Source organism: Mesorhizobium sp. B3-2-1, from assembly GCF_006439515.1.
Taxonomy (GTDB): Bacteria; Pseudomonadota; Alphaproteobacteria; order Rhizobiales; family Rhizobiaceae; genus Mesorhizobium.
The window spans coordinates 1-54,963 of the sequence record NZ_VFTI01000030.1; the positions used below are offsets into that span (position 1 = coordinate 1).

Here is a 54,963-nt window from a genome sequence, read left to right on the forward strand (position 1 = left end):
CATCCTACGACCCCAACAAACACCCCGCCGCTAGCTTCTTGCTCACAACAGGTTGACACAGGAAGTCTCATGTGGCCGCCTCCGCCATTTGCGGCTGCCAGCCGACGATGGCGTGCAACCTGAGATCGTCAGCGTCACCCCTTTCGGCGGGACGCGCCAGCCAGGCCGTTCGGCCAAGCTGGACAGTCCCGACCCGTGGCGGCGGCACGGCTTTGAGCGCCAGCACGATGCGCAAATCGACGTCGAGCGTCTCGCCGATCATGTCGCGTACCGCCTTCTTGAACAGGCCAAGACGCCGTTCGCCAGGCAGGAACGACCTGAAGTCGTCGAGGCTCAGCGGACCGACGCGCAGTTCGATCCTGCTTTGGCGGCTGAAGACCCGCGGCCCGATCGTCGCGCCGCGTCCGAGCCCGGCATGGGCCTTGCCGAGACGCGTCTGCAGTGCCGTCGGTATGGTGGTCCAAGCGGCAACGAATTCCTTGACCTGCACCGGCACCTTGAAGGCGGTGGCGAGAAACAGCGTCAGCCGCTCCACGCCGTCGACCTGGCTGGCGAGCGATCCAGCCTGTCGCAGTCGCACGGTGTCGAGTTCGGGATCCTGGGTGCCGGGGAGGCCGATCCCCGACATTGCCTCCAGCATGGCGCGAACACGCCCGCCGACGGACCGCTCGACCTGCACCGCCGGATGCGCGTCAGCCCAGGCGCGATAGTAAAGGGCTATCATGCGGTGCTGCAGGATGTTGACGAAATCGACGAAGGTCGTGTCGCTGGTCTGCTCGGCATCGGCCCCGGTGAACCAACGTTGGGACAGCCGGTCGAGCACCCAGCGTGTCAGATGCAATGGCATCGGTCCTTCCGGTCCAAGCAGCCCGAGATTGGCGACGGTCACACGGGCGGGGGCCTTCTCCCCGGCGTCCTGGAGCTTGACGACGTCGCGGGCCGAGAAGCTCAGGCGCACATGCTGGCCAAGTCTCGCCGGCTCGCGGTCGGCCGTTCCGGAATGGCCGAACAATCCACGGCGCTGCTCCAGGCGCCGTAGCAGTTCGAAAAAGTCGAAGCTCTCCAGCAACGGTTCGGCCGCGACTGTTGCGGGCTCCGCTAGATCAGGTAGCGATTGCCGGGCGTCATCGGCCATGGCACGTCCTCCTGCTTCTGCAGCAACCGGGTACGGGTCCGCACAAATCCGTTTATCCCTGCATGGCGGGCGAAGAGCCGCGAAAGCAGGGCCGAAAGCAGCAGCGAACTTTGACCCGCCAGCACGGACTGGTCGACATGCAGTGTCACTTCGGTGCCGCGTCCGAAACACATTGGCCCGTCGATCTGGAGGCGCTCGATCACTGGGCGTGAATCGATGCGCACGATCGAATGCACGTTGCGGGCAAGGCTGGGATCGCCGCGATCGGCATAGAGGTCAAGCAAGGCATGCAGCGGGTCCACGCCACGGCCTTCCTGGGCAAGGCTGAGGAAGTTGAGAGAGAGCTGCGCCACCAGTCGCCAGGCGAGATTGTCGGCGCGGGATTCGCCTGCCGCGCTGGCCGGGAGAGACGCTGGGATGGCCGCCTGCGGCGCCCGCAGCGCTCCAAGCAAGCGCACCGCTTCGACCGGATCGGCCGTCTCCAGCGTAAGCGTCGGCGTGTCGTCCAGGATAGGCAGGTCGCGGTTGGTGCACAGCGCCGTGATGTCGAGACGCTTCAGCGGCCGGTTTGGCACGCTTCCTGCCGGCCGCGAGACGGCGATAAAGACGTCGTCGCCGGTGTAGGAGGTGCGGGTCAGACCCTCGCGTCGCTCGTCTTCGGTGGCTCGGCGCGGGCGTCGCTCGGTCGAATAGACCCAACCGCTGCCGCGGTTCTGTCCCAGGCTGAACAATTCGGGAATTGTCGCCTCGCCGCTCTCCGCATCGGCGTCCTCGACCCGGGTGACCCGGAAGATCTCGAAATCCCGCGCCCGGGTGCGGTCGGCGTGCAGCACCTGACGCGTTTTGCGCTGATCGATCTCGATGACGTTGCATTCGCGTTCGAACAGATTGATGACCGGCGTCACGAACAGCTCGAAATCGGCAACCGTCACATCGGCGAGCTCGGGTACCGGACGCCGGAACAGGAAGATGATCTCGATCCCCGCATCGCACTTGCGGACCACCGGCTGGAGGCCTGCGACCCGTACATAATGGAAGCGCTCCGGGATCATGAAATATTCGCGCAGCAGCCGGTATCCCTCGAAGGTCGGACGGGTGCGCGGCATCAGCGCTTCGTCGTCGCGGATGCCGATCATTTCAGGCCCGGGCAGCGCTGTTAGCGGATTGGTCTTGCCTTCGGCCCTCGCGCCGAGAGCCGAGCAGGCGCCGAAGATTGCATCGAAAAGCAAGGGTGCCCTGGCACGCCCGGCGAAATAGAGGTCGAGACGGTCGAGCGACAGTTCGCTGAGCTCGCCTTTTCCCGTTCGGGCAAGGGTGACGCGAAACGCCGCCTCGCCGCGCGCGTCGCCGATCGGCGCGATTCCGGCGGCGGCGAGCGCGCTGCGATCCTGGAAATAGCTGACCGAGGCGATCGCGATCGGCCACAGCGTGACCTCCTGCGCGGTGGTGAAGGTCGAACGCGTCGAAAGTCCTGGATTGAGGCCGGAGACCAGTCGTGTGCCGCGCGCGACGGCGTGGCCGGCAATCATCGACTGCACCTGCTGGCCGGGTTTCAGCACAGCCATCGCCGTCGCCGGCGCCGGCGCCACCAGATCCGGGTAAAGCACATCGAGCACGGCGCGCGAGAAGCGCGAGCGCTCTGCGTCGACCTTGAGACGGGTACGCGCGGCCAGGAAGGCCACGCCGTCGAGCAGCCGTTCCACATAAGGGTCGGGACATGGGACCGTGTCGAGGGAAAGATTACGGGCAACCGCAGGATGCATGTCGGCGAATTCCGCGGCCAACGCCCGGATATGGGTCAGTTCTTCTTCGTAATACTCCACGAAGACCCGATCCATCTCAGGTCTCCCGGAATTCAGTTCGTGCCAGGCCGTTGTCGAGATTGATCGTGGTGCGCAGCCGCATACGCTCCGGTGTAGGGGCCATGGTCAGCACCGCGTCGATCTCGATCTTGAGGCCGACGCTTTTGTCGCCGAGCGTGACGTTGACGGTCGTGGCGCTCTCTTTCAGGCGTGGCTCGAAGGTGGCAAGCACCGCGCGGATTTCGCGCGCCAGCGCATCGCGGTCGAAATCCCGCGAAGAGCGGCCGGAAAAGGACGGCACACCATAATTGACCACGCTGCGGCGCACCTCCGGAAAGTCGGCGAGCGACGGCAGTTCGTCCAGGGGCTGTTCGTGTTCGCTATCGGAAAGCATCGGTTCGGATTCGAAGCGCTCGGTGTTGAACAGAGCCTCGATGTCGCGCCGCACGGCTTCTCTCAACACGCGTGCCGAAACCACCACGCCGCGGCTCTCGATCTCGGCGCGATGCTCGGTCTGGAAGACCAGCCGGTGTAGGCGCCGTTTCTGCTCGGGCGTGAGTTCGGCGTCGGCATCGATGGCGCGCGCGCTGCCGTTAAGAAGAGCCTCGACGCGCTCGGCGCCGAGTTCTTCATCCAGCAGACGGCGCAGCCCGTCGATCTCCGATGCCAGCCCCGGCAAGTCGTTGACGAGGCGGTCCCAGAGCGAGGGCTGGACCGCCTCGCGCTTTGCCCGCGAACTGCCGGCAAGCTGCGGCTTCGCGCCATGCCGCTTGGCCTCACTTGCCGACATAGACGTCCATTTCGATCTCGTCGTCCTTGTCGTAGACGAACTTGATCTTCTTGTAGGCGAAGCTGACTTCTTCCTCGATAAGATCGGCCTCGTCGGCGGCCTGCCGCATATCGTACTCCATGACCGAGGCGTCGGTAAGCGTCACAACCAGATAGTCGCTGGTCTCCCCGTCAATGGTGCGGCGTGCCGAGAACACCACCTCGTCGAGCGCCTTGTTCTCGAACAGCGCCTTTTTCAGATATGGCGACGACTTGTCGTAGTGCTTGATGAATTTGATCATTCCCATCGACACACGGCCGCGTCGCGAAAGCGAATTCGGGTCGTAGGGCGCTATCATCTTGTAATCGACGCCATGCACTTCGATCTCGTCTTCATGGCCGTCGCGCTTGCTCGGGCCCTTGATGTCCGGAACTTTCAAAAATCCATCGATCTTCATTGAAGGAGCCTCGCTTCTCTCTGTGGTAGGCATTGTCTTTCTCCACCGCTTTCAAACGAAACAGGATGACTTCGCTGCGACTTCAGCCCTTCACTGACGGCAGTTCCGATACCAGCCGGAGGGAGGCGTTGATGCCTTCCAACTGGTAGTGCGGACGCAGATAGAAACGGGCATTGTAGTAACCGGGCCGGCCTTCGACGCTGTCGACCTGAACCTCGGCCGCGGCAAGCGGACGCTTTGCCCGCGCCTTGTCGTCCGCGAAGGCTGGATTGGCCAGCACGTACCGGTTGATCCATTCGGTCAACCAGATCTCCATATCGGTGCGTTCCTTGAACGATCCGATCTTGTCGCGAGCGATCGCCTTAAGGTAATGCGCGAAACGCGACACCGGGAAGAGGTAGGGCAGGTTGGCGCTCAGCCGTTCGTTTGACTGGGCGTCGGGGTCGACGAGGCGCCCGGCGCGCGTCTCGTCATCCTGGAGCGAGTGCGCGCCGATGAAGGCTGCGAGATCGGTGTTCTTGCGGTGCAAGATCGGCATCAGGCCGAGCTTCGCCAGTTCCGCCTCGCGCCGGTCGTCGATGGCGACCTCGGTCGGGCATTTCATTGCGATCGAACCGTCGTCCGTCGGGAAAGCGTGCACCGGCAGGTTGAGCACCGTGCCGCCATTCTCGACGCCGCGGATCTGCGTTCCCCAGCCATAGAGCTTATGGCTGCGGTTGATGTTGACGCCCATCGGGAAGGCGGCGTTCATCCAGACATATTTGTTGTGGTCGCCGCCCACCTCTTCCTCGAAGGTGAAGCCCTTCACCGGAACGGTTTCCGAGCCGTAGGGCAGGCGTGCCAGCACGCGTGGCATGGTGAGCCCGATATAGCGGGCATCCTCGCTCTCCCGCAGCGACTGCCAGGAGGCATAGGCCGGGTTGTTCACGATCATCTGCAGGTCTTGCGGGTTCGGCAGTTCCTGCCAGCTGTCCATGCGGAACAGCCGCGGCGAGGCGGCCGCGATGAATGGCGTGTGCGCCGAGGCACAGACACCCGAGATGTTGCGCAGCAGGCCGACGTCGCGCGGATGGTTGGAGAACTCGTAGGCGCCGATGATGCAGCCGATCGGCTCGCCGCCCAGCATCGAATACTCGTCCGTGTAGACTTTCTTGAAGATCGGGCTCTGGTCCCACATCTGGCCTTCGTAGTCTTCCAGCGTGTCGGCCAACTGCTCCTTGGAGATATTCATCACCCGGATCTTCAGCTTGGTGTCCGTCTCTGTGTTGTTGATGAGGTACCAAAGGCCTCGCCAGGTGCCTTCCATCTCCCGCACTTCCGGGGCATGCAGGATCTCGTTGACCTGCGTCGTCAGCATCTTGTCGATGCCCGCGATCAGCGACTTGATCGACTTGATCGCGTTGGACGAGATGGTCGTCGTTTCGGAACGGGACTGAGCGGCCAGCGCCAGGTTGCGCACCAACTGCTGCAGTTTCTCGCTGTCGTCCTTCTTGACCTTGAAATCCTTTTCAAGAAGGCCGCTGAATTCGCCAAGATCGATGGCTTCGGCCTCGGCGGTAGCGGCTGCGGTCTTTTGCTGTTCGGCCATGACTTACTCCTCGCCCTTGCCGTCGGAAATCGCCTGGCTGGCGATCTTGCTAAGCAGCGGCTCGTTGTTCAGAAGCTGCGCGATGCGCTTTTCGGCGTCGACCCGGCCATCCATGAAGCCCAGCAGTTCCTCGAGTTGGCGCCGCATCTTGAGGATCTCGGCCAGTTGCGGCACCTGCTCGGCGACCTTGTCCGGCGCGAAGTCACCCATCTTCGCGAAGGTGAGATCGATCGCCAGTTCTTCGTCTCGCTCTTGGCCTTCGGCTTGGGGCAACGTGTTCTTCACGCGCGCCTTCACGCGTGGTCCCATCGCTTCCATGAATTTGGGGAAGCGATTGGCGTCGGTTTCGACGAAATTGCGGTCCAGAACCGACTTCGACGCTTCCTTGGTCTGCGAGGCGCCGGAAAGGTCGGCCATGACAGCCATGACGAACGGCAATTCGATCGTCGTGGGGCTGCCGTAGGTTTCGACGTCGTAGGCGATCTGCACGCGCGGGGCGCGGTTTCTTTCGATGACCTTGGCTTTGCTCTCTGCTGGCATGCTTGTTACCTTTCATCCTTCTGGGCCGGCTTCTTGGGGTCGGGGACACCGGCAAGCAGCCGGAACTCCTTCAGCCCCGACGGGGCGAGATCTTCCATCAGTTCCACGAAATCCATGTGCACCATCCTGCGCACGCGCCGGGCGAGATGCGGGATAGGGCTGGACGGTTCGGTGCGGTCGTAGAAGGCAACCACGAGATCGAGGCATTTGACGACCTCGTCGCGCGAGTTGATCCGGTCAGGCAGGCCAGCGCTGGTTTCCACAGGGCTTGCCACACTTGCCATCGTCTCGGCTCCATGACCGTTTTGGGTGGGCGTCGATGCCGGTTGAGCGGGCTGCGGTGCAGGGTTTGCCGCACCGTTGGCCATGGTGCCGATGCTGGAATTCCGCTCCAGCGTCGTCAGCAAGCGCTGCAGGAACTTCTTCAGATCCGGAACGGCCGCGCCGTTGCCGTCGATGCGGGCATTAAGCGCGGTATCCACTGCCTCCAGCGCCGAAATCGCTGCGTGCGCATCAGCCAAAAGTGTCGTGACAGCGTCCGCGGCCTGATCGATCTGTGCCGCGCATCCAGTGCGCACCCGGTTCAGCAACTGGTTGTGGGCGGCCGTCAGCGCCGCCTTTTCGGCGGTCCCCAGGCCGGAGGCAGCTTCCTGGAGCATGACGCGCTCGTCGAGCGCTGCCTGTTCTAGGTCTCGCCCGCTGATCGGCCCGATGGCGCGCGGTGAGAAGAAGACGGTCTGCCTGATGTTCGCCAGCAAGCCTTCCTGGCCGTTCTGGAGGTCGAGCAGCGCATTTATGCGTCGTAGCGCTGCGTCGCGGGGCGTGGCACTCGTCCGCAAAGCCGGATGCATCGTATCCCAATACTGGTCGAAAGTTCTTGCGATTAGGGTTAGCCCCTCGGCGAGGCCGGCGAGTTTCTCTTCATTGGCCAGCGCGCGCGTGACGATGACCAGAAGGCGCAAATCCCGGCCGCGCGACCGCAGTTCTTCCGATTTTTCGAGGACGGCCGCCCAGTCGACTGAGCTGGTTGATTGCGAAGCCTTGTTGCCACCGTCGTGGACGACCTTGAGCTGGGCTTCCGTGAGCCGCTCCAGCTCTTGAAAGGCCGGGTCGTTGCGCAAATCCTCTCCCGACGGGTTCGCACCGTTCAGAGGATTCAGCCAGAGTGCGAGATCAATCACACCTACCCCCAGCAAAGGGCCCTGTGACCCATGTGACGCAACGTTATCATCGGTCCCATGCCACGACAATTGAGCACTTCCTCAAAAACTAACAGAAGCTGAATGCTCCAGTAATCTTTCGACCAGCCCATTGCGCGGTTGGCAGGCCGGGTATGTGAAATGGCTCGCGTGGTTCAGACCGCAATCCGGGTTTGTTGCAGGAGTTTGCAGGGCTTGTGTAACCACGAGGTGCCGCCTGAACCGAGTCGGAAGGCCCTCGTTCGTCACACGGCTTTGTCAAGCAGCCGCTTCTATGGCAGGGTACGGTCAGCAGATCTCGGGGGCAGGTTCAAATGGAACAGCGCCGATCGTCGCAGAGTTTCAAGCGCAAGGAACTCGTTGCGAAGCTCAATCCCACGGGGGTGCGCGCCTTCAAGGCCGCCGCGGACACGGCCAAGCTGCGCGGCAACCCCTATGTCGAGCTCGTCCATTTCGTCCAGCAACTGGTGCTGTCAGAGCGCTCGGATGTGCAGATGATCGTTGCCGATGCCGGGCTGGATGTCAGCCGGTTGACGGCGGATATGACCCGCGCAATCGATAAGCTGCCCTACGGCGCGACCTCGGTGGAGGAATTTTCCGATCACATCTTCCATGCCATACAGGAAGGCTGGAGCTTGGCCACACTGGAATTCGGTGTCGATGAGGTGCGCAGTGCGCACATTCTTCTCGCCTGCCTGAAGATACCGGTGCTGGAAGGGCTGGTTTCGAAAATCAGCGCCGAATTCGACAAGATCGATGCGGATGGGGTCATCGCCCGCTTCGTCGAAGTCACTGAGGGCTCGCTCGAAGCCGGCTCACCTCCTGCCGTAGCTGCGGCCGAAACACCGGTGAAACGCGGCCCGGGCGGGGATTCAGCACTCGCCAAATACGCCACCGACCTAACCCGGCGTGCCCGCGACGGCAAGATCGATCCGGTCATCGGCCGCGATCCTGAAATCCGCCAGATTGTCGACATCCTGATGCGGCGCCGGCAGAACAACCCGATCCTGACCGGCGAGGCGGGCGTCGGCAAGACGGCGGTCGTTGAGGGCTTTGCCTTGCGCATCGCCCAGGGCGACGTGCCGCCGACGCTTCAGAATGTCAGCGTACGCATGCTCGATGTCGGGCTGATGCAGGCGGGCGCCAGCGTCAAGGGCGAGTTCGAAAAGCGGCTGAAGGCCGTCATCGACGAGGTCCAGTCGTCAGAGACGCCGATCATCCTCTTCATCGACGAGGCGCACACGCTGATCGGCGCCGGCGGCGCGGCGGGAACCGGCGATGCGGCCAATCTCCTTAAGCCCGCGCTCGCGCGCGGCGAGCTTCGCACCATCGCCGCCACGACCTGGGCCGAATACAAGCAGCATATCGAGAAGGATCCGGCGCTGACCCGTCGGTTCCAGGTGGTCAAGATCGAAGAGCCTTCCGAAAGGGTGGCCGTGCTGATGTTACGCGGTGTCGCCGGTGTTCTTGAGCAGCACCACAAGGTGCAGATCCTTGACGAGGCGATCGAGGCCTCGGTTTCGCTTTCGCACCGCTACATTCCGGCCAGGCAGCTGCCGGACAAGGCGGTCAGCCTCCTCGACACCGCCTGCGCCCGCGTTGCCGTCTCGCAGCATGCTACGCCGGCGGAGGTCGAGGACATTCTGCGCCGCCGCCAGGCGCTCGAGGTCGAGGAAGGCATCATCGGCCGCGAGGCAGCGATCGGCATCGAAGTGGCCGACAGACAGGCTCGCGTGGAGGCCGGGTTGGCGGAAACCGAGACCACGCTTGCGGCAGCGCAAGCGCGCTGGGATCGGGAAAAGGCGCTTGTCGCCGAGATACTCGACCTGCGCGCCAAACTCCGAGGCGAGGGCGTGCCACTCGACACGGTGGAGGGCGGGGAAGACGCTCCGGGTGAGGCCGTCGATGCGCCCGCTGCCACGGCGCATGAAGGCAAGGCACCTGAGGCCAAAACTCCGCAACCCGAGACGGCCGAACCCAAGGGCTCGAAGACCAAGTCCACGAAAACAAAGGCGGCAAAGATGGAGGCCGCTGCCGCACACGAGCCTGTTGCCGCGCCGGATTCCACTGCTGATCTGGCACGACTACGCGAATTGATGGCGGAACTTGCCGAGGCTCAGGGCGAGACCCCGCTGATCCTGCCGTCGGTCGATCGCAATGCCGTGGCTGCCGTCGTCCAGGACTGGACCGGCATCCCGACGGGACGGATGCTGTCCAGCCAGACCGAGAAGGCGCTCAAGCTCGCGGCCACTTTGTCTGAGCGCGTTGTCGGTCAGGACCATGCGATGGAGATGATTGCGAGACGTGTGCAGACCAGCCGCGCCGGCCTCGGCGCACCGGAGAAACCGGTCGGCGTGTTCCTGCTTTGCGGCCCCTCCGGCGTCGGCAAGACCGAGACAGCCCTGGCGCTTGCCGAAACGCTCTATGGTGGCGAGCAGAACCTGATTTCGATCAACATGTCCGAATTCCAGGAGGCTCACACGGTCTCGACGCTGAAGGGCGCGCCGCCCGGTTATGTCGGCTATGGCAAGGGCGGCATCCTGACCGAGGCCGTGCGGCGCAAGCCTTATTCGGTAATCCTGCTCGACGAGGTCGAGAAGGCGCATCCGGACGTGCACGAGATCTTCTTCCAGGTCTTCGACAAGGGCATGATGGACGACAGCGAAGGCCGCCGGATCGACTTCAAGAATACGCTGATCCTGCTCACCTCGAATGTCGGCTCCCAGGTTATCATGGACCGCACGAAGAACGGCACCTTGCGCACCGGCATGGACGATCTAGACACCGCCTTGCGCGGTCCGCTGCTGAAAGTGTTTCCGGCCGCTTTCCTCGGCCGCGTGGTGACAATCCCTTACTATCCGCTCTCGGACGTGATGGTAGAGGCGATCACCAGACACCAGTTCGACAAGATAGCGCGGCGCCTCAAAGCAACAAACGATGCCGAGTTGGTGATCGGCGACGGTGTCATGGACATGGTCAAGGCGCGCTGCACCGAGATCGAATCCGGCGGACGCATGATCGACGCGATCCTCACCAACACGCTGCTGCCCGAGCTCAGCCGCGGCGTGCTCAATCGCTCGCTGGAGGGCAAGAAGATGACAAAAGTCACCGTCGGTGCCTCGTCGGAGGGATTTACCTACTCTTTCGAATAGTAGCCGTCACGCATTCGCGCGCCCACAAAGCGCGTTACGATGGCTGGACGCGGAATGGCTGCTTCCCTGCACCGTACCCCGCGGCGTGACCGAGTTCACAATCGAGGAACCATTTGTGTCGCGGCCTTGTGAGAGTGGACTTGCCGCATTCCCTGGGTTGTGAACTCCGAGCCGCGATGGCTCGCCGGTGCCATGCAAGCGCGCCAGGGCCTGGAGAGAGCATGACCTTGACGGGCGAGAGAACCTGCGGCACGCGAAAGGAACAACGGTGGCCGTGGCTAAGGAGGACCAGGAGCGCATCAACTGGATGGGACTGTGATCGCCAGAATGCCTGTGTGTGCATAGGCCTTGCGCAAAAAAGCCCGGGCGCGGGAAATCAGTTGGAAGGGATGGCGCGACTAAAGGGATTCGAAGTCCTGTCCCCAGATTTGTAGTCTGGTTCTAAGTTTTGGCTCACCACTGAAATCGATCGAACACGGTGGCGATCATCGCGCTAGGCAGCACGATTCGCCAGCACTGCGTGCAGAGCCTCGGGCTTATGGTGCGTGTACCGTTTTAGCATTTTCCAGTCCTTGTGCCCCGTTACCAGAGCTACCTGTTCAATTGTGAATCCGGCCTCGAAAAGACGGCTCGTGCCTTCGTGACGCAAGTCATGAAAATGAAGGTCGTGGATGTTCAGCTCTGCGCACCCTCGACGGAAGGCAGTGCCTACTGACTTATGATTAAATGGGAAAATTCGATCATCGTCATTGCTGCGCCTTCCCCGCTGCTCCTCGACAATGGCCCATGCATCGTATCCAGATGCCGCAAACAGCGGTATGCGCTGATTGTTGCCATTTTTGTTTCGCGGATCTTTACGGTCACGGATGAGGAGCATGCGCGAGCGAGATTCCAAGTCGGACCAACGCACCTTGCAGATTTCCTCCTGGCGCATCGCGGTTGCAACGGCGAAACGTATTATCTGGCTAACCGGTGTTATTTGACGAGCGTTCGCATCGAAGTGACCGATGAGCCTGTCGAGTTCATCCTGCGTCGGCCGCCTGTCGCGCTGCTGGCCTTTCCCAACGAGGCCAAGCCTCTTCAGGGCGATACGCGCCAGATCAACCGGCTCGACCTTGACAGGTAAACCGTGAACAGCGGCTGCATGAGACAGGATAAGTTTCACAAAGCCGATGTCGATGCCGAGAGTCATCGGTCCGGCACCCTGGGCGGCCCGGTCGCGACCAAAACGAATGAGCCGTTCGCGATCGAGAGCCGCGATGTTGCACTTCCCCAGATGTCTTTGGAGCATATCGAGGGCAGCGGCCTTGGAGCGGCGAGGGGACTTGCCTACATCGCACATGTCGTCGATATGAAGGTCGATGAGTTCGCCGAAGGTCTTCAGGCGTGCTGTACGGGACTTGGTCGGCGTCTCGCCGCGGTCGACTTGGCGCTCGGTGTCGGTCGCCCAGCGCCGGGCGTCGTCTCGGCGCAGGAAGGTTTCGCTGACGTAGCGACCTTTGCGACGAACCTGCACGCGCCAGGAACCGGATGAGAGTTTTGTGTAGGTGGCCATTTTTTCGTGTGCGCTCCGTGTGCACTGAGAGATCGAAACGTGGCGAAAAGGGTCGTATTCTGGCGTAAATTCGGGTTGGCTCGTCAGGAGCCAAGAATTTGATGTTAAAGAAAAAATGGCGAAATATCAAGAGCATAGACTGGCTTTGGCCCCGATGATGGACTGGACGGACCGGCATTGCCGGTTCTTCCATCGCCGGCTGACGGCACATGCCCTACTTTACACCGAAATGGTGGTTGCCGACGCGGTCATCCATGGCGCGCGCGAGCGGCTGCTTGGCTTCGATGAGGTGGAACACCCCGTCGCCCTGCAACTTGGCGGCTCGGATCCCGAAAAACTTGCCGAAGCGGCGCGAATTGGCCAGGCTTTCGGTTATGACGAGATCAATCTCAATGTCGGCTGCCCGTCCGACCGCGTCCAGTCCGGCACGTTCGGCGCCTGCCTGATGAAAGTGCCCGACCTTGTCGCCGATTGCGTCGCCGCGATGAAAGCAGCGGTGACGGTGCCGGTCACGGTCAAATGCCGGATCGGGGTCGACGAACAGGATCCGGAGCCGGCGCTCGATGCGCTGGCGAATGGGGTTTTCGATGCCGGCGCCGATGCCTTGTGGGTGCATGCACGCAAGGCATGGCTGGAAGGTCTGAGCCCCAAGGAAAACCGCGACATCCCGCCGCTCGACTATAACAGGGTCTATCGGCTGAAGGCTGGAAAACCGAACAAATTCATCGGCATCAATGGCGGTATTCAGTCGCTTGAAGAGGCGCGGGCGCATCTCGATCAGATCGACGGCGCCATGCTCGGCCGTGCCGCCTATCACACACCCGGCATTCTGGCTGGTGTTGACGCCGCCTTCTACGGAGCGCGGCCGGAAGCGTTCGATTTCGCGGCGCTGATCGATGCGATGGCAGACTACGCGGGGCGCCACATCGAACAGGGCGGGCGGCTCGGCCATGTCACCCGTCATATGGTCGGGCTGTTTCACGGACTGTCCGGCGCGCGCCGCTACCGCCAGATACTATCCACCGACGCGACCCGGCCCGGAGCCGGGCCTGACGTGCTGAAGAAGGCTTTCGCGGCTGTCGAACTCGGTGGAGCGGCCGCCGAAGCGGCCTGACCTTACAACATGTCGCGGCGAATAGGATTCGCCTGCCTGCTGTAAGCTTCTGATTTTATGCATGTCGTTATCCCGGAACCGAGGACACTTCCGGGCGACATGCATTAGTCCCTGAGGATCATACGGTCGCCGCGCACGTCGAAGCCCGACAGCGAACCGATGAAGTTCATGCCGAGCAGGCTTTGGCTCAGCATGCCGGGAGCGGCGATCATCACCGGCATATCCTTGCGCACGATGCCGCCGATCGCCACCTCGTCGGTCTTGACCGCAGCGGCGCGCGCGATGCCGTTGGCTGTCGAAACCGGTATGGTGTAGTTGAGCGCCGCCGGATTGAAGCCGGCGGCTTGCGCGTCTTCCGAAGTCAGGACCGTGCTGGTCGCGCCGGTGTCGACAACGGCCCGCACCGGATTGCCATTGACCAGGATGCGCGCCTCGAAGTGACCGTTGTCGGCCTTGTCGAGGGTCACGGTGGCGTGGCCGTCTTCGACGCCGAGCGCCAGCGGGCTGCCGGGAACGAGCCCCGCGGTCACCCGGCTGGCGACGTCCTGCAGTTCGTAGCGATATTGATAGCCGGCGATCAGCGCGAGCACGATGGCAGCCCAGGTGCCGAGGTTGCGGGCCACCACTCCTAGCGGAGCCGACCGCAGCAAGCCGGCGCCGATAAGGGCACCGAAAGCCCCAAGCCAGATCAACCGGCCAAAATCGTAATTCTCGACGCCGAGCGTGCTGCCGGCGGAATCGTTGAGCATGAGAAGCGCTGCCCCCACACCGATCACCGCCATCACAGTCCAGAATAGCCGGCTGCTCATCCGTCCTCGCTAGGGTGCGTCGCGTTCACGCGCCATGCGGGTGCGGCGCGTTTCCCGGCGCGGCCGGCGCTCGACGGTTTCCAGCCGGGCCGGCAGTTCGGCCATCACGCTGCGGCGTATGTCCGGCGTCATCCCCATCCAGGCGCCGATCTCCTCGCGCGTGCGGCCGCAACCGAAACAGAATCCGGTTTTCATATCGATCGAACAGACCAGGATGCAGGGAGTTTCGATGGCCGTCATGACTTTCTCTCGAGGGACCCGGTCCGGAATCCGCTCTTCCACCTCCACATGGTGCAACGGCAAAGCCAATGCAAGCCCTCGCGATAGCGCCTTCCGTGGCCGCCTTTGCGGCAAATCAGGACAGACGATCGAGGAGGTTGTGCCGATCGCGCAAGGCAGCTATGCCGCTCCTCTGATCCAGGAACGATTGTTCGCAACATGACAAACGCACTGCCTTTCGACGATTTCCGCAACCTGCTGGACAATTTGCCGGCAGCCGACCTCAAAGCCGAGGCACGCGTGCGCACGCTGTTCGCCAAAGCCGACAAGCCGGAGAATTCGCTTGGTCGCGTCGAGGACATCGCCGCGTGGCTCGCGGGATGGAGCGGTCGCGCTCCGCCTGCCGTGACCAGGCCCTTGATGGCTGTCTTTGCCGGCAACCATGGCGTTGTCAGGCATGGCATTTCGCCGAGGCCCGTGGCGGCGACCGCCAACGCGGTCGAGCTTTGCGCCGCCGGCGGTGCGGCGATCAACCAGATCTGCATTGCCAACGACCTCGGTCTGAAGGTGTTCGATCTTGCCCTGCACATCCCGACCGGCGACATCACCGAGGAAGCCGCGCTCGATGAGCGCGGTTGCGCCGCCACCATGGCCTTCGGCATGGAGGCGATAGCCGGCGGCACCGACCTGCTTTGCCTCGGCGATCTCGGCGTCGGCAACTCCACCGTGGCCGCCGCGCTGTTCGCCGCGCTGTTCGGGGGCAGGGGTGCCGACTGGGTTGGCCCGGGATCCGGCGCCGATGCGGCGATGCAGGTCCGCAAGGCGGAAATGGTCGATGCGGCGCTGGCGCTTCACGGCCACCATCTCGAAGACCCGCTAGAGGTGCTGCGCCGGGTCGGCGGCCGCGAGTTCGCGGCGATAGCCGGTGCAATCCTTGCCGCGCGGATGCAGCAGATACCGGTACTGCTCGATGGCTTCGCGGCAACGGCGGCCGCGGCGGTGCTGCATGCGGCGAATTCCGCAGTGTTGGACCATTGTCTTCTCGCCAGCCTGTCGCCCGAGCCCGCGCATGCAAGGGCCGCCGAGCACCTCGGGTTGCGTCCGCTGCTCGACCTGGGCATCGGCCACGGCGAAGGTGCGGGAGCAGCCCTGGCAGCCGGACTGGTCAAGGCCGCGGCATTGACCAGTTCAGGCATGGCGGCGTCTGTGCGGGGCTAGAATCTCCCGGTCCTCGCGCGTCAACGCCGGATATTGGGAATGCGGTAGACGACCGAGGTATATTTCGAATTCGAGCGTGTCTCGACTATCGATCCACCAAGGCCTTCCGCGATCCTTCTGCTCGCCACGTTTTCTTCTGCGACTGGATACTCGAAGCAATCCGGATTGAATTCCTCGGACGCCCATGCCGCCATGGCGGCAACGGCCTTGCGGCCGATGCCGTTTCCATGTACGTCCTCCCTTAGCCAAATTCCGATCTCGGGACAGGCAGTCCTGGCCGCATGAAGGCCGACAAGCCCGAGACAGCGACCATCCGCCAACGAACGCACGACGAAATGCAAATCCGATCCGTCAAGGATCGGGGCCAGCAAGGATCGCCATACCTCGGCAAAAGCCGTTGGTGATCGAGGTGGTTCCCACTGCATGAAACGGGTGACCGCGGGAGTGATGGCGGCAAAGACTTCCCCGGCATCGTCGGCCGTAAACAGCTTCAGGCGAAGCCGTTCCGATTTGATTTCGACGCCGCTGGCATCCCACTCCGCCGTCATTGCGGTCCGCGTTCCTTTCCAGTCCGTGTCGACATAGGTCTCTAAGGCGCTACCGCCGCCGCGCGGCCACAGCCGCGGTCGGCAGCGCCGGCAGTTCTTCCATCACCCTGCTCAGCGGGAAGATGGCGATCGCCTCGGTGCCCTCGCGCAGCTTGGAATGAAGCTCGAACTCACCGCTATGCATGGCGAGCAGTCCTTGCACGATCGGCAGGCCAAGCCCGGTGCCTTGCTCGGCGCTCTTGATGGCGATCGAACCCTGGCCGAAGGCTGAAAGCACGACCGGAATCTCGTCCTCGGGAATGCCGGGGCCGTTGTCCTTGATCGAAATGTACTGGCCGCCGCCCGCCGTCCAGCCGACCCGGACGCGGATTTCGCCGCCGGTGGCGGTGAACTTGATGGCGTTGGACAGAAGGTTGAGCGCGATCTGGCGCACGGCGCGCTCGTCGGCGAACAGCCGCGGCAATGTCTGTTCGAAATCCTGAACGACGCGGATATCCTTGTTGCGTGCTTTCAGTTCCATCATGTGGCAGCAATCCTCGACGATGTTGAGCAACATCACCGGCTCCTCGTTGAGCTGGTATCGGCCTGCCTCGATGCGCGACAGGTCGAGGATTTCGTTGATCAGGTCGAGCAGGTGCTGGCCGGAATCATGCACGTCATGGGCGTAGTCGCGATAGGTGGGATTGCTCATCGGCCCCAGCACCTCGTTCGCCATCACCTCGGAAAAGCCGAGAATGGCGTTGAGCGGCGTGCGCAATTCATGGCTCATCGAAGCGAGGAAACGCGATTTTGCCAGGTTGGCGTCCTCGGCCCGCCGCCGGGCTTCGTCCGACATCGATTTCGCCGTCTCGAGCTCCACCACCAACGCGTCCCGTTCGGAGCGGAACGACAGCATCATCACCGACGAACGGTTGAGGTTGCGCGCCACATAGGCAAAGAAAGGCAGGGAAACGACCAGCAGCCCCGCCATGACCGCCTCGACCGGCATCCGCAAGCTCACCCCCGTGTAGGCAAAGAGCGCCACGGGGATAGCAAAAGTGGCCAGCAGGGCGCCGCTCAGCGACGATGCCATGACTGCGGTCGCCGCCATGGCGACCAGGAGGACCACGGCTTTGACCACCTGGAACTGGTCGACCTGACATGTGTCGCAGCCCAGCCAGACGAACCAGGCCCAACCGAGACCGCATAGAAAATGGCCTACCAGGAATTCCCTTCGCGTTTGCAAGGGGTTGAGCTCGGAAGCTTCCGTACGCTCGATGCGCCGCGCCATGAAAGCGACTGTTGTATAGCAGGTGAGCGTAAACAACGCCCAGAGCCCGATCTCGTTGCCGACACCGGCCAGACGGCCGGCCGCGGCGATCGCCAGGACGAGCAGCGGGATGATCACGGCGCCGCGTGTCATGGCCTGGGCGTGGAGCTTCAGCAGCTCGCGGTCGAAATCGGGATTGCCGGCCTGCTGCGAAAGACGGTCGCGCGTCTTGCGCACCGCGCGCGCGACATCGCTGTTGCGATGCCGTTTCCTGCGGTCCACAATGAACTTGTCCGCTGTATTCGAGCGTTGCAAGGGCATCAAAAGCTTCAATTTATGCGCGCAGCGATTTCAAGGTGTTAAGCTACGTTCGAATGATTAACCAACCGTTTGCCATATGAGCCGTTCCTGGTCGCCAAGGTCGCGCCCGCGGTACGCTGCACCACGCCCGAGAAGCCTGTGGCGCAAGCTGCTGGACTACGGGCTGGCCATTATCATCCTGGGGTTGCTGATCCTGCTTGCGGCGCGTCTCGATCGGGTGGAGACACGCAAGACGCAAGGTAGCGCCATCATCAATGACGGCGATTCGATCACGCTCGGCACCGAGCGCATCCGCATGCGCGGCATCGACGCTCCGGAATACACCCAGACCTGCCGGAAGAACGGTGCCGATTATGCCTGTGGCACGCTGGCGCGGCAGTCACTGGTGCGGCTGATCGCCGGCAGGCCGGTCACCTGCAGCGGCTGGCAGCGCGATCGCTATGGCCGGTTGCTTGGCGACTGCAAGGCCGGCGGCACCGACCTCAACCGCGCCCAGGTCGAGGCCGGCTGGGCCGTCGCCTATGGCGACTTCGAAGGCGAGGAAGTGACCGCGCGCGCGGCAAGGGTTGGCATCTGGGCGGGTACGTTCGACCAGCCGCAGGACTGGCGCGACAGCCACCATGGCGATGTCGTGGAGCGAAAACATGGTACGCTGGCGTCGATCGGCGACGCGGCGCGCGAGATATTTCGCTTCTGGTGAAGCGTTTCCGGCCGAAGGAAAAGGAGGATCGAAATGAAGCTGTTCGACGGCGGTCGTGCGCCCAATCCGCGGCGGGTTCGCGTTTTCCTCGCAGAGAAGGGGATCACGGTTCCGTTGGTGCCCGTCGACATGGGCGCGCTGGAACACAAGCAGCAGTCGGTCAGTTCGCGCAACCCGCTGCAGCGCCTGCCGGTTCTAGAACTCGATGATGGCACCATCCTCACCGAATCCGTCGCCATCTGCCGCTATTTCGAGGAGCTTTATCCCGAGCCGGCATTGTTCGGGCGCGGCGCGCTTGGCAAGGCGCAGGTCGAGATGTGGCAGAGGCGGATGGAGTTTAACCTGCTCAACAGCGTCGCGCAGGCTTTCCGTCACATCCATCCGGCCATGAAAGAATGGGAAATCCCGCAGATTCCCGAATGGGGCGAGGCCAACAAGCCGAAGGCGCTGGATTTTCTCAAGCTGCTGGACGCCGAATTGGGCAGCCGCGAATTCGCCGCCGGCGACAGCTATTCGATTGCCGATATCACCGGCATGATCGCGATCGACTTCATGAAGCCGGCACGCATCAAGGTGCCGGAGGAATGCACCAATGTGCTGCGTTGGCATCACGCCGTCTCCAGCCGGCCGAGTGCCGCCGCTTGAGCGTCGAACTGGACAGGTTCGCCGAGACGGTCCGCGCTTGCCGCATCTGCGTCGACAATCCCATCGGCAAGCCGCTGCCCCACGAGCCGCGTCCGGTGCTGCGACCATCCTCCAGCGCCCGCATCCTGATCGCCAGCCAGGCCCCGGGAACCAAGGTGCACCTGTCGGGCATGCCCTTCACGGATGCGTCCGGCGACCGCCTGCGCAACTGGCTCGGTGTGACCAGCGACGAATTCTACGACATCGAGAAATTCGCCATCGTGCCGATGGGCTTCTGCTTTCCCGGACAAGACGCCAAAGGCAGCGACCTGCCGCCGAGGCGTGAGTGCGCCCCGGCCTGGCGCGCGCCCTTGATGGCGTCGATGCCGCAGATCGACCTGGTGCTGACGATCGGCATCTATGCGCAGACCTGGCACATGGGCGCGGCGCGCCGCGCCTCGCTCACGGAAACGGTGATGAACTGGTGCGCCATCTGGGAGAATTCTGTCGGCCCCAAAGTGCTGCCACTGCCACATCCATCCTGGCGCAACACTGGCTGGTTGAAGCAGAATCCATGGTTTGAAACGGATTTGCTGCCTTTCCTGCGGTCGGAAATCCGCTCTCGCCTCGGTTAGGCATTCAGCAAGAAATCACTCGCTTTCGACGCGGATCGCAGAATTTCTTTCTTGTGAACGGCCCAAATAAAAGGGAATATAGCGAAACTATTCCACCAGGAGCCTCCGATGGACCGCCTTGACCGAAAAATTCTCCGCCTTCTGCAGGAGGACGCGACGCTCGCGGTCGCCGACGTTGCCAAGAAAGTCGGCCTGTCGACCACACCGTGCTGGCGGCGCATCCAGAAGCTGGAGGAGGAGGGCGTCATCAAGCGGCGCGTCGCCATTCTCGACCACGAAAAGGTCAATGTGCGTGTGACCGTCTTCGTGTCGATCCGCACCAATTCGCACAGCCATGAATGGCTGCGCCGGTTCTCCGAGGTCATCCAGGAATTTCCCGAGGTGGTCGAATTCTACCGCATGAGCGGCGACGTCGATTACCTCTTGCGCGTCGTGGTGCCCGACATCGCCGCCTACGACGCCTTCTACAAACGGCTGATCGCCAAGATCGAGATCCGTGACGTGTCGTCGTCCTTCGCCATGGAGCAGATCAAGTACACGACCGAAATCCCGCTCGACTACATGGTGCTGGACAAGGAGTCGGGCGCGAACGCCGCCTGATCCCGCCACTCAATTTTTCTTCTTGTTGAGGAAACTCCAGGGCGAGTTCACCGGCAATATGACGGAGTCCGGAACCGTGTCGACGCCCACGACATCGGCCTTGCGCACGGTATAACCGGACTGGATGACGCTGGCGCCGTCGAGAATGAACAGCTGGCTTTTCTCCATGTCCGGCTTCAGGGCACCGGTAATGGCGACCGGCTGGTAGGCTTCCGACATCTTGTAGGGATGGGCAGGCGTGACCAGCACGATCTGGTTGGGAGGCGGCGTCGGCATGTGGCTGCAAGCACCCGTCCACGGCACCAGCAGGAACTGATAGACGAGGTCGCCGTCGCGGTCGACCGGCAATGCATAGCCGGCTAATTGTATCGTTTTGTCCTGCAGGGCAACCGATAGCGTCTCGCCATGATCCGGCAGTTTCGCCGCGATCATCGGCAGACCGGCGTCTTCGGCAACTGCCTGGGTTGCTGGACGCAGGTCCTTCCAGAAAATGTGCGTGGTCTCGGCCGAAGCACCTGCGGTGGAGAGAGCAAGCGCGGCCGCGAGCGCCAGGATCGAAGTGAAATGGTTCATGGCCGCGTCCTTTGCGGACAAGTAGAGACGCCGCTGTCGGTGGCGTCAATGCTCGAGCCACATCACATGTCGGCGAGAACCGGCCGCAGCACCCCTCGCCCTGTCAGATTTTTCTGGCGACGAGGCGTTCGTGCGTTTTGGCATGCGAAAGTTCTTTCACCGCATCCTTGCCGAGCCAGCGTGCCGTCTTGTCGGTGGAGTTGGCAAGTCTGTTCGCCAGCGCAAGGGCAGGGCCATGCAAACTCATCGACCGTTTGCCGATCTGCCGCAGCGCCCAGTTGACCGCTTTCCTGACGAAATTGCGTTCATCGCGGGAATGAGATTCGATCAAGGGCAGATCGCCCTGGAAAGTCGTGTCCGGTTCCTTTTTTAAATGCACGGCTGCCCATGCCAGCATGGCGAAGGCAGTGCGGCGGACGAATTCGCGCTGGTCGGCGGCAAACTCTTCGACCAGCTGGCGCCAGAACGGCGTGTCCACGAACAGGTCGGAGACCGTGTCGACGATCTCCCAGGAATCGAAATCGCCAGCCCAGCGGCGGCACTCTTCGATGCCGATCTTTTTCGGCTCGCCGGTGAAGGCCGCCATCAGCCGCGCCTCGCGAATGCCGCTGTCCCAAAGCGCCAGGGCTCGCTCATGGTTGCGCTTCACCTTGCGTGCCAAGGGTCGTAAATCCGCATTGCCGATGCCGAGCGCGGTCGCGGTGTTGATGCCGAACCGCGCCATGCCGGTGCGGTTTTCCATGGTTCCAATCGAACGCAGATGGGCGACGATATCCTGCGCGGTCCAATTCGGAGCGGGCAGGGACATCGGCGCCTACTTCTCCAGCCGGGCCAGCAACGAGGACGTGTCCCAGCGTTTACCGCCCATCGCCTGCACGTCCTTGTAGAACTGGTCGACAAGCGCGGTCACGGGCAATCTGGCGCCATTGCGGTCGGCTTCCGCCAGGCAGATGCCGAGATCCTTGCGCATCCAGTCGACGGCGAAACCGAAATCATATTTTCCGGCGTTCATGGTCTTGTGCCGGTTTTCCATCTGCCAGGAGCCGGCGGCACCCTTGGAAATCACCTCGATCACCTTTTCGATGTCGAGCCCGGCCTTCTTGCCGAAATGGATGCCTTCCGACAGTCCCTGCACCAGTCCGGCGATGCAGATCTGGTTGATCATCTTGGTGAGCTGACCGGCGCCAGCCGACCCCATCAGTCCGACCATGCGGGCATAGGCGTCGATGACCGGCCTGGCCCTGTCGAACGCAGCCTCATCGCCGCCGACCATGACGGTCAGCACGCCGTTCTCGGCGCCGGCCTGGCCACCGGAGACCGGTGCGTCGAGAAATGAGAACCCGCCCGACTGCGCGGCTTGCGCCAGCTCGCGCGCGACTTCTGCCGAAGCCGTGGTGTTGTCGATAAAAACCGAGCCTTTCTTCATCGCCTTGAAGGCGCCTTCCGACCCTGTGGTTACCGAGCGCAGATCATCGTCATTGCCGACACAGGAAAAGACGAAATCCTTGCCCTTGGCGGCCTGGGCCGGCGTCGGGGCAAAGTTGCCGCCATGTTGAGCGACCCATTGTTCGGCTTTGGCGCTTGTGCGGTTGTAGACGGTGACGTCGTGGCCGCCCTTGTTCTTCAGGTGTCCGGCCATGGGATAGCCCATGACGCCAAGACCGAGAAATGCCACCGATGCCATGCCTTGTCCTTCCGACGGAAATAGAGATTTCAGCTGCGGAAGCTCTAGGCCATGCGACGAATTCGTCAAGGCGCGCACCGCCGCATCGACTGGCACAGGCCGATCAGGAACGGTTCGGCGATGCCTCAGCGATGCAGATGGATGGTGATCCGGCGTTCGATCCATTCGACGCCGTGGCGCAGGATCTCGACCATCACCAGATAGACGATGGCGACCCAGACATAGGCCTGGAAATCGAAGGATTTGGCGTAGGCGAGCTTCGCGTTGCCCATGAGGTCGTAGACGGTAATGATGGCGACGATGGCCGAAGCCTTGATCATCAGAACCAGTTCGTTGCCGTAGGGGCGCAAAGCCACGATGAACGCCTGCGGCAGGACAACCTTGCGCAGCGTCTGCAGCTTGTGCAGGCCGAGCGAGGCGGCTCCTTCCCATTGGCCCCTGGGCACGCTTTCGATGGCGCCGCGCAGGATCTCGGCCTGATAGGCGGCGGTGTTGAGCGCAAAGGCGAAGACGCCGCAGTTGAAGGCCTCGCGGAAGAACCACCACAGCCCGACGGATTCAAGCTGCAGCCGGAAAGAGCCCAGGCCATAGTAGACGAGGTAGACTTGGACCAGCAGTGGCGTGCCGCGGAAGAAATAGACGTAGCAGTAGGCAAGGCCGGACAGGAACCGGTTCTTCGACATGCGGCCATAGGTGACGGGCAGCGAAAAGATCGCACCGGCAACCATCGAAATCGCGACGAGAGACAGCGTGGTCCAGAGTCCCTGCAGATAGGCAGGCGCATATCTGGCAAAGAACTCGCCGTTCCAGGCATAGACGAGATAGGCGAGGATACCGAGGCCGAAGAGAATCCAGAGGCCGACGAGCGCGTAACCGACGATACGGGTGCGCGGCCAGCCGCGAGCCTGCGGTGGCGGTCGGTCAACTGAAATAGCTTGGCTGACGCTCATCGTGCCTCTCTCCGCCCCAGCGAGCGCAAGATGAACCCGGTCGCGATCGATGACAGGATCGCCAGAGCGAGGAAAACCAGCGCGGCCACGCTGTAGAACAGGAAGGCGTGTTTCGTGACACGCGCGGCCACGCCGGCGTTGCGCAAGGTTTCGGCGAGGTTGACGACCGAGACCAAGGCGGTGTCCTTGAGCAGGCTGAGCCAGCAATTCTCGAGGCCGGGAAAGGCGATGCGCAGCAGCTGAGGCAGGATTACCTTGCGCATGGTCAGCCACGTCGACAGGCCGATCGCGTAGCCGCCTTCATACTGGCCCTTCGGAATGGCGCGAAAGGCGGAAAGAAACACCTCGCTGGCATAGGAAGAAAAGATCAGCGACAGCACGATCATGCCGGCGATGAAGCTGTCGACGTCGATCGTCGCCTCGGGCTTGAAGAGGCGGATGACGTATTGCAGCAGGATGGGCATGCCGAAGAAGAACAGGAACAGCGTCACCAGTTCCGGCAGGCCGCGAAACACGGTGGTGTAGATGTTGGCGGCCACCCGCAGCGACGGTTCTTCGGACTGCTTGGCCCAGGCGACGAAAAAGCCGATCGTCAAGCCGATCGGCAGCGTTGCAAGCGCAAGCGCGATGGTGACCAACGCGCCATATGCAATATCGTCACTCCAGCCCTCCGGTCCCCAACTGAGCAGTGTCCATATGCTTTGGGCTGGCATTGACTGGTCTTATCCCCACGGCTCTCCCGAGATGAATAAGGCGACAGGGGATCCCCCTGCCGCCTTGGCAATAGACTATCAGGACTCGGCGCCGTAGACGTCGAACTTGAAGTACTTGTCGTTGATTTCCTTGTATTTTCCGTTGGCGCGGATCGCGTCGATGGCGGAATTCAGCTTGTTGACCAGGTCGGTCTCGCCCTTTCGAACGGCGATGCCGGCCCCAGGCCCAAAAATTTCGACCGGTTGCGGCGAGGGCTGACCGAGGATCTTGCAGCAGGCGCCGTCAGGCGAATCGAGCCACTGCTGCAGCACGACGATATCGTCCTCGATGGCATCGAGGCGGCCGTTGGCGAGATCAGCCTGTTCCTCGGGGCTGCTCGGATAGCCCTTGACGGTGCTGTCGGTATAGGTCTTCGAGGCATAGTTGAAATGGGTGGTCGTGGTGGCGACACCGATACTCTTGCCGGCAAGGTCTTCCTTGGTCACGCCCTTGAGCGGCGAATCCTTCGGCACGGCGATTGCAGACGGCGTGTTGTAGTATTTGTGCGAGAAGTCGACCTTCTCCTTCCTCTCCGGCGTGATCGACATCGAGGCGACGATCGCGTCGAACTTGCCGGCCTGAAGTGCGGGAATGATGCCGTCCCAGTCCTGGGCGACGAAGGTGCACTTGACCTTCATTTCATCGCAAAGCGCCTTGGCGATGTCGATGTCGAAGCCGACAAGCTGGCCATCGGCGGTGAGGTTGTTGAATGGGGGGTAGGCGCCTTCGGTACCGATCCTCAGGGTCTTTTCCTGGGCCTGGGCTACGCCGAGCGTCAGCAGCGCAGCCGATGCGGCGAGCGCGATACGCAGTGCAATACGCATGATAGTCCTCTCTTTATGGTCCCGGCCGTCGTTCCGAAACGGCTCTGTGGGGCGGTGCTTTTGACCGCCCGCTGGGCCGATACTCCCACTCTTTCCAAGAAAAAAGCAACTGCAAAACCGTCAAAATCGGCAATGGGATACTGCCGTTACGCTACAGCTCAAGCAACGAGTCCGGTCGTGCGCTCGATGAAGTCGGCTATGGATTCTGCGTCGTCGAGGTCGAACACCGGCAGGCTCTCGTCGGTGACGGCGAAATCCGCGGCGACAGCGACAATATTGGGATCAGCCGCTGAAAGCGGCGTCCGGTCCTTCGCTTCCAGCCGCCTCGTTTCGATCTTGCGGTGGGGTTCGCGCTTGTAGCCTTCGACCAGCACGATGTCGCACGGGGCGAGCCGCGAGAGGATGGCGTCCAGCGGCGGCTCTTGCTCGCCGCGCAACTCGTGCATCAGCGCCCAGCGATTGCCCGATACGATCGCAACCTCGGTTGCGCCGGCCTGCCGATGGCGGAAGCTGTCGGCGCCCGGCTTGTCGATGTCGAAATCATGATGGGCATGTTTGACCGTCGAGACCTTCCAGCCGCGCCGCACAAGCTCCGCGACCAGCTTTTCCGTCAGTGTGGTCTTGCCGGAGTTTTTCCAACCGGTGATGCCGAAGATGCGTCTGTTCATGGCGTCATGCTCTGCAACAGGTGTTCGGCATGGGCAAGATCGTCCGGCACATTCATGTTGAAGAAAGGATCGATTGGTTGTCCGGCGGACTGCAGGAGCTGGAATTCGACCTCGACGCAACCGTGCCGCTCGATGAAGGCCGAAACCCGCTTGTTGTCCTCATCGACGAGGAAATGCCGCAAGGCTTCGTGGCATCCGGTCGGCCATAGTGCGAAGGTCGGGTGCCGCCTGCCTGCCGAGAAAGCGACGGCGATCGAACCGGGGCGTTCGCCGGCTGCCGCCGCCAGACGATCGACGAGATCAAGCGGTAGGAAAGGCGTGTCGCCGGCAGCGGTGACGATCGCCTTGCAAGGGGTGGCGGCAGCGGCCCATTCCAGGCCGGTGAGGATTCCGGCAAGTGGTCCGGCAAAGCCTTCGACGGTATCGGCCAGCACCGGCAGCCCGAAACGGGCAAACCGTGCCGGGTCGCCGTTGGCGCTAAGCGCCAGGGTCTCGAACTGGCGGCCAAACCGCGACAGGACCTGGTCGAGCACGCAGCCGCTGCCGAGCGGCAACAGGCTTTTGTCGCCACCGCCCATCCGTCTCGACTGGCCACCGGCCAGAATGATCCCCGCGATATCCCGCTTCATGCCATCCAGCCTGTACGCCAGCCGCGGGAAATCGCAAGCAACTTCAAGGGCGGCTAGAGTCCGTCCGGTGCCATGGACGGCCCGGTGCTTTCGGCGACGATCCTTCGTCGGCCGACCACCCGCTCGCGATAGAGCGCATAAAGGCCCGAGCCGACGACGATAGTCGCGCCGGCGATCATCGGCATGTCCGGGATGTCGCCGAAGACGATCAAGCCAAGCAGAATCGACCAGAGGAGCGCCGTGTAGCGGAACGGCGCGATGAAAGAGATCTCGCCCGAACGCATCGCCATGATGATGAATTGGTAGCCGATCAGCACCAGCACCGCAGCCAGCGCCAGCAGCGCCGTGCTTTTGCCGGTCATCGGCGTCCAGCCACCCATCGGCGTCAACAGAATGGCGCCGACGACGGTCATGGCAAGCGCGGTGGCGGTCGAGACCAGCATCGTCGGGATGGTCTTGGGAATGCACTTGGTGGCGAGGTCCCGCACCGTGCAGCACGCGACGGATGCCAGCGCCACCAGCGAATAGACGCTGAAGCCCTCGAAACCCGGCCGCACGATGATCATAACCCCGACAAAGCCGATAGCGATCGCCAACCAGCGCCGCCAGCCGACCGCTTCGCCGAAAAACAGCGCCGCGCCCATCGTCACCGCCAGCGGCAGCGCTTGCAAGACAGCCGAAACGCTGCCGATCGGCAAATGCGCGAGCGCGACCAAGAAGGACACCGTAGCGCCCGCTTCACCCAGCACACGGATCGCCACCAGCGGCTGCAGCATCAGGCGAGGCTGGACAAGCGCGCCGCGTTGCCAGGCCAGCAGCCCGACAAAAAGCGAAGCGAACGCCCCCCTGATCAGCATGACCTGCGCCATGTTCATCGACTGGGAAGAGTATTTGGTAATGGCGTCGTTGAGCGTGAAGCCAACCATGGCTACCACCATGAACAACGCACCGCGAAGATTTGGGGAAAGGGGCAAGACACCTACCGGTTGCTTTGGCAGGCAAGCCTGTAACAGCCCGCCATGAAACAGCAACGGCAAAGGGCTGGGCCAGGACCGGATATCCATCTTCGCCGACGCGAAATCATCCCGGATCAGGCACGAATTCTGTCGGAAGGCGGCGTCGCCTCCCGACATTGGTGCAGACGAGGCGTCGTCTACTTCTTGGGGGTCAGCACCTCGGTGCCATTCCCTTCCTTGCCGGCGATGGTCCACAGACCATGCAACGACCCGTCATCCTCGACCTTGTAGACGACGAGGCCGATATCCTTGCCCATTGCGTAGCCGGCGGAGAATGCGTTGTCGTTACGCATGCAGATGCCATCCGACGATGAGCCGCCCGTCTCCCAGTGGATCGCGCAGGTGGTCCCGCTGGTCAGCGTGATGGTGGCTTCGCCGTCATAGGACGAACCGTCGAAATTGGTGCCGGCGACGGTGTAGGTGCCGCCGATCGACTGGGCAGCCGCGGGCAGGGCAGCCAGGCCGAGCAAAGCGAAGGAAAGAAGAAGGTTGCGCATGATGTAATCCCCCGAGAAAGCGATGAACCGCTACGCAAGGGAGGCTAGGCGGGAAACCGCTACCAGTAAATCTGACGGACATTCGCGGACAAAGATTTGTTTGCGGTGTGGCTAAAATGCTCGCGGCTCATGGCCCCTTGAGGCTGCCGGCGATGGCGCCGACAAGCGGGTCATATTTCGATTTCAGCGCCTGCGGATAATCGACCCAGACCGTGCGGATGACGCCATCCCTGCCAAACAGGCGCCGCTCATAAAAGATCTTTCCATCCTTCACACCCGACAACACCGCCCAGTCCTTGCCGGCCTTGCTGTAGGTGATTTCGTAGCCCGGCTCATTGCTCGCCTTTTGGCCGGCAATGAATCCCTTCGGCGTGTCGTCATCGACATTGAACATGCCGGAGCATGTCAGGCTGGCGCCGTCCGCGCTCAGCCACACCTGGCCGTCGCCATTTTCAGGTTCAGGCTGGCGATCGGTGAAAATATCGTCGGGAAAGGTGCAGACGGTGCCGAAGCGATCGTTCACGTAGGTGGACTGCGCCGCAAACGCGGCGCTCGCCGAGACCACGGCGAGAAATGTCACGATTGAAAAAAGCCACCGCATGTCAGCCCCGAAGCCGATGATTGCGGGACAATTCTCGCACAGACAGACGAGAAGGTCAGCCGCCCGTGACACTCATATGCCGTGACACCGACGGACGACTGGTGCGGCGGTCGATGATGAAGTCATGGCCTTTCGGCTTGCGGCCGATGGCTTCGTCTATTGCGTCGGCGACAAGTTCGTTGCCTTCGGACGCGCGCAGCGGCGCGCGCAGATCGGCCGCATCCTCCTGGCCAAGGCACATATAGAGCGTGCCCGTGCAGGTCAGCCTGACCCGGTTGCAGCTTTCGCAGAAATTATGCGTCATCGGCGTGATGAAGCCGAGTTTTCCATCGGTCTCGGCGACATGGACATAGCGGGCCGGGCCGCCGGTCTTGAACGGGATGTCGGTCAGCGTGAACTGGCGCTCGAGCGAAGCGCGCAGCAACGACAGCGGCAGATACTGGTCGGTGCGGTCGGCGTCGATCTCGCCCATCGGCATGGTCTCGATGACGGTCAGGTCCATGCCCCGGCCGTGCGCCCAACGCATCATCTCGGGCAGTTCGGCGTCGTTGAAATCCTTCAACGCCACCGCATTGAGCTTGACTTTCAGTCCCGCCGCCTGCGCCGCGTCGATGCCGGCCATGACCTTGTCGAGATGACCCCACCGGGTGACGGCGTGGAACTTGTCGGCATCGAGCGTATCAAGCGAAACATTGATGCGTTTGACGCCGCAATCGGCGAGCTCGGCGGCGAAGCGCGAAAGCTGCGAGCCGTTGGTGGTCAGCGTCAGTTCTTCCAGCGCGCCGCTTTCGAGGTGACGCGAAAGCTGGCGCACCAAGTGCATGATGTTCTTGCGCACCAGCGGCTCACCGCCAGTGAGGCGCAACCGTTTCACACCCTTTTCGATGAAGACGGTGCAGAGCCGGTCAAGTTCTTCCAGCGAAAGCAGGTCCTTCTTGGGCAGGAAGGCCATATCCTCGGCCATGCAATAGGTGCAGCGGAAATCGCAGCGGTCGGTAACCGACACTCTGAGATAGCTGATCGTGCGACCGAAGGGGTCGATCATGTTCATGTTCGAGCGTTTCCGTGGCCATTAGCTGCGTCGTTATATACGGCTATGTGATACGATCCAGCCCGCCATTCAAGATAGCTTGCCTCGATCTTTGGTAACATTCCCCGACCGACATTGCGCGTCGGACACCGTCGACGCCTTTGCGTACGGGGCGAAGCAGCGTAGGGAAGGGCATTCAGACAGGATCGACCATGACAGCGCCAAAAGAACTGAGGGTCTCCAGGGACCGCAAGCTGCTCACCGTGACGTTTCCGGGCCATCAGCCGTTCGAGCTGCCGGCGGAATTGCTGCGCGTGGCGTCGCCTTCCGCGGAAGTGCAGGGCCATTCGCCGGAACAGAGGGTGACGGTTCCCGGCAAACGCGATGTGGCCATCCTGAAGATCGAGCCGGTCGGCAATTACGCCGTGCGCATCACCTTCGACGATTTCCATGACACCGGCATCTTCACCTGGAATTACCTGCACACGCTTGGCCACGAGAAGGACGCACGCTGGAGCGTCTATCTCGCGGAACTCGCCGAGAAAGGCTTGAGCCGCGATCGTTAGCCGCCGTTGCGTCGTCAAAACGTCATCGACCGGGAGTAGGGGCGGCGGATCGGGAGACGGAAAATGTCGGTCATCACCACAGTCGAACAACTCGAAGCGCTCTACGGGTTGCCCGGCGAAGCCTCCGTGGTCAAGGAACTCGACCATGTCATCCCCGAATACGCCGCTTTTATCGAAGCCTCGCCCTTTGTCGCACTAGCGACCAGCGGTCCGGAGGGGCTGGACTGTTCGCCGCGCGGCGATCTCGCGGGCTTCGTGCGTATCGTCGATGCGAAAACGCTGATGATGCCGGACCGGCGCGGCAACAACCGTGCCGATTCGTTGAAGAACATCATCCGCGACCCGCGCATCGGCCTGCTGTTCCTGGTGCCAGGCTCCGGCACGACGCTGCGCATCAACGGCCGGGCGCATATCACCACGGAGGCGGCGCTGTGCGCGTCCTTCATGGTCGACGGCAAGCCGGCGCGTTCGGTCACGGTGATCGATGTCGATTCGATCTATTTCCAGTGCGCCCGGGCGATCGTGCGGTCGGAACTCTGGAATTCGGAGAGACATGTCGATCCGAAGTCGCTGCCGACACCGGGAAAGATCCTGGAAATCACCAGCCGCGAGAATATCGACGGCGAGACCTACGACAGGGAATGGCCGGAGCGGGCGAAGAAGTCGATGTGGTGATCGACTGAAAGGCGATCACGCCTCGTTCAGCACCTCATAGATCTTGCGCATCTGCTCGCCGATCATGTCGCATTGCTCCGGCGTCGACTGGCTCATCGCCTTCTCGATCAGCGCCATATGCACTTTCAGCGCCTGCATCAGCAGCGCCTCGCCGGCTTCGGTCAGCGTAAGCCGCAAGATGCGCTTGTCCTTTTCATCGCCTTCGCGCCGCAGCAGGCCACGCGTCTCGAGCTGCGGCAACAGCATGGTGATGTTGGAGCGGCCGACGAGCAGCTTGCGGGCAAGGTCGTGCTGCGACATGCCGGGATGGCGGTAGAGGTTCATCAGCACGTCGAGCTGCGCCGGCTTCAGGTCGAGCGGCGCGAGTTTCACCGCCAGCGTGCGCTCCAGCACATGGCAGGCGCGCGCCACCGCGACCCAGTTGCGAAAGCGCGGGTTGTCCCAGGGTAGCTCTTGTTTATTGTTCATCTTTGAACTATTATGTTCATGCTTGAACGTATGGATGGATTCTGACTATGGCATCATTCGGGCTGAAGGTCATCCGAGGTGTGTTCGGTGCGGCCGAACATGTCGCGCCGCGCATCACCGGGCGCGCGGCTTTCGAATTGTTCTGCCGTACGCCAAGCACCAGGACGCTGACCGACGGCGAGCGCCGCGCCATCGACCGCGCCGCGGAGTTCATGGCCGAGGCGCGGCATCACCGGCTGAAGACCGCGACCGGCTGCGTCATGGTGCATGAATTCCGCCCCGAACCGGGCCGCGAGCCGGCCGGCGCCGTTCTCGTCATTCATGGCTGGCGTTCACGTACCGAATATATGCGCGTGCTAATCGAAGGTTTTCGCGCTGCCGGCCATAGGGTCGTCTCGCTCGATCTTCCCGGTCATGGTCATTCGCAGGGCAGGCACCTGAACATGGTCAACGCTGTCGAAGCCGCAAGAGTGGCCGGCCAATGGTTCGGGCCGTTCGTGGCCGCCGTGGGCCATTCCTTCGGCGGCGCCGTTGCCGCCAATGCCATCGCCGGCTCCGTCAAGGGCATCCCGCCGCTGGCGGCCGCACGTCTTGTGCTGATCGCGGCGCCAAGCTCGCTGCCGGCAATCTTCGCCGACTTCAGCCGCATGCTCAATGTCGGCCCCCGCTCGCAGGTCGCCATGGCCGACCGTGTCGAATATCTCTCCGGCCGGCCGCTGCATGAATTCACCGGCGACCGCCAGCTCGCCCAGGCGCCCGTGCCAACGCTGGTCATCCACGCCCCTGACGACCGGGAAGTGCCGGCTGAACATGCAAGGCGCTATGCCGGCGCCGGCGACCATGTGCGGCTGCACTGGGCCGATGGGCTCGGCCATCGCCGCATTCTGGCCGACAAGGGCGTGGTTGAGCGCGCCGTCGGCTTCGTGACCACGCAGCGCGGGCCGTCGCTGCTCCACTGAGCGGCATTCAGGCTATTTCTTCTTTTCCCCGGGCTCTACGGGCAATCCCGCTGCCTTCCAGGCCGTGTAGCCGCCGAGAATGTGCTTGACCGGCGAAAGCCCCATGTCTTGCGCCGTCTTGGTGGCCAAGGCCGACCGCCAGCCGCCGGCACAGAAGAAGACGAAGCTTTTTCCGGAAGCGAAGAAGGACTTGTGGTAGGGGCTTTCGGGATCGATCCAGAACTCCAACATGCCACGAGTGAAATGCTTGGCGCCGGGAATTCTGCCATCGCGTTCGATCTCTCGAGGATCTCGCAGATCGACGAAAATGGTATCTTCATCTTCAAGCAGTCCTGCCGCTTCCTCGGGCGAAACCACTTCGATCTCGGCATTGGCCTCATCCAGCAGCTCGCGATATCCTTTTTTCACGTCGTCCCTCCCGGCCGCAGGTTTTTTGCTGGCAAGGCGGATTTCGAGCACAACGAACGGTGTTTGTCACGCCTCGACGCTGCCGGCCATGGTCTTCCAGGCGGTCATTGCCCCGGCCACCGTCGACCCGCGATTCGGCAATACGGAGGATATCGCCGCATGGTTGCCTGGCTCTCCGGACCGGAGGGCCGTTTCGTCACCGAAGCCGCGCTGACCATCGACGGCGGCGCAAACGCCTGATTTCCACGGGTCCTCCGGGCTGGAGCGGAAACGCCCCCGCTCCAGCCGTCACGATGTTGTGAAACCGTTCTGCAACAGGCCCGCCGAAATTTATGAAAGCTTAACGAAATCGGTATGAATCGGTATAGTCGCGCCTTACATCCGCCATGCGGTGAGCGGGACGGTTTAGCGTGCGGAACGGGAACCGGTTGCGACCGGAGCGGGTGATCCATGAAATTCCTCGGTAAAAAAGCAACCGTGATGCCGCTTGTGGCGATTACGGCGACGCTCGCTTTCGGCATGCCTCAGGCAGGGGCGCAAGGGCTTTTCGACATGCTGTTCGGCGGCGGCATCAGGCATGAGCCGAAGGGTGAGTTTCCACCTCCTCCGCCAAAGTACAAACCGAAGGCGCCGGCCGGCGGCGGCGTGAGGATCAGCGGTCCGTCCTACTATACCTACAAGGCCGACAAGCTCGTGCGCGTCGACTTCTCGACGCTGTCCGCAGCGCCCCAACCGGCGACGCCGCAGGACGCCGCGTTCGTTCCATCTGCCACGGGGGCTGCTTTCCACGATGCCATTGCCGGCCTCAGCGACTACGAACTCTATGCCGAGCCGGACATTGCCAAGGCGGTGATCGCCTATTACTCGGCCAACCCGGATTTCATCTGGGTAAGCGGAACCAGCCCCAACAACCGGGCGCAGGATGCCGTGCGGGTGCTTGGCGAGGCTGCCAGCTACGGCCTCACGCCTGCCGACTACACGGTCGACGTGCCAGCCGCCAGTTCGACACCGACAGACGACGCAGCCAAGTTGAAGGAACTCGTCCGTTTCGAGATGGCGCTGTCGGCGCGTGTCCTGCGTTACGCCCATGACGCCCAGAGCGGCCGTGTCGAGCCAAACCGCATGACCGGCTACTACGATTTCCCGGCCAAGCCGCTCGACATGGTGGGCGTGCTGAAGACACTTGCGCATACACAGGAAGTTCGCACCTATCTCGAATCGCGCCATCCGCAGAATGCGGAGTACCAGGCGCTGCGCGTCGAGCTGGAATCGCTGCAGGCGAGCGCCGAGAACGAGATCGTCGTCGATCCCAAGCTGCTGCTGAAGCCGGGCGAAACCAGCCCCGAACTGCCGAAGCTGCTGTCGCTGATAGCGCGCAATCTCGACGACGAGATGGGCGGCACCTATGGCGAGGTGCTGTCGCGGCTGGCAACCAGCGAAGTCTATGTTCCCGAACTGGTCCCGCTCATCAAGGCGGTGCAGCAGAAGGAAGGCATGAAGGGTGACGGCGTCATCGGACCGCGCACCGTCGCCTCACTGGCCGGGACGTCGAAGGCCGACAGGCTGCTCAAGGTTCAGGTGGCGCTGGAAGAGTTGCGCTGGCTGCCTTCCGACCTCGGCAGCCCGCGTGTTTTCATCAACCAGCCGGCCTTCACCGCAAGCTACATCGACGATGGCCAGGAAAAGCTGAAGACGCGCGCAGTGGTCGGCCGGGTCACCAACCAGACGGCCTTCTTCTACGACCAGATCAAGCAGGTCGATTTCCACCCCTATTGGGGCGTGCCGCAGTCGATCATCGTCAACGAAATGCTGCCGAGGTTGCGCAGCGATCCAGGCTATCTCGACCGGGCCGGCTACGAGGTGACGGATTCGCGCGGCAAGCACATCCCTTCGTCGGCGGTGAATTGGGGCGCGTATGGCGCCAACATTCCCTACAATGTGCGCCAGCAGCCGAGCGAGGCCAATGCGCTGGGAGAATTGAAGATCCTGTTCCCCAACAAGCATGCGATCTACATGCACGACACGCCGCAGAAATCGTTCTTCAAGCAGGACATGCGCGCGCTCAGCCATGGCTGCGTGCGCCTGCAGGATCCGCGTGGCATGGCGGCGGCGGTGCTCGGCACCTCCGTCGATTATATCGCGGAGAAGCTGAAGCACGGACACTCGACCGAGGATGTGACCCGCAAGATCCCGGTCTATGTCGCCTATTTCACCGCCTGGCCCGACATGTCCGGCAAGGTCGAGTATTTCAGCGACGTCTACGACCGCGACTCGCGGCTGAAGCAGGCCATGGACGCAACCGAGGCGGTTCGCTCACCCTCGAGCTAGTCGCCAACGCTCCGCAGCGGGCGTCGGAAACCGGCATCGCGGCCGGCGATCAGCCAGTAGACCAGCCCGGCCACCAGACCGGCGGCGGCGATGATGCCGATGTCGGCCCAGCGCTCCGGATCCATGTCCTCCGCCGCGCCCGGCCAGATCAGGAAGAAGCCGCCGGCCGCCGCGGCGGCGCCGAAGAGCATGTGCAGCAGGGCGCTGCGCAAGGAGAAGAACTCGGCGATCAACGCGAAGATCAGCGTCTGCGGCGCGGTCACCACAACCGTCAGGAAATAGATGAACATGCCGAGCGGCGGCACGACCAAGGCCGCGATCGGCGAGACGCCCATGAGGTCGAAATAGGCGGGCGCGCTGGGCAGGGAACTCAGTGCGGCATAGATCGCCACTACGGCGATCAGGCCAACCAATATGGCGACGAGATAGCCGGCGAGCATCATCAGGACGCGCTTCATCAAGTGCTTCGCAGTCGACATGCCCACCCCCGTGAAGCCCGTTCATTCTACAATCAGCCATCAATGGCGAATTGACGCAAGGGTAGACAAAGACTGCCAGGGTGATGGCCCGATGCTGACGGATGAAACCCGCTGCTCAGGCGCCGCCGCACATATGCTGCGAATCCGCCAGAGCCCAGGAACCTTTCGCGACGCCGCCGTTTCGTCGTTGAGAATGCGCAGAGGCAGCGCATTCGCGACGAGGATGTCCCTGCGAACCTTATTTTGGTTCGGCCGTCACAGGATCGAAGACGATTTCGACCTTTGCCTTGTCCGAGGTGTAGTAGGTGACGGTGTAGCCGTCCTTGTCCCAGTCGACCTCTTTCACGTAGCGAAATCCGTTACGCTGCTCGACCTTGGCGATGATCTCCGACAGCTTCTTGGCATTTGGTGGCGGCAGCGGATTTTCATCCGCGGCGAAAGCGGGCCCGGCGAAGAGAAGAACGGCGACGGAGGTCGCAAGCAGAAATCTGGACATGGTTTTCCCTCAAGTTTCGACGGAGGGAAACTCGCTGGTGTATCGGTTGGTTCCGGAGAGCAAGGAACCGTTCGACCCGGGCCGACATTTGTCTCTCGTCCCAGTAACCTTTTGTCTTGCGTGCCAGCAAGCTTTCAAGAGAATTTGGTCGCGACCGAACATCCAACGATTTCTTCAAGTTGGATGGTGGGCGATGCAGGGATTGAACCTGCGACCCCACCCGTGTGAAGGGTGTGCTCTCCCGCTGAGCTAATCGCCCGCTCGTTGCCCGAAGGCCAAGCGAGCCGCGATATAAGGGAGGCCGGCCCGTTAAGTCAAGGCGGTGTCTGGTGTTCCCGCACAGATCGGATTTGCGGTCCCGCCATGGCCCGTTCAGGAGAGATTTTCATCGCCGGCGCTCAGTGTGCGGCGGCGCCGATCAGCCCTTGCGCCAGATCGAGCGTCAAAGCATCAAAATGCGATATCACCGTCGAGGGCTCGAACTCGCGCACATGACGGTCGGTGTAGCCGAAGTCGACGGCGACGACAGGAATGCCGGCGGCCTTGGCGGTGTCGATATCGGTTTGCGAATCGCCGACCATCAAGGCGCGGTGCGGATCGCCGCCGGCCAGTTTGATGGTTTCGATCAGGTGGCGCGGATCGGGCTTGCGGAACGCGAACGTATCCTGTCCGGCAATTGCCGCGAAATGCCTGGTCAGGCCGAGCGCCTCGATCAGCGCCAGCGAGTTGGCTTCGTATTTGTTTGTGCAGATGGCCAGCAGATAGCCGGCCTTCTCAAAGCGGGCGATCGCCTCGATCACGCCGGGGTAGGGGCGGGATTTGCCCGGAATATTGTCGGTGTAGTGATCGAGGAACAGTTTCAGCAGCCGATCGTGCTCCTCGACCTTGAGGGATCGTTGCTGCGCGGCATGCGCCCGTTCGATCATCACCCGGCCGCCATGCCCGACGAAGCGTTTGAAGCCGGCCTCGTCGACGGCCGCCAGTTCGCTGGCCGCCAGGCTGTGGTTGAGGCTGTCGAGCAGGTCCGGCGCCGTGTCAATCAGCGTCCCATCGAGGTCGAACACGATGATCGGGCGACTCATGATCCATCCTGAGCGGGTTTGTGCATCGGCAGGCGATAGCGGCTGCGACGCGCTAAGGCAAGCAGACTCGTGGCGCCGTCGCCGAGGGCTTTGACCCGGCCTGCAAAAATGCTAGGAGCCCGAAACGCCAAAGCGCGTCGCGTCGAAACGGACCCATGCGACGCGCTTTTGGTCTTTGTTTCATGCATGTCGTTTTCCCAGAACCGAGGTCACTTTTGGGCGACATGCATCATGTTTCGGGGCAGCAAGCAGTATGGATGCCAGACAATTGAAGGTCGAGGCCGCGCGGGCCGCCCTTGCCCATGTCAGCGACGGCATGCGGCTTGGCATTGGCACCGGCACCACCGCCGAGGAGTTCGTGCGGCTGCTGGCCGACAAAGTTGCCTCCGGCATGACCGTAACAGGCGTGCCAACCTCGGAACGCACTGCTGCGCTGTGCCGCGAACTCGGCGTGCCGCTGTCGACGCTGGAGGAAACACCCGAGCTCGATCTCACCGTTGACGGCGCCGACGAGGTCGACCCGGAACTGACATTGATCAAGGGCGGCGGCGGCGCATTGCTGCGCGAGAAGATCGTGGCCGCGGCCTCACAGCGCATGATCGTCATCGCCGACCGTTCGAAGATGGTCGAGACGCTCGGCCGGTTTCCTCTTCCCATCGAAGTCAACCAGTTCGGACTGCGCGCGACCGAGATCGCCGTGGCCGTGGCGGCTGGAAATCTCGGCCTTTCCGGTCCGGTGACATTGAGGATGACGGGAGGCCAGCCTTTTGTTACAGACGGCGGCCATTTTATCCTCGATGCATCTTTTGGCCGCATTCCGGATACAAGAGCGCTTTCGAATGCTCTCCACGCCATTCCTGGCGTGGTCGAGCATGGTCTTTTCATCGGGCTGGCGTCAGCGGCCATTATCGCCGGCGGCGACGGCATCCAAACTGTCCATGCCGCCCGAAAACCAGGGAGTTCTATCGATCATGATGTTGCATAACCGGGTTCGCCGTCTTTCCGTCCTCGTGGCGGCTTCGGCCGTCTTCGCGTTCTCCTCGCCTGTCTTCGCGCAGGACGTCACGGAATCGCATCTGAAGGCCGCACGCGCGGCAGTCGCCGCGATCCACGCGACCGACCCGTTCGACAACATCCTGCCGCAGGCCGCCGCGGCGCTCGAATCGCAGCTCATCCAGAAGAACCCTGACATGCAGGAGCTGATCGGCAAGACGATCAACGAGAAGGCGCTGGCGATGGCCTCACGCCGCGCCGACCTCGAGAAGGAAGCGGCTCTTGCCTATGCGAAGGTGTTTTCCGAAAAGGAACTCACCGACATCGCGGCCTTCTACAGCTCCGAGTCCGGCAAGAAGCTGCTCGACAGCGGCCCGACCGTGACGCGCGACCTCGTCAAGGCCGCCGACATCTGGCAGAACGGCGTAGCTCGCGATCTTGCCCAGCAGGTCGGCGAAACGCTGGCGGCGGCAGCAAAAGCGAAGGCGCCGGCTGCGCCTGCGCCCGCCGCCGATGGCGCCGCTCCGGCCGACAATGCGGCCCCGGCGGATGGCGCCGCGCCCGCGGACGGGTCGGCTCCTGCCGACGACACGCAGAACTGATCCTGCATTTCAAACGCGGCCTTTTCGGCCATCTGTAAAGCCCGGCCTGTCCGGGCTTTTCTTTTGGTGGTTTGCGGCCTACCTGTCACTCACATTTTTGGCGTTCAAGGAGCCGCTTCATGGCCGGTTATGATTACGACCTCTTCGTCATCGGCGGCGGCTCCGGCGGCGTGAGGGCGGCGCGGGTCGCGGCAGCGCTCGGCAAGCGCGTCGGCATCGCCGAAGAGTACCGTTTCGGCGGCACATGCGTCATCAGGGGCTGCGTGCCCAAGAAACTCTATGTCTATGCCTCGCAATTTCCCGAGCATTTCGCGGACGCCGCCGGCTATGGCTGGACGGTGCCGGAAGCCAGTTTCGACTGGCGGACGCTGGTCGCCAACAAGGACCGCGAGATCAGCCGCCTGGAAGCGATCTACAAGAAGAACGTCGAGGGCTCGGGCGGCGAGACCTTTCATTCGCGGGCGATGATCGTCGAGCCGCACGTGATCCATCTCCTGAGCGAGGACCGCACCGTAACCGCCGATCAGATCCTGATCGCCAGCGGCGGCCGTCCGGCGGCGCATCCGGCACTGCCCGGCCACGAACACTGCATCTTCTCCAATGAGGCTTTCGACCTTAAGGAACTGCCGAAGGCGATCATGATCGAGGGCGGCGGCTATATCGCGGTCGAGTTCGCGAATATCTTCCACGGCCTCGGCGTAGACACCACGCTGGTCTATCGCGGCAAGGAAATTCTTGGCCGCTTCGACATGGACCTGCGGCGCACGCTGCATGAGACGATGGAAAAGAAGGGGATAAAAATCCTTTGCCATTCCGTCTCCGAATCGGTCAGCAAGCGACCGGACGGGCGGCTCGACGCGCAGCTCATCAGCGGGCAGGTGCTGACGGTCGACCAGGTGATGCTGGCCATCGGCCGTATCCCCAACACCGAGAATATGGGGCTGGAAGGCGTAGGCATCGAAATGACCGCCGCGACGGGTGCGATCAAGGTCGATGACTATTCCCGCACCAACATCGACAATATCTGGGCAATCGGGGATGTCACCAACCGCGTGCAGCTGACGCCGGTGGCGATTCACGAAGCGATGTGCTTCGTGAAGACGGCGTTCAAGGGCAATCCGACGGCGCCCGACCACGACACGATCGCGACCGCCGTCTTCTCGCAACCGGAAATCGGCACGGTCGGCTTGTCGGAGGACGAAGCCGTCAAGCGTTTCGCCGATATCGAAATCTATCGCGCCAGCTTCCGGCCGATGCGCCACACGCTGTCGGGCCGTGACGAAAAGATGCTGATAAAGCTGGTCGTCGACGGTGCTTCGCGCAAGGTTCTCGGCGCTCACATACTGGGGCCGGATGCCGGCGAAATGGCACAGCTGCTCGGCATTCCCCTGAAGGCGGGGCTGACCAAGGATGATTTCGACCGCACGATGGCCGTGCATCCGACCGCGGCAGAAGAGCTCGTCACCATGTACAAGCCGACCTATCGTGTGAAGGACGGCGAGCGCGTCTGACGCCTAGCCTGTCGACGCGCCGCCGCCAGCCTTGGCCGGCGGCTGCAGTCCAACCGCTACAGCAACGTGCCGCGCAGGATGACCAGCGCCACCGAGAAATAGATCACCAGTCCGGTGACATCGACCAGCGTGGCGACAAACGGCGCGGATGCGCTGGCCGGGTCGAAACCGATCCGTTTCAGGGCGAACGGCAGCATCGATCCCGACAGCGAGCCGAAGGTGACGATGCCGACCAGTGCAGCACCAACCGTCGCGGCAATCAGCGGCCAATGCGGGCCATAGTCGTAAAAGCCCATATATTGCCAGAGCGCGATGCGGCAGACGCCGACCACGCCGAGCATGGCGCCGAGCACGAGACCGGTAGGCAATTCGCGCAACGCCACCCGCCACCAGTCGCGAAGGCCGATCTCGCGCAGCGCCAGCGCGCGGATGACCAGCGAGGTCGCCTGCGAGCCGGAATTGCCGCCGGAGCTCATGATCAGCGGGATGAATAGCGTCAGCACGATCGCTTTCTCCAGCTCGCCCTCATAGCTTTGCATCGCATTGGCCGTCAGCATCTCGCTGACGAACAGCGCGCAGAGCCAGCCGCCACGCTTCTTGATCATGGCGAGGAAGCTCATCTTCATATACGGCTCGTCCAGAGCCTCCATGCCGCCGAAGCGATGCACGTCCTCCGTGGTCTCCTCGATCATCGTGTCGATGATGTCGTCGATGGTGACGATGCCGAGGATCTTGCCGTGGTCGACCACCGGAACGGCGAGCAAATCGTATTTGGAGATCGTCTGCGCCAGGTTTTCGCGGTCGGTCAGCGGGCTGACCGTCACCGGCATGCGGTCGGGCGCCACCGACAGGATCGAGTCATCAGGCTCACCGGTGATGAGCCGGCGTAAACCCGTCGACCGCACCAGGAGGTGTGTCTGCGGATCGACGATGTAGATTGCATAGATGGTCTCGCGCGTCCGCTCGACCTTGCGGATGTAGTCGAGCGTGCGCCCGACGGTCCAGTCGGAGGGAACGCTGACGAATTCCGTCGTCATGATCGAGGCGGCGCTGCCTTCGGGATAGCCCAGAATGGAAAGCAGGGTCGCGCGCAGTGGCGGGGCCAGTGCGCCGAGCAGCTCGGAGCGCGCCGGCTCGTCGAGCTCGCGCAGGATGTCGGCCGCACGGTCGACGGACATGGCGGTGAGCAGCCTACTTGCCTTGGGACGGGGCAGGGCCTCCGCCAGTTCGGGCGCGCTCTCGAGCTCAGGCTGATCGAAGATCTCGACCAGCCGTTCGAAGGGTACGGCGCAAAGCAACTCCGTCGCGGTTTCGCGCGATTCATGATTGAGCGCGTCGACAACGTCGGCGACGTGGTCATTGGCAAGGATGCGGGCGATGGCGACGGCCTCGTCGTCCGCTACCGGGAAAAAATCGTTCATGGTTCACTCCTTGCCGTCCGGCAGGACATGAACCATTCAGGTCACGTCTAGGCGGACGGCGGTTGCGTTCGACTGTGACTGTCGCCAGGCATGGCGCGGTGACCTTTCCGCTTGCGGGTTCGATTTTGACTGTCTGCAAGCCGGCGCAACATAGGAGCGCGCCTTGCCGAGTCAATCGCGGTGAGGGAGGAAAACAGTGCCGAACGGCGCTGATCGCAAGACTGTGATCACTGCCCGCCGTTTGACGCGGCAAGTCCCGGTGACGTCACCGTTATTTCTGCTTCAGCCGGCGCGAGAAACGCGTCCATTTGTCCTCGACCGGCCTTGGCTGGGCCAGGATCGTGGTGAGTTCGAGGGGCAGGCTCGGGGTCAGCGGCTTCTTCGTGGCGACGCCGTCGGCAATCAGGACCATCGAGTGGTAGAACTCGGTCCCGGCAGCCGATCTCGGTGCCACGGCCTCGTGCATGACACTGATCACCGTCACATCGGGGCAGTTGTCCTTGATGGCCTGGTGGAAGGCAATCTTGCCGTCAGGGTCGAGAGCACCGGTCGCCTCGTCGAGGAACAACAGTCCCGGTTGTTGCAGTATGATACGAGCCACCACCAGCTTCTGTTTCTGGCCGCCCGACAGGACCTGATCCCAGCTTTTGCCCTCGCGGCTTTCATTGGCCATGTGTTCGATGAAATCGCCAAGGCCAGCCTTGTGCAGCGCCGACGCGACCTGGGCATCGCCATGGTCGCGTTCGGAGCCCGGCAGGCAAACCAGCTGCTTCAAAGACACCTGCGGCAGCTTGACCTCCTGGGCGGCATAAAAACTCTTCACGCCCTCGGGGAAGACGATGGTGCCGCGACCATAGGGCCACAGGCCGTTGATCGCCTTGATCAGCGAGGTCTTGCCGCAACCGGATTCACCTTTCAGGAAGGTCCATTCGCCGCGCCGGAAGCGCAGGTTGGCGGAGCTGAGGAAGGGCGTCGCGTCCTCGCCCTGATGCGCCAATTCCAGCTTCTGGATGGTCAGGCCGAAAACCGGATTCTGGCTGGCGTAGTGGAAATCGGAACGGCCGCTCTGGCTGTAAAATACCTGTGGGTGCTGGACATTCTCGATCGCGTTGGCGAGCTCCGTCACGCGCTGGCTGTTGGCGCGAAGCGTGGCGATGGCGGGCATGACATGGATGAACCACGAACACTGGCTGATGAGCTGGGCCACCATTTCGGAGCCGGTGATGTAGCCCTTATAGTCCAACCGGCTGTGGATGAACGGCACCAGGCCAGGAGCATAGGCCACAATACGGGCGCCGACGAAGTTGTAGATCAACTCGAACGACATATAGCTGCTGTTGACGACATTCAGCCGTCCCCAGGTGCGATCGATGTCGACATAGAGCCGGTCGTGCATCATTTTCTGCACACCCTCGCCATGTGAGGCGGCGACATGGAAACTGCGGCGCAGAAATGTCGTCAGTTCGCTACGATAGCTTCCCTCCGCCTTCTGCATGCGAATATTGAGTCGTTCCAGCAGGCTGCCGAGCTTGACTGCGATCCAGGTGTTGAGGGGCACGTAAGTGGCGACCGCGAGAAGGGCGAGAATAGCGCTGCCATAGCTGCCAAGGAACTCCAGACCTTTGACCTCCACGGACGATTGCAACAGGTTCTGGCCGATAAAGTAGAGCGAAGTCGCCAACCCCAGCACGCCCATGGCGAGGCCGATCGCACCGCCGGTCATGTCCTTGATCGATTCCTGGATGCGCTGGTCGACATTGTCGGGCGCAACGATGCCGCCGTCCGCGGCACCATGTTGAGCATGGAAATGGGTATGGTTGCCGTCGAGCAGGGCCTGGTTGAATTGGTCGTTCAGCCAGCCACGCCATTTGCGGTGCAAGGTTGCCGAGACGAGATTGCGTATACCGGTAAAGCCGGCATCCTTGAGCAGGACCAGCAGTACCAGTACACCGGCGTTGGTCAGGATTGTCTCCAGCGGGCGGGTGTTGGCTGCGTCGTGCAGGAAGGCGATCGAATTCACCAATTCGCCCGAAGCCATGGCGAACCACACGCTGGCCTTGCTGGACAGCGCGGTGAGCAACGCGATCACCAGCGTCAGCGTCCAGGCTTCCTTCCAGCGGTCCGAGACCCAGTAGGCTCGCATGAGCCCCCAGAAATTGCGCATCGAGGATACCGGCGTCAAATGCGACTGCCCTGCGGCGTCGCGGTGTAGTCCATCCGGTACTGACTCTTGCGATCGTCTGCCGATCCGAATCACGATCCCGCCCAAACCTTTTTTGTTTTGTTACGGATGGTAACACCAATTGATCATTTTCTCTTAATTTTAAACCCGGCCGACCGGATTGCCGCCGCGGCCGTTGCCCCGAGGCAACAGATCGATGGTTGGATTGCCATCGAAACGACTGACCAAGATCCGGAAATGTCTATTTATTTCAGTCTGTTGGAAGCCACGAACCTTGCTGCTGTCGACCTTCCCCAAGGGAAGCTTCGTACACGGCTTTGTGAATCAAAAAACGTTTGGGCTGGCGGATTTTCTTATTGAGCACAGACCAGAACTCCGGAAAGCACGCCGCCCTTGACGTCTGATTCCTTGACGTCGTCGTCCTTGCCGGAGCGACGTCGCCAGGTGGCGCTACGGAAACAGTTGGCGTGCAAGATCATTCTCCGTCGACCAAGGAGTCGACCTGCACCGGCGCCCAACGGCCACGGATTTTCGTCAGCAAGGCTGAAATGATAGTGAGACAGCGTCCGCTCATGTTGTCGGCGGAGTGAGCTGGCCTCAGCCGGCCTTCTCCAACTCCCCACGCGCCTTGGCGGCCGCGACCTGACGGATCGCATCAGCCAACGTGTCCGCGTCCTGCGCGCCCATCACGGCATATTTCCCCTCGAGCAGGAAGCACGGCACGCCTGTGATCCCCATGCGCGAAGCGGTGGCGATTTCCGTTCGAACCGCCTCGACATCGGCATCGCTCGGCAAGAGCGTTTCAACGACCGAGGCGTCCATGCCGGCCTCGCGGGCAGCTTCGACCAGCACGGTGTGGTCGCCGATGTTGACGCCTTCCTCGAAATTCAGCTGGAACAGGCGGCGCACCAGCCGGTTCTGAATGTCCTCGCCGGCGGCACCGGCCCAGCGTATCAACCGATGCGCGTCGAGCGTATTCGGCGCCACCTTGATGGCGTCGAAGGCAAAGGAAATGCCCTCGGCCTCGCCAAGTGGTTCGATGCGGGTATGAATTTCGCGAATGCGCTCGTCGCTGCCGAACTTGGCCAGCATGTATTCGCGGCGGTCCTTGCCTTGCGGCGGAATGGTCGGATCGAGCTGGAACGGCCGCCAGCGTATATGCACTTCGACATCTCCGGCCGCGGCGACCGCCTTGTCCAGCCGCTTCTGACCGATGAAGCACCACGGGCAGACGACGTCCGACACCACATCGACGGTTATGGCGTTCGCTTCGCTCATCTCTATCTCCGGATTTTCAGTTCGGTTTGCGCCACCAGGTCGGCAGCTGGTAACCGAATATGGGCGTCTTTCGCGGATGTTCCAGATAATTCCAGTAAGCAAGCCACTGCTGCGTGTTGTACTGCATCGGCACCATGTAATGGCCGGAGATCAGCAGCCGGTCGAGAACGCGAACCGCCGCGACGTAATCCTCCTTCGAACGGGCTCGCAGCATTGCGTCGATGGCCGCATCTATCGCCGGATCGGCGACGCCGGCGAGATTGAACGATCCCTCGGTCCTGGCCGCGGCGGACGACCAGCGCCCGATCTGCTCGATGCCAGGGGACAACGAATTGTTGAAGCCGCTGGAGCCGATCAGCACCTCGAAATCGAAACGCTGCTTGCGCGACTGGATCTGGTCGCCGTCCAGGCTGCGAATGCTGACATTGATGCCGATCTTCTCCAACGTGCGCTGATAGATGCCGGCCAGACGCTCTTCGTCCTGCGAGGCGGTCAGGATCTCGAAGCCGAAAGGTTTACCGTCGGAATCGAGCATCGTGCCATCGTTCACGTGGTAGCCGATGCTTTTCAGAAGATCGAAGGCGGTCTTCAGCACCTTGCGGTCCTGGCCCGAACCGTCCGTCACCGGCGGTTTCCAGGTGCCGTCCATGACGTCGGCCGGCACGCGGCCGGGGTAGGGCGCCAAAAGTGCCTTTTCCCTGTCGTCAGCCGGATGGCCGAGCGCTGAAAGTTCGGAATTCTGCCAATAGCTCATCGTGCGGGTGTACTTGCCGCCGAACAGATTCTTGTTGGCCCATTCGAAATCGTAAAGCATGCCGAGTGCGCGCCGAACCACCGGGTTGGAAAACTTCGGCAGCCTCGTGTTGAAGAGAAAACCGGTCACGACGGGCGGAATGCCGGTGTCGAAGGTTTCAGAAACCACGTCGCCCCTATGGAAGGCGGGAAAGTCGAGATCGCGCTCGCGTTTCACCGGATCGCCGTCGTCGTCGATGGCGCAAAGCCCCTTCTTGAAGGCTTCGAGCTTGGCGTTGGCGTTGAGAAAATACTCGATGGTGATCTGGTCGTAATTGTCGAAACCGCGCTTGGCGGGAACGTCCTTGCCCCAGTAGTCGGGGTTGCGCTTGAAGACGATGCGCTGGCCGGGCGTCACTTGCGCGATCCTGTAGGGACCGCTGCCGATCAACGGCTTCAGCGTCGTCTTGTCGAAAGTGTCGATGTCGAAAGCGTGCTTGGGGATGATCGGCGTCAGCGCGATAATCAGCGGAAACTCACGATCGGCCTTGTCGTTGAAGGTGAAGCGCACGCTATGATCGTCGGTCTTTTCGAGCTTGGCGATCCTGGCCATGCGATCGCTGTAGGGCGGCCGGCCTTTCTGCGTATAGGCATCATAAGTGAACAGCACGTCTTCCGGCGTCACCGGCTGACCATCCGACCATTTGGCATTCGGGTTGAGATGGAATTCGATGCTCTTGCGCTCGGGGTCCATGTCGGCGGTGTCGGCCAGAAGTCCGTAGAGGGTAAAAGCCTCGTCGGCACTGCGCTGCATCAACGGCTCGAAGACCAGATTGCCGAAGATCGTGTCCATCATGCCGCGCGCCGTCGTGCGCAGGCTTTTCAGGATGAAAGGGTTCAGATTGTCGAAACTGCCGACGACGCAATAGGTGATGCTTCCGCCCTTCGGAGCATCGGGATTGACGTAACTGAAATGGGTGTAGTTCGGCGGCAGGGCCGGTTCGCCCTGCATCGCGATCGCGTATTTCGGTTCCGACAGCGCCGGTGACGACGACAGGGTGAAAAGCGATATTGCCGTGACCAGCCAAACAAGAACGCGGCCCATGACCGTCTCCTTAACAGGTCGGCTTGATGATTCGGTCCGCACCCTAGCACGGGGCAACTGCGTGGCGACCAATGGCGTCATCAAGAATTACAAGCGGGCGGGCTGGATTCGACACCGCTTGCAGTGTAACACGCCGTCCGAAGTCATTCTGTTGCCTCATTTTGGCAACAGGTAGCTGGACCACACGGCACGAAGAAGCCGGTCCCGGGATCATTGAGAGGAAGTAGACGACATGACGAGCCTGAACAGCAACGCGTACCGCCTGTCGGTCATGGCCGCAGGCGTGGTTGGCTTTCTCGGCGCAGGACTTCCTTCTGCTTCCGCGCAGCAGCAGCCGCAGATTCCGCAGGGCTGGTTCAAGGCCTGCACCAAGCAGGAAGACGTCGACATCTGCAACGTCCAGAACATCGTCACGGCTGGCAACGGCCAGCTCGTCACCGGTGTCAGCCTGATCGAGCTCAAGGGCAAGGTGAACCGCAAGGTGTTCCAGGTGACGGTCCCGACCGGCCGCCTCGTGCCTCCCGGCATCGGCCTGCAGATCGACGCCGGCAAAGCGCAGAAGCTCGACTATGTCATCTGCTTCCCGGATCGTTGCGTGGCCGAAGTGCCGCTGACGGACCAGCTCGTCGCTTCCTTCAAGAAGGGTCAGGGGATCACGCTGACCTCGATCAATTTCCAGAACCAGGCCAATCCGATCAAAATCGCGCTGCAGGGTTTCAGCGGCGCCTATGACGGCCCCCCACTGCAGCAGTCGGACATCGAGGACCGGCAGAAGAAGCTCCAGGACTTCGTCGCCAAGAACAACCAGGACTTCGCCAAGAAGCTCAAGGACGAGCAGGACAAGGCGAAGACCGCCAACTGATCCGCCATCGGATCATTATCGGGTCAAAAAAGCGGGGTCATGCCCCGCTTTTTTCATGTCTGGCCGTTCCCGGTATGCCGGAAGTCAGTGCCTGGACTGCCGTTTCGGCGCGTAGCGCCCATCCGGCTTCTTGTCGAACATTTCCTTGATCTGCGGATGGCGGACGGGTTCTCCCGACTGATCCTCGAGCAGATTCTGCTCTGAGACATAGGCGATGTATTCGGTTTCCGAATTCTCGGCGAGCAGGTGGTAGAACGGCTGGTCCTTGCGTGGCCGTACGTCGGCGGGGATGGCTTCGTACCATTCGTCGGTGTTGGCGAATTGCGGATCGACGTCGAAAATGATGCCTCGGAACGGGAACAGCCGGTGGCGAACCACCTGTCCGATCGCGAATTTGGCCGTTTTCATCGTACTCACCACTGAATTCCTTGACTTTATTTGGCGCAGACTCCGCAGCAATTCAATCCCGAGCGTCCGAGCGCCTTCAAAATAGGCGGAATGCGCAACAAGGTTTTGATGAACGTCGCGATACCGCGGCACAGCCCGCAAAATCGCTACCGCTGCCGCGTCGGCTTCCGCAGGCCGCCCGCAAGCGCCGCGAAGCCGCTGCCCGGACGCAGCCCTTCGCGCATGAAAAAGGCGCGAAGCGGTGCAAAACCACCAAGCACGCCGAGACCGACGCCACGCGCCATCTGCGCCGGCAACATATCGGAAAGGAGCGACACATTGAGCAGATTGACCGCGCTACTCCGCGCGAGGATGTCAGGCCGGCGTTTGAAATCGTAGGCTGCAAGGGCCTTGGCCGCGCCGGGATCTCCGCGATTTTCCGCTGCGATTCCAACCAGGTCGTCGATATCCCTGATGCCTAGGTTGAGGCCTTGCGCGCCAATCGGCGGGAATACGTGCGCCGCTTCGCCGACAAGCGCCACCCGTCGCGCCGCGAAACGCAGAGGGGTCACCGTCGATAATGGATAAATCTGGCGGCCCGGCTCCACGGTTACCCGGCCCAGCATCGACTGCATCTGTTTTTCGATCCGCAATGAAAGTGTTGCGTCATCCAACGCGGCAAGCTCCTTGGCGGTCTCGGGTTTGACCACCCAGACAAGGCTGGAGCGATTGCCCGGCAGCGGAACCTGCGTGAACGGGCCGGTCTCGGTATGGAACTCCGTAGAGGTGAAGCCATGCTCGCGGCTATGGCCAAAATTGAGGACGAGCGCCGCCTGAGGGTAGGCGCGCGCCACCGTCGAGATGCCCGCCGCCTCGCGCGCCGGCGACAGGCGGCCGTCGGCAGCGACCGCAAGCGATGCATTGATCTCGCTGCCGTCGGCCAGCGTGGCATGAGCTTTGGCGGCGCCGAGATTCCAGGTCTTCACCATCGATCTGCGCCATTCGATCCCGGAATGCGCGGCCACCTTGCCGGCGAGCGCTGGCCCGAAGACGCTGTTGGGCAGGTTCAGGCCGAACTGTTCCTCGTCGATTTCGCCGGCGCGGAAAGTGACGACGGGGCTGCGGATCAGCCGGCCGGTCGCATCGACAATGCGCATCACCTTCAACGGTGCGGCCTTGGGTCCGATGTCCTGGAGCACGCCCAGCCGTTCGAGTACCTTCAGGGCAGGTGTCATGAGCGCCGTGGTGCGGCCATCGGGAGCCGAAACCTCAGGCCCGGCGATCGTCACCGGAAAGCCGGCATCGGCGAAGGCAAGCGCAGCGATCAACCCCGCGGGCCCCGTGCCTGCGATCAGTATCCGCGCTGTTTCCTGATGCTCCAAGGTCGGCTTCCGGCTTGCTGTGCGAGGCGGCCATCAGACCTGCCAGTCGAGAGACGCATATAGGGCAGATCATGCGGCTTGATCAACGCGGCGATTCGGCCCATTCGAGTCTCATGACCGGCCAACAGGATGATTTCAGCCACCTCGATCGCGCCGGCCGCGCCACGGCAAACGTCGCACGCAACCCGCGCTTGACGATCAACGTCGTCGTCGGTGCAAGCATCGCGATGGCCTGGCTGCTGCTTGCCGCGATGGCGATTCGTAGCGCCGAAGCCCAGATCGGCGCGCCAGGCGACGCTTTGTTGCGTAACTTGCCGCGACTGCCGTTACCGGCCGTCCTCGAACGGTTCTTCGCGCTCTGTCTTTCCCCGGCGCCGCTGGACGCAAGCATCGGGCCGCGGACCCTGGCGCTCATCCTCATGTGGTTTCTCATGGCCATCGCCGCGATGCTGCCATCCGCGGCGCCAATGATCCGAATTTATTGCGAGATCGCCGATACGGCGCGGATCAAGGGGGAGCCGGTCGTCCATCCGCTGGTGCTGGTTGCCGGCTATATCTGCGTCTGGCTTGCCGCCTCGATGCTGTTTGCGGCACTGACACTTGCCGTCCACGCATTCGCCGCCTCGGGGGGAATATTCGATCCGGTGCTTGGCGTTGCCGGTGGGCTCGCCTTGCTGGTTGCCGGCCTCTACCAGTTCAGCGACCTCAAGGAGGCCTGTCTGACGAAATGCCGGAACCCGTTCTCGATCCTGTTTTCGAGCTGGAGCGCGAGAACCGTCCGCGTCTTCCGGCTCGGCGTCGCGCAAGGCATCTGGTGCCTGGGATGCTGCTGGGCATTGATGCTGGTGATGTTCGCAGTCGGCGTGATGAATGTCTTCTGGATGGCGCTGATCGGCATGTTCACCCTGATTGAAAAACAGGCGACGGGTAGTCTTCCAACCCGGCTGGCTGGTGCGATACTGCTTGTCTGGGCAGCCGCGCTGCTAGTAGTCTCGCTATGAGTGGGGGAAATTCGATGGCCGATCAGAGCTGGGCAATGAAAGGAGAGCTCGTACTCTCCTGCAATTGCACGGTTTTTTGCCCTTGCGTCTTGTCGCTCGGCAGTCATCCTCCGACCGAGGGCTATTGCCAGACTTGGGCGGGTTTTCGTATCGACGCCGGCCATTTCGACGAGGTCGACCTCTCCGGCCTCAATCTCGGGCTGATCATGGAAATCCCCGGTTACATGAGCCGCGGCAACTGGACCGCGGGCCTGTTCATCGACATCAGGGCCTCGGTCTACGCGGTCAAGGCTTTGACCAAGATCTTTACCGGCAAGGCCGGCGGGACCACGTCGCTGCTCTCGATCCTGGTCGGCAAATTCCTGGGCGTCGAACAGGTGCCGATAACCTACGAGACGCGGGACAAGACGCGTATTTTCCAGGTACCGAAGATCATCGACGGGGCGGTCACACCAATCGCGGGCAAGGACCGCGAGAAGGATACGGTGATCACGAATTCCGAATACTGGATCGCGCCGGAGATCATCGTGGCCAGGTCCGACAAGAGCAAGATGCGGGCCTTTGGCCGCAACTGGAATTTCGGAGGCCGCTCGGCCGAAATCTGCAAGCTGGATTGGCAGGGCCCGTGAGAAAGAACACAAAGGCCCGCAAGATCGCCGGGAAGATCACCGACCGGATTCCGCGGCCGAAGAAGAAGGTCACCTGGCCGCAGGCGCGCGCGTTTTCGGTGCATCTGCTGACCGCCTCCGGTTCGTTCCTGGCTTTCCTGTCGCTGGTCGCGGCGAGCGAGGAGCGCTGGACGGCCATGTTCTGGTGGCTCGGACTGGCGCTGTTCGTCGATGGTATCGACGGGCCGATCGCCCGGAAGTTGGAGGTCAAGGAAATCCTGCCGACCTGGTCCGGCGAACTCCTCGACAACATTATCGACTATGTGACCTATGTGCTGATCCCGGCCTTCGCGCTCTACCAGCGCGGCTTCATGGGCGAAGGCTTGTCGTTCCTGTCGGCGGCGATCATCGTCGTCTCCAGCGCGATCTACTATGCCGACACCGGCATGAAGACGAAGGAGAATTTCTTCAAGGGCTTCCCCGTGGTCTGGAACATGGTGGTGTTCACGCTGTTCGTCATCGAACCGGGACAATGGGTTTCCTTCGCGGCGGTGGTGGTGGCCGGCATTCTGACTTTTGTCCCGATAAACTTCATCCATCCGGTGCGGGTGGAGCGGCTGCGGCCGATCAATCTCGGCATGACGCTGTTGTGGTGCGCCTTCGGCGCGCTTGCGCTCGCGCAGGCGGCGCTCGCCGCTTTCTACGACCAGATCGGCGTGCTGGGCGAGCAGGTCAGCACGTTCACCAAGATCGGCATTTCCGTTTCCGGGCTCTACCTTGCAACCATTGGCGGTCTCATGCAGTTGTTTCCAAACCTCGGCGCCAAAAAGGCCTGACCAGCCGCTCTTCAAGGAATCCCGTCCATGTCCAAAGCGATCCGCATCCACGCCAATGGCGGCCCCGAAGTCCTGACCTATGAGGACGCCGATCCCGGCCAGCCGGGTTCGGGACAGATCCTGGTCAGGCATACCGCGATCGGTCTCAACTTCATCGATGTCTATCATCGCTCGGGCCTCTATCCGCCGCCCGGCGGGTTTCCGCTCACTCCCGGCAGCGAAGCCGCCGGCGTGGTGCTGGAAGTCGGCCAGGGCATCGACTGGCTGAAGCCGGGCGACCGGATTGCCTATGCCGTGACGACGGGGGCTTATGCGCAAGAGCGCGTCATCGATGCCAGCAAGGTCGTCAAGGTGCCGGACGGCATCAGCGACGAACAGGCCGCCGCCATGATGCTGAAGGGCATGACCGCGGAATATCTCTTGCGCCGGACCTTCAAGGTGAAGGCAGGCGACACGATCCTGTTTCATGCCGCGGCCGGCGGCGTCGGGCTCATTCTGGGCCAATGGGCGAAGCATCTCGGGGCGACGGTCATCGGCACCGCCAGCTCTGCCGACAAGATCGAACTGGCCAAGGCACACGGCTTCGCTCATGTCATCAACTACAAGGAACAGGATTTCGTCGCCGGCGTGGCCGCAATCACAGGCGGTGGGAAATGCGACGTCGTCTATGACTCGGTCGGTAACGACACATTTCCGGCCTCGCTCGACTGCCTCAAGCCGCTCGGCATGTTCGTCAGCTTCGGCCAGTCCTCGGGACCCATCCCGCCGTTTTCAATGTCGCTGCTGGCGCAGAAGGGCTCGCTGTTCGCAACCAGGCCGACGCTGTTCGTCTACAATGCAAAACGTGAGGACCTCGACGCCTCCGCCGCCGCGCTGTTCGAGGTTGTGCTCAGCGGTGCGGTCGAGATCAAGATCAATCAGCGCTACGCGCTGAAAGACGCGGGCAAGGCACATCAGGATCTCGAGGGACGCAGAACGACAGGCACGACCGTCCTGGTTCCCTGACGACAGTTTGCCTTGGTTTTCAGCGTCCTGCCGCAGCGGCGGGCATTGTTTGCACGAAAAGCCGGCCAGCCGTATCCTTGTGTGACGAAGGCTAATCTTTACCCTTGAGTTTCCGCTGAAATTCTTGAAGCTCTTTCAAGTTGGGTGCTGCTTTCGCACGAGAGCCGGCCGCGCATACGATGCTTGCGGGAACACAGAACATGTCCGGTAATCCGGATGGGAGGCACTGTGAGTGCAAATCATGATGGGGCGAACCTGCTCGAGGTTCGTGGCCTGACCAAGATATTCGGCACGCTGACAGCGTGCGACCATATCGACCTCAACATCGCCAAAGGTGAAATCCACGCTTTGCTCGGCGAGAACGGCGCCGGCAAATCGACGCTGGTCAAGATGCTGTTCGGCTCGCTGGAGCCCAATTCGGGCGAGATTTTCTGGAACGGTCAAGCGGTGCGGATCACCAGCCCGGGCGTTGCCAAGAAGCTCGGCATCGGCATGGTGTTCCAACATTTTTCGCTGTTCGAGGCGCTGACGGCAGCCGAGAACATCGCGCTGTCGCTCGATGACGGCTCGCCGATCAGCAGCATCGCGGCCAAGGCGAGGGCACTTTCCTACAGTTACGGCCTGCCGCTCGATCCGGAATCGCTGGTCGGCGACCTTTCGGTCGGCGAACGCCAGCGCATCGAGATCATCCGCTGTCTGCTGCAGACGCCACAACTCATCATCCTGGACGAGCCGACATCGGTGCTGACGCCGCAGGAAGCCGACAAACTGTTCGAAACACTGGAGCGGTTGCGTTCGGAAGGCAAATCGATCCTCTACATTTCGCACCGGCTCGAAGAGGTCAAACGCATCTGCGACCGCGCCACGGTGCTGCGGCACGGCAAGGTGGTCGGTCACTGCAACCCGCGCGAGCAGACAGCCTCATCGCTCGCGCGCATGATGGTCGGCAGCGAGGTGCAGGCCGTGGTGCGGGCGCCGGTCGAGGGGATCGAAACCGCGCAGCCGCTGCTCGAAATCCGCGGCCTCAACCGCAAGCCGGCGACGCCGTTTTCCATTCCGCTCAAGAACGTCAGCCTCAATGTCCGCGCCGGCGAGGTGATCGGCATTGCCGGTGTCGCCGGCAATGGCCAGGGCGAGTTCTTCGAGTCCGTCTCCGGCGAGGTTTTGCAGCACGATGCCGCCTCGGTGCGCATCCGCGGCAAGGACGCCGGCGGCCTCACCATTACCGGGCGGCGCCTGCTGGGGGCTGCCTTCGTGCCGGAAGAGCGTCTCGGCCATGGTGCCGCGCCGCGGATGAAACTCTCGGAAAACCTCTTGCTGTCGCGCCATGCCACGGACGGCAAGGCTTTTGTCGGCACCGGTGGCATGGTCAAGAGTGGCGCCGTCTACGCCGCCTCACAACGCATCATCGAGGCAATGGATGTTCGCAAAAGCGCGCCGGATCCTGAAGCGGCGGCACTTTCGGGCGGCAATCTGCAGAAATTCATCGTCGGCCGCGAACTCGACCGCCGGCCAAGCGTGATGGTGGTGAACCAACCGACATGGGGCGTCGACGCCGGAGCCGCCGCGCACATCCGCCAGGCCTTGATCGAGCTCTCTCGCAGCGGATCGGCCGTATTGGTGATCAGCCAGGATCTGGACGAGCTGTTCGAGATATCGGACGCGATCGCCGTCATGCACAATGGCGAACTCTCGAAGCCGATGCCGATCGCCGAAGCGACTTTCGAGAAGGTCGGCTTGCTGATGGGCGGCGCCGAACCCGGCCACGCCGAACACACGCTGGAGACGGCATGATGCGCCTCGAACTCGTCAAACGCCCGCAGCGCTCGGCGCTGTTTTCGATGCTGTCGCCGTTCATCGCCTTCGCGCTGACCATCATCGCCGGAGCCATTATGTTCGCGCTGCTCGGCGTCAACCCACTCAACGCATTCAAGATCTATTTCATCGAGCCGATCAGCCAGGTCTGGCAGTTGCATGAGCTGGCAATCAAGGCCGCACCGCTGATCCTGATCGCTGTCGGCCTGTCTGTCTGCTACAAGGCCAACATCTGGAACATCGGCGCCGAGGGCCAGTTCATCTTCGGTGCCATCTTCGGCTCCATCATTCCGGTGCTGTTTCCGCAATTCGAAGGCCCGCTG

General features: G+C 62.2%; 57 protein-coding genes, 1 tRNA gene and 1 pseudogene (1 of these 59 only partly in view). 23 read left to right on the top strand and 36 right to left on the bottom strand.

Translation table 11 applies throughout. From position 1 onward, the window contains the following. Positions 1–67: 67 nt before the first annotated feature. From tssG to tssA, 7 genes are all read right to left on the bottom strand, one after another. On the bottom strand, positions 68–1,135 hold the full coding sequence (gene tssG / locus FJW08_RS25505) for a type VI secretion system baseplate subunit TssG (RefSeq protein WP_140812781.1): 1,068 nt from the start codon (positions 1,133–1,135) through the stop codon (positions 68–70). Beyond that, positions 1,099–2,973, bottom strand: coding sequence for a type VI secretion system baseplate subunit TssF (gene tssF, locus FJW08_RS25510; RefSeq protein WP_140812782.1), 1,875 nt, complete (start codon positions 2,971–2,973; stop codon positions 1,099–1,101). Before tssF ends, tssG begins: the two co-directional genes overlap by 37 nt. A 1-nt stretch (position 2,974) precedes the next feature. After that, positions 2,975–3,727: a type VI secretion system baseplate subunit TssE gene (gene tssE / locus FJW08_RS25515; protein WP_140812783.1), complete on the bottom strand. Its 753-nt coding sequence runs from the start codon at positions 3,725–3,727 to the stop codon at positions 2,975–2,977. Further along, complete coding sequence (locus tag FJW08_RS25520) at positions 3,714–4,163, bottom strand: Hcp family type VI secretion system effector (RefSeq protein WP_027047140.1); 450 nt, start codon at positions 4,161–4,163, stop codon at positions 3,714–3,716. The genes tssE and FJW08_RS25520 overlap by 14 nt, the downstream gene beginning before the upstream one ends. Positions 4,164–4,245: 82 nt before the next feature. After that, complete coding sequence (gene tssC, locus FJW08_RS25525) at positions 4,246–5,751, bottom strand: type VI secretion system contractile sheath large subunit (protein ID WP_010910844.1); 1,506 nt, start codon at positions 5,749–5,751, stop codon at positions 4,246–4,248. A gap of 3 nt (positions 5,752–5,754) precedes the next feature. Then, the gene (tssB, locus tag FJW08_RS25530) at positions 5,755–6,291 is read right to left on the bottom strand and encodes a type VI secretion system contractile sheath small subunit (RefSeq protein ID WP_140763773.1); all 537 of its coding nucleotides are present in this window, start codon (positions 6,289–6,291) and stop codon (positions 5,755–5,757) included. Between the two features lie 5 nt (positions 6,292–6,296). Next, a complete protein-coding gene (tssA, locus tag FJW08_RS25535) occupies positions 6,297–7,472 on the bottom strand; it encodes a type VI secretion system protein TssA (RefSeq protein ID WP_140812837.1) in 1,176 nt (391 codons plus the stop codon). Between the two features lie 332 nt (positions 7,473–7,804). Between tssA and tssH the strand changes: the two genes are divergently transcribed. After that, positions 7,805–10,642 carry a type VI secretion system ATPase TssH gene (gene tssH / locus FJW08_RS25540; RefSeq protein WP_140812784.1) on the top strand — a complete coding sequence of 946 codons (2,838 nt, stop codon included), beginning with the start codon at positions 7,805–7,807 and terminating at the stop codon, positions 10,640–10,642. Positions 10,643–11,135: 493 nt separating this feature from the next. Here tssH and FJW08_RS25545 read toward each other — a convergent pair whose 3' ends face one another. Next, complete coding sequence (locus tag FJW08_RS25545; protein ID WP_140812785.1) at positions 11,136–12,197, bottom strand: site-specific integrase; 1,062 nt, start codon at positions 12,195–12,197, stop codon at positions 11,136–11,138. A gap of 115 nt (positions 12,198–12,312) precedes the next feature. On the opposite strand from FJW08_RS25545, the gene dusA reads away from it, so the two are divergent. Continuing rightward, on the top strand, positions 12,313–13,311 hold the full coding sequence (dusA, locus tag FJW08_RS25550; RefSeq protein WP_140812786.1) for a tRNA dihydrouridine(20/20a) synthase DusA: 999 nt from the start codon (positions 12,313–12,315) through the stop codon (positions 13,309–13,311). A 104-nt stretch (positions 13,312–13,415) separates the two neighbouring features. Here dusA and FJW08_RS25555 read toward each other — a convergent pair whose 3' ends face one another. Both FJW08_RS25555 and FJW08_RS25560 read right to left on the bottom strand, forming a co-directional pair. Next, positions 13,416–14,120: a TIGR02281 family clan AA aspartic protease gene (locus FJW08_RS25555; protein WP_140812787.1), complete on the bottom strand. Its 705-nt coding sequence runs from the start codon at positions 14,118–14,120 to the stop codon at positions 13,416–13,418. Between the two features lie 9 nt (positions 14,121–14,129). Further along, positions 14,130–14,360 carry a DUF1289 domain-containing protein gene (locus FJW08_RS25560; protein ID WP_140812788.1) on the bottom strand — a complete coding sequence of 77 codons (231 nt, stop codon included), beginning with the start codon at positions 14,358–14,360 and terminating at the stop codon, positions 14,130–14,132. Positions 14,361–14,558: 198 nt separating this feature from the next. Between FJW08_RS25560 and FJW08_RS25565 the strand changes: the two genes are divergently transcribed. Further along, positions 14,559–15,557 carry a nicotinate-nucleotide--dimethylbenzimidazole phosphoribosyltransferase gene (locus FJW08_RS25565; protein ID WP_140812789.1) on the top strand — a complete coding sequence of 333 codons (999 nt, stop codon included), beginning with the start codon at positions 14,559–14,561 and terminating at the stop codon, positions 15,555–15,557. Positions 15,558–15,577: 20 nt separating this feature from the next. On the opposite strand, the gene FJW08_RS25570 is transcribed toward FJW08_RS25565, so the two are convergent. Both FJW08_RS25570 and FJW08_RS25575 read right to left on the bottom strand, forming a co-directional pair. Next, on the bottom strand, positions 15,578–16,105 hold the full coding sequence (locus tag FJW08_RS25570; protein WP_140812790.1) for a GNAT family N-acetyltransferase: 528 nt from the start codon (positions 16,103–16,105) through the stop codon (positions 15,578–15,580). Positions 16,106–16,154: 49 nt separating this feature from the next. Beyond that, complete coding sequence (locus FJW08_RS25575; protein WP_140812791.1) at positions 16,155–17,675, bottom strand: HAMP domain-containing sensor histidine kinase; 1,521 nt, start codon at positions 17,673–17,675, stop codon at positions 16,155–16,157. Between the two features lie 76 nt (positions 17,676–17,751). Between FJW08_RS25575 and FJW08_RS25580 the strand changes: the two genes are divergently transcribed. From FJW08_RS25580 to FJW08_RS25595, 4 genes are all read left to right on the top strand, one after another. Then, positions 17,752–18,375 carry a thermonuclease family protein gene (locus FJW08_RS25580; protein WP_140812792.1) on the top strand — a complete coding sequence of 208 codons (624 nt, stop codon included), beginning with the start codon at positions 17,752–17,754 and terminating at the stop codon, positions 18,373–18,375. Between the two features lie 33 nt (positions 18,376–18,408). After that, positions 18,409–19,020 carry a glutathione S-transferase gene (locus FJW08_RS25585; RefSeq protein WP_140812793.1) on the top strand — a complete coding sequence of 204 codons (612 nt, stop codon included), beginning with the start codon at positions 18,409–18,411 and terminating at the stop codon, positions 19,018–19,020. Continuing rightward, complete coding sequence (locus FJW08_RS25590; protein WP_140812794.1) at positions 18,960–19,634, top strand: uracil-DNA glycosylase family protein; 675 nt, start codon at positions 18,960–18,962, stop codon at positions 19,632–19,634. Before FJW08_RS25585 ends, FJW08_RS25590 begins: the two co-directional genes overlap by 61 nt. A 108-nt stretch (positions 19,635–19,742) precedes the next feature. After that, positions 19,743–20,234: an Lrp/AsnC family transcriptional regulator gene (locus FJW08_RS25595; protein ID WP_006205209.1), complete on the top strand. Its 492-nt coding sequence runs from the start codon at positions 19,743–19,745 to the stop codon at positions 20,232–20,234. A 9-nt stretch (positions 20,235–20,243) separates the two neighbouring features. Here FJW08_RS25595 and FJW08_RS25600 read toward each other — a convergent pair whose 3' ends face one another. The 12 genes from FJW08_RS25600 to moaA form a co-directional block, all read right to left on the bottom strand. Continuing rightward, positions 20,244–20,807: a DUF3299 domain-containing protein gene (locus FJW08_RS25600; protein WP_140812795.1), complete on the bottom strand. Its 564-nt coding sequence runs from the start codon at positions 20,805–20,807 to the stop codon at positions 20,244–20,246. A gap of 103 nt (positions 20,808–20,910) precedes the next feature. Then, positions 20,911–21,615: a DNA alkylation repair protein gene (locus tag FJW08_RS25605; RefSeq protein WP_140812796.1), complete on the bottom strand. Its 705-nt coding sequence runs from the start codon at positions 21,613–21,615 to the stop codon at positions 20,911–20,913. Between the two features lie 6 nt (positions 21,616–21,621). Continuing rightward, the gene (locus tag FJW08_RS25610) at positions 21,622–22,491 is read right to left on the bottom strand and encodes an NAD(P)-dependent oxidoreductase (RefSeq protein ID WP_140812797.1); all 870 of its coding nucleotides are present in this window, start codon (positions 22,489–22,491) and stop codon (positions 21,622–21,624) included. 125 nt (positions 22,492–22,616) lie between these two features. Further along, positions 22,617–23,441 (bottom strand): ABC transporter permease, encoded by an 825-nt coding sequence (locus FJW08_RS25615; RefSeq protein WP_140758711.1) that lies wholly within the window; start codon positions 23,439–23,441, stop codon positions 22,617–22,619. Continuing rightward, a complete protein-coding gene (locus tag FJW08_RS25620; RefSeq protein WP_127872456.1) occupies positions 23,438–24,154 on the bottom strand; it encodes an ABC transporter permease in 717 nt (238 codons plus the stop codon). The genes FJW08_RS25615 and FJW08_RS25620 overlap by 4 nt, the downstream gene beginning before the upstream one ends. A 78-nt stretch (positions 24,155–24,232) precedes the next feature. After that, positions 24,233–25,018: an ABC transporter substrate-binding protein gene (locus FJW08_RS25625; RefSeq protein ID WP_140758710.1), complete on the bottom strand. Its 786-nt coding sequence runs from the start codon at positions 25,016–25,018 to the stop codon at positions 24,233–24,235. Between the two features lie 158 nt (positions 25,019–25,176). After that, positions 25,177–25,686: a molybdopterin-guanine dinucleotide biosynthesis protein B gene (gene mobB, locus FJW08_RS25630; protein ID WP_140758709.1), complete on the bottom strand. Its 510-nt coding sequence runs from the start codon at positions 25,684–25,686 to the stop codon at positions 25,177–25,179. Then, complete coding sequence (mobA, locus tag FJW08_RS25635) at positions 25,683–26,315, bottom strand: molybdenum cofactor guanylyltransferase MobA (RefSeq protein ID WP_140812798.1); 633 nt, start codon at positions 26,313–26,315, stop codon at positions 25,683–25,685. The genes mobB and mobA overlap by 4 nt, the downstream gene beginning before the upstream one ends. 53 nt (positions 26,316–26,368) lie before the next feature. Beyond that, positions 26,369–27,289 (bottom strand): DMT family transporter, encoded by a 921-nt coding sequence (locus FJW08_RS25640; protein ID WP_140812799.1) that lies wholly within the window; start codon positions 27,287–27,289, stop codon positions 26,369–26,371. A gap of 179 nt (positions 27,290–27,468) precedes the next feature. Continuing rightward, entirely contained in the window at positions 27,469–27,828 is a 360-nt protein-coding gene (locus FJW08_RS25645; protein WP_140758706.1) for a hypothetical protein, read from the bottom strand. A gap of 127 nt (positions 27,829–27,955) precedes the next feature. Next, on the bottom strand, positions 27,956–28,408 hold the full coding sequence (locus FJW08_RS25650; protein WP_246682566.1) for a hypothetical protein: 453 nt from the start codon (positions 28,406–28,408) through the stop codon (positions 27,956–27,958). A 76-nt stretch (positions 28,409–28,484) separates the two neighbouring features. Continuing rightward, positions 28,485–29,480: a GTP 3',8-cyclase MoaA gene (gene moaA, locus FJW08_RS25655; RefSeq protein ID WP_140758704.1), complete on the bottom strand. Its 996-nt coding sequence runs from the start codon at positions 29,478–29,480 to the stop codon at positions 28,485–28,487. A 191-nt stretch (positions 29,481–29,671) separates the two neighbouring features. On the opposite strand from moaA, the gene FJW08_RS25660 reads away from it, so the two are divergent. Together FJW08_RS25660 and FJW08_RS25665 are read left to right on the top strand one after the other, a co-directional pair. Beyond that, positions 29,672–30,025: a DUF971 domain-containing protein gene (locus tag FJW08_RS25660; RefSeq protein ID WP_140758703.1), complete on the top strand. Its 354-nt coding sequence runs from the start codon at positions 29,672–29,674 to the stop codon at positions 30,023–30,025. Positions 30,026–30,088: 63 nt separating this feature from the next. After that, positions 30,089–30,700 (top strand): pyridoxamine 5'-phosphate oxidase family protein, encoded by a 612-nt coding sequence (locus FJW08_RS25665; protein ID WP_140812801.1) that lies wholly within the window; start codon positions 30,089–30,091, stop codon positions 30,698–30,700. A 15-nt stretch (positions 30,701–30,715) separates the two neighbouring features. Here the strand turns inward: FJW08_RS25665 and FJW08_RS25670 are convergent, their stop codons facing one another. Further along, positions 30,716–31,168 carry a MarR family transcriptional regulator gene (locus FJW08_RS25670; RefSeq protein WP_140758701.1) on the bottom strand — a complete coding sequence of 151 codons (453 nt, stop codon included), beginning with the start codon at positions 31,166–31,168 and terminating at the stop codon, positions 30,716–30,718. Positions 31,169–31,215: 47 nt separating this feature from the next. On the opposite strand from FJW08_RS25670, the gene FJW08_RS25675 reads away from it, so the two are divergent. Beyond that, positions 31,216–32,127 carry an alpha/beta fold hydrolase gene (locus FJW08_RS25675; RefSeq protein ID WP_140812802.1) on the top strand — a complete coding sequence of 304 codons (912 nt, stop codon included), beginning with the start codon at positions 31,216–31,218 and terminating at the stop codon, positions 32,125–32,127. A gap of 12 nt (positions 32,128–32,139) precedes the next feature. On the opposite strand, the gene FJW08_RS25680 is transcribed toward FJW08_RS25675, so the two are convergent. Then, a complete protein-coding gene (locus FJW08_RS25680; protein ID WP_140812838.1) occupies positions 32,140–32,535 on the bottom strand; it encodes a rhodanese-like domain-containing protein in 396 nt (131 codons plus the stop codon). 159 nt (positions 32,536–32,694) lie between these two features. Between FJW08_RS25680 and FJW08_RS33395 the strand changes: the two are divergent. Both FJW08_RS33395 and FJW08_RS25690 read left to right on the top strand, forming a co-directional pair. After that, a pseudogene (locus FJW08_RS33395) lies at positions 32,695–32,775 on the top strand (oxidoreductase); the annotation flags it as partial. Between the two features lie 210 nt (positions 32,776–32,985). Further along, positions 32,986–34,863: a murein L,D-transpeptidase gene (locus FJW08_RS25690; protein WP_140812803.1), complete on the top strand. Its 1,878-nt coding sequence runs from the start codon at positions 32,986–32,988 to the stop codon at positions 34,861–34,863. Here FJW08_RS25690 and FJW08_RS25695 read toward each other — a convergent pair. The 4 genes from FJW08_RS25695 to FJW08_RS25710 all read right to left on the bottom strand — a co-directional run bounded on the left by FJW08_RS25695 (position 34,860) and on the right by FJW08_RS25710 (position 36,920). After that, a complete protein-coding gene (locus FJW08_RS25695) occupies positions 34,860–35,342 on the bottom strand; it encodes a hypothetical protein (protein WP_140812804.1) in 483 nt (160 codons plus the stop codon). The two genes, FJW08_RS25690 and FJW08_RS25695, sit on opposite strands and share 4 nt — an antisense overlap. A 238-nt stretch (positions 35,343–35,580) precedes the next feature. Next, the gene (locus FJW08_RS25700; RefSeq protein ID WP_140812805.1) at positions 35,581–35,838 is read right to left on the bottom strand and encodes a PepSY domain-containing protein; all 258 of its coding nucleotides are present in this window, start codon (positions 35,836–35,838) and stop codon (positions 35,581–35,583) included. Between the two features lie 184 nt (positions 35,839–36,022). Then, positions 36,023–36,097: transfer RNA gene (locus FJW08_RS25705), tRNA-Val, on the bottom strand. 139 nt (positions 36,098–36,236) lie between these two features. Next, the gene (locus FJW08_RS25710; RefSeq protein ID WP_140812806.1) at positions 36,237–36,920 is read right to left on the bottom strand and encodes a phosphoglycolate phosphatase; all 684 of its coding nucleotides are present in this window, start codon (positions 36,918–36,920) and stop codon (positions 36,237–36,239) included. Between the two features lie 253 nt (positions 36,921–37,173). On the opposite strand from FJW08_RS25710, the gene rpiA reads away from it, so the two are divergent. From rpiA to gor, 3 genes are all read left to right on the top strand, one after another. Beyond that, positions 37,174–37,905: a ribose-5-phosphate isomerase RpiA gene (gene rpiA / locus FJW08_RS25715; RefSeq protein WP_140812807.1), complete on the top strand. Its 732-nt coding sequence runs from the start codon at positions 37,174–37,176 to the stop codon at positions 37,903–37,905. Next, positions 37,892–38,515 (top strand): DUF2059 domain-containing protein, encoded by a 624-nt coding sequence (locus tag FJW08_RS25720; RefSeq protein WP_140812808.1) that lies wholly within the window; start codon positions 37,892–37,894, stop codon positions 38,513–38,515. The genes rpiA and FJW08_RS25720 overlap by 14 nt, the downstream gene beginning before the upstream one ends. A 119-nt stretch (positions 38,516–38,634) precedes the next feature. Next, positions 38,635–40,026 (top strand): glutathione-disulfide reductase, encoded by a 1,392-nt coding sequence (gene gor, locus FJW08_RS25725; protein ID WP_140812809.1) that lies wholly within the window; start codon positions 38,635–38,637, stop codon positions 40,024–40,026. A gap of 56 nt (positions 40,027–40,082) precedes the next feature. On the opposite strand, the gene mgtE is transcribed toward gor, so the two are convergent. Both mgtE and FJW08_RS25735 read right to left on the bottom strand, forming a co-directional pair. After that, a complete protein-coding gene (gene mgtE, locus FJW08_RS25730; protein WP_140812810.1) occupies positions 40,083–41,447 on the bottom strand; it encodes a magnesium transporter in 1,365 nt (454 codons plus the stop codon). Positions 41,448–41,718: 271 nt separating this feature from the next. Continuing rightward, positions 41,719–43,611 (bottom strand): ABC transporter ATP-binding protein/permease, encoded by a 1,893-nt coding sequence (locus FJW08_RS25735; RefSeq protein WP_181183049.1) that lies wholly within the window; start codon positions 43,609–43,611, stop codon positions 41,719–41,721. 66 nt (positions 43,612–43,677) lie between these two features. Between FJW08_RS25735 and FJW08_RS32525 the strand changes: the two genes are divergently transcribed. After that, the gene (locus FJW08_RS32525; RefSeq protein WP_181183046.1) at positions 43,678–43,989 is read left to right on the top strand and encodes a hypothetical protein; all 312 of its coding nucleotides are present in this window, start codon (positions 43,678–43,680) and stop codon (positions 43,987–43,989) included. 237 nt (positions 43,990–44,226) lie between these two features. Here FJW08_RS32525 and FJW08_RS25740 read toward each other — a convergent pair whose 3' ends face one another. Together FJW08_RS25740 and FJW08_RS25745 are read right to left on the bottom strand one after the other, a co-directional pair. Then, positions 44,227–44,907, bottom strand: coding sequence for a DsbA family protein (locus tag FJW08_RS25740; RefSeq protein WP_140812812.1), 681 nt, complete (start codon positions 44,905–44,907; stop codon positions 44,227–44,229). 16 nt (positions 44,908–44,923) lie between these two features. After that, positions 44,924–46,744 (bottom strand): extracellular solute-binding protein, encoded by a 1,821-nt coding sequence (locus FJW08_RS25745; RefSeq protein WP_140812813.1) that lies wholly within the window; start codon positions 46,742–46,744, stop codon positions 44,924–44,926. A 232-nt stretch (positions 46,745–46,976) separates the two neighbouring features. Between FJW08_RS25745 and FJW08_RS25750 the strand changes: the two genes are divergently transcribed. After that, positions 46,977–47,606, top strand: a complete 630-nt coding sequence (locus FJW08_RS25750) for an invasion associated locus B family protein (RefSeq protein ID WP_140812814.1) — start codon at positions 46,977–46,979, stop codon at positions 47,604–47,606. Between the two features lie 84 nt (positions 47,607–47,690). On the opposite strand, the gene hspQ is transcribed toward FJW08_RS25750, so the two are convergent. Both hspQ and FJW08_RS25760 read right to left on the bottom strand, forming a co-directional pair. Further along, on the bottom strand, positions 47,691–48,014 hold the full coding sequence (gene hspQ, locus FJW08_RS25755) for a heat shock protein HspQ (protein WP_027142695.1): 324 nt from the start codon (positions 48,012–48,014) through the stop codon (positions 47,691–47,693). Between the two features lie 146 nt (positions 48,015–48,160). Next, on the bottom strand, positions 48,161–49,375 hold the full coding sequence (locus FJW08_RS25760; protein WP_140812815.1) for a UbiH/UbiF family hydroxylase: 1,215 nt from the start codon (positions 49,373–49,375) through the stop codon (positions 48,161–48,163). 113 nt (positions 49,376–49,488) lie between these two features. On the opposite strand from FJW08_RS25760, the gene FJW08_RS25765 reads away from it, so the two are divergent. From FJW08_RS25765 to FJW08_RS25790, 6 genes are all read left to right on the top strand, one after another. Then, positions 49,489–50,376: a DUF2182 domain-containing protein gene (locus FJW08_RS25765; protein ID WP_246682568.1), complete on the top strand. Its 888-nt coding sequence runs from the start codon at positions 49,489–49,491 to the stop codon at positions 50,374–50,376. A 14-nt stretch (positions 50,377–50,390) separates the two neighbouring features. Then, positions 50,391–51,005: a DUF1326 domain-containing protein gene (locus tag FJW08_RS25770; RefSeq protein WP_140812817.1), complete on the top strand. Its 615-nt coding sequence runs from the start codon at positions 50,391–50,393 to the stop codon at positions 51,003–51,005. Continuing rightward, complete coding sequence (gene pcsA / locus FJW08_RS25775) at positions 51,002–51,820, top strand: phosphatidylcholine synthase (protein WP_181183047.1); 819 nt, start codon at positions 51,002–51,004, stop codon at positions 51,818–51,820. Before FJW08_RS25770 ends, pcsA begins: the two co-directional genes overlap by 4 nt. 27 nt (positions 51,821–51,847) lie before the next feature. Beyond that, complete coding sequence (locus FJW08_RS25780) at positions 51,848–52,825, top strand: quinone oxidoreductase (RefSeq protein WP_140812819.1); 978 nt, start codon at positions 51,848–51,850, stop codon at positions 52,823–52,825. 216 nt (positions 52,826–53,041) lie between these two features. Next, the gene (locus FJW08_RS25785) at positions 53,042–54,619 is read left to right on the top strand and encodes an ABC transporter ATP-binding protein (RefSeq protein WP_181178560.1); all 1,578 of its coding nucleotides are present in this window, start codon (positions 53,042–53,044) and stop codon (positions 54,617–54,619) included. Next, positions 54,616–54,963: the 5' end (the start) of an ABC transporter permease gene (locus FJW08_RS25790; protein ID WP_140758679.1), read on the top strand. Its footprint extends 783 nt past the window's final position; 348 of the gene's 1,131 nt are visible here — the first part of the coding sequence; its start codon is at positions 54,616–54,618; its stop codon lies off the right edge, out of view. Before FJW08_RS25785 ends, FJW08_RS25790 begins: the two co-directional genes overlap by 4 nt.

Excerpts from the sequence above, each read along its gene's own strand:
- tssH (WP_140812784.1), top strand. The coding sequence starts at position 7,805 with ATGGAACAGCGCCGATCGTCGCAGAGTTTCAAGCGCAAGGAACTCGTT.
- moaA (WP_140758704.1), bottom strand. The coding sequence starts at position 29,480 with ATGAACATGATCGACCCCTTCGGTCGCACGATCAGCTATCTCAGAGTG.
- tssE (WP_140812783.1), bottom strand. The coding sequence starts at position 3,727 with ATGTCGGCAAGTGAGGCCAAGCGGCATGGCGCGAAGCCGCAGCTTGCC.
- FJW08_RS25780 (WP_140812819.1), top strand. The coding sequence starts at position 51,848 with ATGTCCAAAGCGATCCGCATCCACGCCAATGGCGGCCCCGAAGTCCTG.
- FJW08_RS25615 (WP_140758711.1), bottom strand. The coding sequence starts at position 23,441 with ATGAGCGTCAGCCAAGCTATTTCAGTTGACCGACCGCCACCGCAGGCT.
- mobB (WP_140758709.1), bottom strand. The coding sequence starts at position 25,686 with ATGAACAGACGCATCTTCGGCATCACCGGTTGGAAAAACTCCGGCAAG.
- hspQ (WP_027142695.1), bottom strand. The coding sequence starts at position 48,014 with ATGAAAACGGCCAAATTCGCGATCGGACAGGTGGTTCGCCACCGGCTG.
- tssF (WP_140812782.1), bottom strand. The coding sequence starts at position 2,973 with ATGGATCGGGTCTTCGTGGAGTATTACGAAGAAGAACTGACCCATATC.
- FJW08_RS25700 (WP_140812805.1), bottom strand. The coding sequence starts at position 35,838 with ATGTCCAGATTTCTGCTTGCGACCTCCGTCGCCGTTCTTCTCTTCGCC.
- FJW08_RS25710 (WP_140812806.1), bottom strand. The coding sequence starts at position 36,920 with ATGAGTCGCCCGATCATCGTGTTCGACCTCGATGGGACGCTGATTGAC.
- FJW08_RS25690 (WP_140812803.1), top strand. The coding sequence starts at position 32,986 with ATGAAATTCCTCGGTAAAAAAGCAACCGTGATGCCGCTTGTGGCGATT.
- FJW08_RS25605 (WP_140812796.1), bottom strand. The coding sequence starts at position 21,615 with ATGTCCCTGCCCGCTCCGAATTGGACCGCGCAGGATATCGTCGCCCAT.
- tssC (WP_010910844.1), bottom strand. The coding sequence starts at position 5,751 with ATGGCCGAACAGCAAAAGACCGCAGCCGCTACCGCCGAGGCCGAAGCC.
- FJW08_RS25575 (WP_140812791.1), bottom strand. The coding sequence starts at position 17,675 with ATGCCCTTGCAACGCTCGAATACAGCGGACAAGTTCATTGTGGACCGC.
- FJW08_RS25565 (WP_140812789.1), top strand. The coding sequence starts at position 14,559 with ATGACAAACGCACTGCCTTTCGACGATTTCCGCAACCTGCTGGACAAT.
- gor (WP_140812809.1), top strand. The coding sequence starts at position 38,635 with ATGGCCGGTTATGATTACGACCTCTTCGTCATCGGCGGCGGCTCCGGC.
- FJW08_RS25580 (WP_140812792.1), top strand. The coding sequence starts at position 17,752 with ATGAGCCGTTCCTGGTCGCCAAGGTCGCGCCCGCGGTACGCTGCACCA.
- FJW08_RS25765 (WP_246682568.1), top strand. The coding sequence starts at position 49,489 with ATGACCGGCCAACAGGATGATTTCAGCCACCTCGATCGCGCCGGCCGC.
- FJW08_RS25660 (WP_140758703.1), top strand. The coding sequence starts at position 29,672 with ATGACAGCGCCAAAAGAACTGAGGGTCTCCAGGGACCGCAAGCTGCTC.
- FJW08_RS25545 (WP_140812785.1), bottom strand. The coding sequence starts at position 12,197 with ATGGCCACCTACACAAAACTCTCATCCGGTTCCTGGCGCGTGCAGGTT.
- FJW08_RS25555 (WP_140812787.1), bottom strand. The coding sequence starts at position 14,120 with ATGAGCAGCCGGCTATTCTGGACTGTGATGGCGGTGATCGGTGTGGGG.
- mgtE (WP_140812810.1), bottom strand. The coding sequence starts at position 41,447 with ATGAACGATTTTTTCCCGGTAGCGGACGACGAGGCCGTCGCCATCGCC.
- FJW08_RS25720 (WP_140812808.1), top strand. The coding sequence starts at position 37,892 with ATGATGTTGCATAACCGGGTTCGCCGTCTTTCCGTCCTCGTGGCGGCT.
- tssB (WP_140763773.1), bottom strand. The coding sequence starts at position 6,291 with ATGCCAGCAGAGAGCAAAGCCAAGGTCATCGAAAGAAACCGCGCCCCG.
- FJW08_RS25750 (WP_140812814.1), top strand. The coding sequence starts at position 46,977 with ATGACGAGCCTGAACAGCAACGCGTACCGCCTGTCGGTCATGGCCGCA.
- FJW08_RS25595 (WP_006205209.1), top strand. The coding sequence starts at position 19,743 with ATGGACCGCCTTGACCGAAAAATTCTCCGCCTTCTGCAGGAGGACGCG.
- FJW08_RS25695 (WP_140812804.1), bottom strand. The coding sequence starts at position 35,342 with ATGTCGACTGCGAAGCACTTGATGAAGCGCGTCCTGATGATGCTCGCC.
- rpiA (WP_140812807.1), top strand. The coding sequence starts at position 37,174 with ATGGATGCCAGACAATTGAAGGTCGAGGCCGCGCGGGCCGCCCTTGCC.
- FJW08_RS25590 (WP_140812794.1), top strand. The coding sequence starts at position 18,960 with ATGCACCAATGTGCTGCGTTGGCATCACGCCGTCTCCAGCCGGCCGAG.
- FJW08_RS25645 (WP_140758706.1), bottom strand. The coding sequence starts at position 27,828 with ATGCGCAACCTTCTTCTTTCCTTCGCTTTGCTCGGCCTGGCTGCCCTG.
- FJW08_RS25560 (WP_140812788.1), bottom strand. The coding sequence starts at position 14,360 with ATGACGGCCATCGAAACTCCCTGCATCCTGGTCTGTTCGATCGATATG.
- FJW08_RS25675 (WP_140812802.1), top strand. The coding sequence starts at position 31,216 with ATGGCATCATTCGGGCTGAAGGTCATCCGAGGTGTGTTCGGTGCGGCC.
- FJW08_RS25600 (WP_140812795.1), bottom strand. The coding sequence starts at position 20,807 with ATGAACCATTTCACTTCGATCCTGGCGCTCGCGGCCGCGCTTGCTCTC.
- FJW08_RS25585 (WP_140812793.1), top strand. The coding sequence starts at position 18,409 with ATGAAGCTGTTCGACGGCGGTCGTGCGCCCAATCCGCGGCGGGTTCGC.
- FJW08_RS25745 (WP_140812813.1), bottom strand. The coding sequence starts at position 46,744 with ATGGGCCGCGTTCTTGTTTGGCTGGTCACGGCAATATCGCTTTTCACC.
- FJW08_RS25770 (WP_140812817.1), top strand. The coding sequence starts at position 50,391 with ATGGCCGATCAGAGCTGGGCAATGAAAGGAGAGCTCGTACTCTCCTGC.
- FJW08_RS25740 (WP_140812812.1), bottom strand. The coding sequence starts at position 44,907 with ATGAGCGAAGCGAACGCCATAACCGTCGATGTGGTGTCGGACGTCGTC.
- mobA (WP_140812798.1), bottom strand. The coding sequence starts at position 26,315 with ATGAAGCGGGATATCGCGGGGATCATTCTGGCCGGTGGCCAGTCGAGA.
- FJW08_RS25520 (WP_027047140.1), bottom strand. The coding sequence starts at position 4,163 with ATGAAGATCGATGGATTTTTGAAAGTTCCGGACATCAAGGGCCCGAGC.
- FJW08_RS25620 (WP_127872456.1), bottom strand. The coding sequence starts at position 24,154 with ATGCCAGCCCAAAGCATATGGACACTGCTCAGTTGGGGACCGGAGGGC.
- FJW08_RS25570 (WP_140812790.1), bottom strand. The coding sequence starts at position 16,105 with ATGACGGCGGAGTGGGATGCCAGCGGCGTCGAAATCAAATCGGAACGG.
- tssG (WP_140812781.1), bottom strand. The coding sequence starts at position 1,135 with ATGGCCGATGACGCCCGGCAATCGCTACCTGATCTAGCGGAGCCCGCA.
- FJW08_RS25785 (WP_181178560.1), top strand. The coding sequence starts at position 53,042 with ATGGGAGGCACTGTGAGTGCAAATCATGATGGGGCGAACCTGCTCGAG.
- dusA (WP_140812786.1), top strand. The coding sequence starts at position 12,313 with ATGGCGAAATATCAAGAGCATAGACTGGCTTTGGCCCCGATGATGGAC.
- FJW08_RS25610 (WP_140812797.1), bottom strand. The coding sequence starts at position 22,491 with ATGGCATCGGTGGCATTTCTCGGTCTTGGCGTCATGGGCTATCCCATG.
- FJW08_RS25625 (WP_140758710.1), bottom strand. The coding sequence starts at position 25,018 with ATGCGTATTGCACTGCGTATCGCGCTCGCCGCATCGGCTGCGCTGCTG.
- FJW08_RS25670 (WP_140758701.1), bottom strand. The coding sequence starts at position 31,168 with ATGAACAATAAACAAGAGCTACCCTGGGACAACCCGCGCTTTCGCAAC.
- FJW08_RS25665 (WP_140812801.1), top strand. The coding sequence starts at position 30,089 with ATGTCGGTCATCACCACAGTCGAACAACTCGAAGCGCTCTACGGGTTG.
- FJW08_RS25735 (WP_181183049.1), bottom strand. The coding sequence starts at position 43,611 with ATGCGCAATTTCTGGGGGCTCATGCGAGCCTACTGGGTCTCGGACCGC.